Here is a 57,671-nt window from a genome sequence, read left to right on the forward strand (position 1 = left end):
CGTCCGCAGTACCAGCTGCCGTTCTTGGGGGCCGGGCGCAATCCGGCTCAACTGCGGCACGTAGTAGACTGTCAGTGCCGTGGTGACAACGATCAGATAAAGCTCAGCGAGTCGCCAGGACGCCTCCCAATAGCCCGCGCTCGTCCAGCCCAGCTGATCCCCGATTGCGGTTCGGACAAGGATCAGAACGACGGGAGTCGAAATGATCGTCGTCATGCTCATGGTCCAGAAGGGCAGGAACTGTCGGATCGCTGCCAAGTCGAGTCGTGGCTTGAACCACGACCAATCGATGCCAGGAACCCTGCCTACCATGGCCAAGGCGACCAGCATGGCGCTAGCCGGGGCTAGCGTTATGCTGGCGAGGCCCCCGCTGACGCCGAATGCACTCACCAGAACCAGTGAGATGGCGAGAAGCAGCAGACTGGAAGCTGATTTGGAAATGATTAACTCACGAATTTGACCCGCCCCATTGAACAGCGCCAGGATGATCTGAAACAGAACGATGAAGGGTAAAGCGATGGCCAAGCACACGAACGCCCAAGCAAACGCATCACTGCCGAAAATCGCATTTGAGAGCAGTCCTGGCCCGATCAGCAGGGCTAGTGCGAAGACCACCAGCACTGGTAAAGCGAAGCCGACGGCGCGCTCCACGTGCACTCTACTGGTGCCGGCCTCGTGGGCCTCGCTGACATAGCGCACCAGGCCTGTGGTAAAGGCACCCGCACACATGGCCGTCGCCGAAGTGACGAAGTTCTGAAATTGCCCAAAGGCGGCAATACCTTCCGGTCCTGTCTGCACCGATATATATTTCAGCACCAGAAAGCCCGATGCCAGCTTGACGCCGGTTTCGATGGCCGACAACACCGACGTATGGACAAGATTCAAGCTTTGAATCCGTTAACGGCCGCCACGACCTGCTGGGTTTCCTCATCTGTCTGGGTGGGTGACATAGGCAGGCTCAGCACCTGATCATGCATGCGCTCAGTAATGGGCAGCTTCAGGCTCCCCAATTCGGTATAGGCACCTTGGTGATGTGGCGCGATCGGATAATGGATCAGCGTCTTCACGCCTCTTTCCTGTAGATGTTGCTGCAGCGCCTTGCGATTGGGGGTTTGCAACACAAACAGGTGAAAGACGTGACGTGATTCGTTGCCCCAAGCTGGTAGTGTCACGGCTGGATTGTCGATACCCGACAGATACTGCCGGGCAATCTCGCGCCGTCGCGTCGTATGTGCCGGAAGATGTCGCAATTTCACGCGCAGAAATGCCGCCTGGATTTCATCTAGCCGACTGTTCACTCCCTTGAAATCATTCTTGTATTTTTCGTGTGAGCCGTAGTTGCGCAGGGCGGCTAACGTCTTGGCCAGCGTTTCGTCATTGGTGGTAATTGCGCCCGCATCACCCAGAGCGCCCAGATTCTTGCCAGGATAGAAGCTGAACCCTGCGGCATCACCCCAGTTGCCAGCAAGTTTGCCCCCCATTTCCGCACCCTGCGACTGGGCCGCATCCTCGAGCACCAGCAGGCCGTGCTGGCGAGCAAGCGTCATGATTTCGGGCATGTCTGCCAGTTGGCCGTAGAGATGGACGGGCAGCAAGGCACGCGTCTTGGGCGTGATCGCCGCTGCGACGCCCTCGGCGGTGATGTTGAAAGTGGTCGGCGACGGTTCGACTAGGATCGGCGTCAGGTTGCAGGCCGAAATTGCGAGAATGGAGGCGATATAGGTGTTGGCCGGAACGATCACTTCGTCGCCATCGCTGAGCTTGCCCAGTTCCTTCCAAGCTCGCAGCGTAAGGCTCAGGGCATCCAACCCATTGCCCACGCCGATGCAGTAGCTGGTACCGCAGAACTGCGCGAACTCGCGCTCGAAGCCGTCAAGCTCCTTGCCGCCGATGAACCAGCCAGAATCAATGACACGCGTCGCCGCTTCAACCAATTCGTCGCGCATGGTCATGGTTACTGCACGAAGGTCTAGGAACTCAATCATTCACGTCGATCTCATACCAATCCAGCGTTACGCCCCGGCCGCCGAAGCCTTCCTTCTGGGCGATCAACCCCTCGTTGAGTTCGCGGCCGCCATTTTCGCTCGATATGCCAAAACTGAAGTATTTCTTGCCGGCACCCGCGCATTCCTCAATCACTTCGTCAAGCAGGAAATCCAAAGCGCCCAGAAATTTTCCATCTTCGGAGGTGGCGATGTACTGGGTATGCGCGACAGTATCGAAAAAAAAGATCAGGGTGGCCGCCAACAGCTTGCCGTCTTGCTCCACGCAGCGCAGGCTAATCCTGTCTGCGAACCGGCTCTTGAGGTAGCGCAGCTCGTCCACCGAGTGGACTGGTGCTGCGCCATGCCGGGCGAGGACATCGGCGAGGAGACGATGAAAACTATTCCAATCGTCGCTTTCGCTCATGACCAGTTGCGCCTTCTTGGCGCGAGAAATCAACGACTTGCGACCCTTGGACGGCTTGCGTGGCGCGTCGAGGTGGATGACGCTGGAGATGTCCCGTCGCACAAGACGCGCATTGAGGCGCGTCAAAGCATAAAGGTCATCCTGGCTGGGCAGGGCATGAAAGATATAGGGTACGGCCTTGTAGACGATCTTCTCGATGCCGGTCGCCCTTGCATAGTCACGCAGCGCGCCTAAAGCCTGTAGCACGTCCAGAGCGCGGGTCCGGGGCGCCAGGACCAGGCCGCCATAGGTCAGACCACCGTGCGACACCAAGAGTTCGTTAGTCTGGGAAGCGGGCAATACCGCGACTAAACGATCATCATCCCAGTACATCAGAGAGTGATCAGTGAAACGGTCGGCATGGTATTCCATGAAAGCCCGCTCGTAGAAGAACAGCCGCGCTCTGCCATTGCGAACGAAATTGTCCCAAACGGCCTGGTCGGTCGCTTCGTAGCGGCGCCAAGCTACCATTCGAGCAGTTCCGCTAACCCGAAGCCGTCTTTGCCGTAGGCACGGCCATTGTAGAACATGAAGACCCGATCACCGACCTGGGCCAAGCCAGGATAAGCGATCATTTCCGAATCCCAGCCCTCCGGTGCCACGTCCAGCCCAATATCTTGATCGTGGCGTTGCCAAGTCTGCAAATCGGACGATCGGGCAAAGCCAAGCCGGTAAGGTCGGTCTTCGGTACTGTAGCCATAGAACAAGTAATGGTCATTTTCCGCGCGGGAAAATAGGAACGGCCTGCCAATTCGGTACTCGGCGCCCGCGACGTCGAGAAAGACGCGGCCGGGACGGGGAAAGGCGTAGGGCGTATCAGATTCGGTGTAGCGGACATTGTAGACCGGCAGCGTCTTGTCCGCGCCGGTGATGAAATGGTCACCGCCGCCATACCATACTTTCCATAGGCCATCTTGGTGCCGCACCGTATGCGGCACCCGGAACAAAGTTTCGGTATCGGTGCGCTCGAAGACCGGGACACGCTGGTGGCGCCTGAACGTTTGCCCCTGATCGTCCGATACGGCCAGGCCACCCAGCACGGCAAAGCGCACCTTGGTCCCCAACTGGTATCCGGCATAGTACAGGTACAGTCGCCCCTCGTGCTGGACTACTGCCGAAGGCACCACCCCGTTCTCGTCAAAGCACCCGTCCTCGCCAATGTCGAGAATGGGGGTGCTTGAATGCCCGATTATTTGGGTCGGGTCGTCCTTGTCCAGGTCCACAGACCCGATACGGCTGACGCCCTGGGCATCTCGCAGACCAACAAAAATCCGAATCCTATCTGTCAACACCAAAGGCGTGGGCTGCAGCGCGTGGCTGACCGCCCAGTCGAATTTGCCGGCAGGGTTGAAGATCAACCCTCGATGAAGCCATTTCATGGCAACCTACGACTTAACGCTGAATGCGCTCTTGCGCGGAAATTCGCCAGGACCAGATTCTTATACAGCAGGTCGGTATTCTTTCTCTTGCGTCTAACACCAAGACGAGTGCCGCGGCGTCTGCCTGCAACCTCGTCGGCAAGAATCGTCAACATCAATCGGCGCAACAATGGCGAGGAATTGCGGAAACTTCAAGAAGCAAGAAATTCCCGTAGGCGCGACAAATCCTCCGATTTGGATGCCGGCGAGCATTGCGGACAGGATGAGGCCGCCGTCTTAAACTCTGTTGATACATCGCCATTAACATAACCACGGTCCATTGAGGGCAGAATTGCCGGGGGCTTCGCTTTTTCGCTATCGAGTCCGTGCCGCGTTATGAATGATCAGGTAACCCGGGCTCGCGTGACCACTTGCGGTTTGTGGTCCATTTTGGCGCGTCGTGCCCGATTCACAGATCGGTCGCCAACAATGTTGTCATGAGCTTCCTGGCTGGGCATAGTTCACAGGCCGAAGTGCTCGCGAACCTGAAAGGGGCCCAGAATTGAAGATCAGCCTCGATCACCTTCCCGAAAGCAAGCAGCGCAATGTGGCGCGCATCGTCGAGATCATCCACGAGGAGTTCGATGACGCGCTTAAGGAAGCCAAGTCGGAGGCTAAGCGCCGCGGGCGCATTCTAAAGATCATCCTGTTTGGATCGTATGCCAAGGGCACCTGGGTCGATGAGCCCCACACTATGAAGGGGTATCGCTCGGATTTCGACATTTTAGTGATCGTGAACGAGAGCCGTTTTGCGGGATTTGAATACTGGGATCGGGCCACAGACCGGCTAAATCGCGAGCCCACGATCGGCGTGCCGATAGGCCTGATCGTGCACTCGGGTCGCGAAGTGAACAATGCCCTGCGCAATGCGCAGTACTTTTTCACGGACATCCGCAAAGAAGGCATCCTGCTCTATGAGATGGATAATCGGGAACTCGCTGAGCCCGGTATTCTTACACCGCAACAGGCATTGGATGTTGCTCGCGAGCAATACACTCAACGTTTTGAAGCCGCGCTCAATTTTCTAAAACTAGCGAAATATTCGATGGCGGATGGCATGCTTAACCCAGCGGCCTTTCTACTTCATCAATCGCTCGAACAAGCCTACTCCGCCGTGCTGTTGGTGCTGACGAATTACAGTCCTCCATCACATAACCTGAAATTCCTGCGCATGCTCGCCGAGGATCGTGACCGTCGCCTCATTGAGGCCTGGCCACGCGACCAGCACCGCCATAATGCCTGGTTCAACGTTCTCAATGAAGCCTACGTCAAAGCCCGCTATTCCAAGCACTATGAGATCAGCGAAGATGCGCTGAAATGGCTCATGGATCGGACCGAGCACCTGCACGCGCTTGTCCGGACAGTGTGCGAGGAACGCTTGAAAAGCTTGGAGCAAGTGGCCTTAGCTGACGCCAGGTTGTAAAAGTCGCCGAAGCTGGTTTAGGTGGCGGCCTCATAAGGCAGCTCAAGAAGAAAAGGCGCTCCGATTTGGAGCGCCTTAGTTTCTTCCCGGGAGGAGATAGCCCAAACTGCACCGCAGAGTTTAAGGCATCATTAAGGACGCTGAGGTGCCCCATTTTGATCTTGACCTAGAGGCCGCGGATCATCCTGACCAGGAGGTTGCGCGTGCGGTGAACGACCGAGCAGCCTGTTGCTCTGCTGAATTCATCGCGAAGCGGCTGTTCCGCCTTGGTCGCTCTGATGGCCGGGGCAGGGTGGTTTGCACGCTGGCCACTCCGGCCCTCGCTTGGAAACGGACGTTTGCGGATACGAGTTCTGCTTGAGGCTATTGATCCCTAAGCACATCGTGCATGTCGCCACTCAGCCGGTCCAACGCGCCACGACAAAATCGTCGCCGGCCCGGAAGATGGCAATGTAGGCTCATCCAAAAAACCTGGGGGCCGGAGCTCCTGCCGCCTTCGCGGCTACCTGTTCAGGCGAGCAAATGACTCGGCGTACCGGCCTTCGCGCTCGGCGAAGCGTTGGAAATGCACGCGCTCAACGAGGATTTCATCCTCATCACCTCGCCGTTCGAGCAGGGCCATGGTTTGGGAAATGTAGTCGGCGAGAGGCATGGCATTGGGATCGCTGGCCTGCTGCGATCCGGTCAACTCGGTCTGAACATAGGGGGGCACCAATTCGATGACCTGCACCGAAGTGCCACGCAACTGCACGCGTAGCGTCTGGCTGTAGGAGTGAATGGCTGCCTTGGTAGCGCAATAAGCCGGAAAGTCCCCTCGTGGCAGGAAAGCCAGCCCCGATGAAACCGTCAAAACGGCAGCATCCGGACGCGACATCAAGTGAGGGAGCAAAGCGGTTGTAAGCCGGATCGGCCCAAGCAGATTGGTTGTGATCGTCGCTTCTGCGGTGACCGTGGAGCCGTCTTGGATGGATTCCGCGCGCATGATGCCGGCGTTGTTGATCAGAATGTTGAGGGCGGGAAAGTCTTGCACCACCTGACGCGAAAAGGCGCTGATTGCCGCCGGATCGTCGACGTCGAGTTGGTAGCTGTGGATGCCGGGATTGGCGCTTTCGACAGCCTCGAGCTTGTCCCGGCTGCGCCCTGTGACGATGACCTCATTGCCTCTTTCAAGGAATGCTTCTGCAAGGGCGCGGCCGATCCCGCTGCCGCCGCCGGTGATGAGTATCGTATTGCCCGTGATGTTCATGTCGATCTCCTTTGGGTATCCGTGCGGCGTAGAGATAGCGCCGCGGAGCTTCCCCCGCCTGCCACTTCCTCGAAAGAACCTGCCTATTTCTCCAGACCTGTAGCCGCGCTATTGCTGAATTGGCTGCCGAAGCGCTATTCCAGTGCCTGTTTCTACGGAGGATCGGGTGATGCTCGACGATCTCGCCCGCAAGGTGCTGGCCTATGCCGATGCCCGTGGCCTCGGCGACGAGCCCAGCAAGACGAACGTTCCAGGTTTGAACGTGTCGCGCCAAAGGAGCGCTACCGAACTGGCGCCGGTCCTATACGAGCCCATCTTCTGCCTGGTCCTGCAGGGCGCCAAACAGGCCCTGCAGGGACAGCGAGTGGTCGACTTTCCAAAGGGGCATTCAATCATCGTCGGCATCGATCTTCCAACAGGTGCCCGCGTCGTCGAGGCGTCCCCAACGCAGCCCTATGTGGCTTTGGCACTCAAGCTCGACATGGCCCTTATTCGGGAACTATCCGGCGAACCGCGGAGCGGCGGAGCTGGCGACAGCGACGTTGTGGCGATAATGGCGGCGGAGGCCGACGAAGCGATCGTCGAGGCGATGGGACGGCTTTTTGCGCTTGTCGACAAGCCGGCGGCTTTGCCAGTTTTGCACCCGCTAGTCATGCGCGAAATCCACTACTGGCTGCTTTGCGCTAGTCATGGCGCGCTGCTCCGCGCCCTGGCGCAGGCTGATAGCCATGCGTCAAGGATCGCGCAGGCCGTTGGTGCCATTCGTGAGGGTTTTGAGCAGCCCATTGTAGTCGCTAACCTTGCTAGTGCCGTCGGGATGAGCGTCTCGGCCTTCCACTTGCACTTCAAGGCCATCACCGGGACTACGCCGCTGCAATATCAGAAGCGCCTGCGACTGATCGAGGCGAGGCGCCTCATGCAGGCCGAACGCCAGTCGGTCTCCACGGCTGCATTCAGCGTTGGCTACGAGAGCCCGACCCAATTCTCGCGGGAGTATACGCGCATGTTTGGGATCCCACCGGTCCGGCATGCGCGGGGAACATGGCATTCCTCAATGGGAATCAGCGGTACCTAAAGCGGTCCCCGAGCGAAGGTGCTTACCTGCAGTCTCTAAAATGGATAGTGCCTAGCACCGCGAGGGAGCCGACCTCAGCCGACTAAGGAGGCTTTTGGTCGATCACGCGGCGGCTTTACGTGCAAAATCCACGCCCGCACAGACGGTCAAGGACGAGACAACTCGAGGACTATCCCTGTGCCGGCTATTGCGGGCCGCCTCAGTCCTCCAAAACTCAGGAAACCAGCAAAGATGAAGAGCCATCCATAGCCATCTTGATGGCTGGACGCTTCGAGCCGATATTGGTGACAGAAGGAGACCGACATGGCTGCACCACAACTCTCTGTCCGAAGCTCCAAAGCGCGTGATCTCGCTCATCGGCTGGCCCGACGTGAAAATCGCTCGATTGCCGATATTGTCGAGCGGGCGCTCGAATCCTATGAGGTGCGCGAAGCAGGTCGCGAGCCGGCATCGGCGTTCTATATGCGACTGGCGGCTCAATCCGGCACAGACATCGATCTCGAAGCCGTCATTCGCGAACATCGTCGTCCTCATCGGGGCGTCGATCTTTGATTTTTCTAGATACCAATGTGATCTCCGAGACGCTGAAAAAAGCGCCCAACGAAGCGGTGCTCGCTTGGCTCGTCCGGCACGATGCGGAGATGGCCCTGCCGACCGTGACGATCGCCGAAATTGCCTTTGGCATCGGGAAAATCCGGCCTGATCAGCGCGCTGAACGTCTGGAGTAGGGACTGTCCGATTGGCGACGTCGTTTTGCTGACCGGATTTTGGGCTAACTGAGGAAGCGGCCTAGCCTATGGGGAAATCATGGGGACTGCTGTTCGCCAGGGGCGCGGAATGTCTGCTCCCGATGGTATGATAGCGGCAATCGCGCGTGTAAACGGCGGGCGCCTGGCCACTCGCAATCTAACAGACTTCGCGACAGCAGGGCTTGATCTGATATCTCCTTGGGATTTCTGACGTCGCTGGATGCGAGGTGGTCGCCGTATCACCTCACTGCCGAAAAGCCGACTTCGTCGACGGCAGGGGCTGAATAGAAGAAGCCTCGAACTCTCGGTGTTAAAGCGCAGGACGATGGAATGGTCATGGAGCAATATCCAGGCGAATGAAACATCCGCTGAAACAGTGGCGGTTTCGAAACAGCAGTGGAACAACGACGCATAGCTGTTTCGAAATGTGGCTCTGACGCGAGTGAGCATTGATCGCCCACCGCCGTTCCTACATCATTGCTGGTCTGGTTGAAGAACTGCTAGTGGCCGTGAGCCACGTGAAAACGAACGCCTCCCGCCCATAGCGAGTAGCATTGCTCCACGGGCATTCCTTCGGCGTCGAAAGTGGTGCCGGTGATCCTAGCTGCAATTGGTGCTGCTGAGCGAGACACCCCCATCGTTGCTGTGGCACACGACCTACAGATTTGGACGGCGCCGCTGTCCGAGCTTGAGACCGACGTCCGGCCGACACGATCGTCACTCCCACGCAATCCCTGTTCTCGACACGGGTGCTTCCACGGCCTTCGAAGATCCGATGGTCACTCGTAAGCGAGAAATTGTTCGATCAGCCCTACTTTGCTTCGCACGGTCTAACTTGAGGATCCCACCGGTCCGGCATGCCGTGGAACGTGGCACTCTTCATTGGGCATCAGCGGCACCTAAAGCGGCCCCCCGAGCGAAGATGCTTACCTGCAGCCTTTAAAAATGGACAGCACCGAGCACCGCGAGGGAGCCGACCTCGGCCGACTCGTCTCGCAGCTGATAGTATTAGCCTTGCCTACGCAGTCGGGATCGTACCGCCATCGATCACGTGCTCCGTGCCTGTGATTGATGCTGCGCGATCTGAGGCGAGGAAAGCGATCAGACTGGCAACTTCGTCTGCCTCGACTGGCCGGCCAAGGGGAATGCCGCCCAGCGAGTCCATGATCAGCTTGACGCCCCCGGCATAGTCCGTACCCGCCTCCTTGGCGAGACGGGTAGCCAGATCATTTGACGCTTCGCCTGCGATCCAGCCTGGCGAAACGCGCACCACACGCACGCCCTTGGGCGAAACCTCCTTGGACAGGCTTTTACTATAGGTCGACAGCGCCGCTTTAGCTGCGGCATAGGCGGTCGTGGCATCTGCCAAAGGCAGGCGGTTCTGGATTGAGGTCACGTGAATAACTACACCGCTGCCCTGGGCAATCATACCTGGCAATAGCGCGCGATCCAATCGGACGGCTGGGTACAGGTTGAGATCAAACTCCTTGCGCCATTGCATGTCGTTTAGGGCGGCGAACCCGCCAGCAGGTGAAGACGAGCCTCCCAGCATGTTGATGATGATATCAACGCCGCCCAGCCGCTGGTGAACGGCTTCGACAACCGTCTGGCATCCCGCCGCGGTGGCCAGGTCGGCCGCCACAAATAGCTCTGCGGGCAAGACATCGGGCTTGGTCCGTGCCGCGGTCAGGATGCGCGCTCCGAGCTCCCGGAACAGGGCAACGGTCGCTGCGCCCGCGCCGCGCGTGCCTGATGTGACGAGCACGCGCTTTCCGTCCAGATTGAGGAAATTTTCCATCAGTGGATCTCCAGGGAGGTGATCCAGTCGCCGGCCAGCGTGAACGTATAGTCGAGCATCGCTGGACTATTGGGAAAATCTCCGCTGACCCTGCTGCGTACGACGACCCTGTCACCATCGATCGTCTGGTCAACCGGTTCAGAGACAAGATTGGCGTATTTGGCTTTGGACGCGAGCAGCCATGATAGAATTTCCGCGTGGCCCTTGTGCTTGGCGCCTTCGTCGAAAACTACGGCGTCAGGCGCGAAACTGGCAATGAGAGCATCATTGTCGGATCTGCGGTCGGCCTCGAAATAGGCGGCTATAGCTTGTGGAAGTTTCATTGCAATCATCCTTTGCGTTGGTGTGACACCAAGATGAGGATGGATCAGTGTGTCGATAAGTGGGATAAAGCGGCATGCTAAGATGAATGGATCGGGATAATGTTTCGTGCGAGCTTAACGGACCTGAACGCGGTGATCGCTGTTTCACGGCGGGGTTCATTCCGGGCTGCGGCTATTGAGCTGGGTCTGTCCAGCACCGCTTTCAGCCATACCATCGCCCGTCTCGAGGCCGAGCTTGGCGTTCGCCTGTTCAACCGGACCACCCGCAGCGTGTCGCTGACGGATGCCGGGCGCACGTTCGTTGAACGGGTCAGTCCGGCCCTTCAGGACATTGCGGGTGCGATGGCCGAGGTAGGGGCGCAGCGACAGACCCCTTCAGGCGTCTTGCGCATCAATGCGGCAGTCACAGCCGCGCGCGAAATTTTGTCGCCGCTCGTTCTCGAATTCCTGCGACGTTTTCCGGATGTGGAGGTTGACTTGGTTACGGAGGGGCGTCTGGTAGACATCGTCGCTGAAGGATTTGACCTGGGGATACGGGTGGAAAATCTGGTGCCGAACGACATGATAGCCGTCTCACTGGGCCGCCCGCAGCGCTTTGCCGTGGTAGGATCGCCGGCCTATTTCGCGCGGTACTCCATACCTCAAACGCCGGCCGACCTGCTGGGGCATCGCTGCGTTAGAGTTCGTCTGCCCAATGGCGCGCTCTATCGTTGGCAATTTGAGAAACAAGGCGAAAGCGTACAAATCGACGTCCGAGGACCGATCACCTTGGACGAAGGAACTCTGTCACGACAAACGGCGCTCGAAGGGGTTGGTCTTATCTTTATCCATGAACATGCTGTGCTTGAGGATATAGAGGCCGGCAGACTGATCCGGGTTTTGCAGGATTGGACTCCATCTCTCCCGAAGCTTGCCATCTACTATCCCGGCCGTCGCAACCTCTCCGCCGGGATGCGCGCATTTATCTCGCTGGCCAAGGAGTTGGCGACCAAGCGATCAGAGCGTGCAGATGCCCTCGCGTGACAGATCGCAACCGATGGATATGTTGTCTGGTACCACTTAGGTCCGGTCCTATACCTCAATTCACATGTTATCACCCGCAAGTGCTTACGCTAATCATTGCTGGCAGCACTCAGAAGGTATCAACCCCCTCTGAGATCGCGCAGCAGATGGGCTGCTCGCGAATACAGGCTTACCGTCTTCTCGCCGAAGGTGGTGATCGCTTCTGGGCATGTATGTGCAGATATCCCAAGCCGTTTCCATGAACGGTGAGCCTCACCAAAATCAGGCGTGGCGCAAATGCCACAATTTTAGGCGAGAATGTGGCGACTGGGTAGAAAACATGGAGTTCTCAGTAATTTAGGGATACAGGTCTCGCATTACCTGTTGGGGGAATCATGAAGAATATTGCTCTTATTGCATTTGTCGGCGCGCTTTCGACGTCGACGGCTTTCGCTGCTGACCTTGGTGTCGTGGAGCAGGCTGCTCCGGCTGCTTATACTGCCGGTGCCTTCGACTGGTCCGGCTTCTATGCTGGTGCGAACCTTGGTTATGGTTGGGCCGAGCTTGAGCAGGGCGGTTTCACATTCGACGACATTGATGGCGCTCTTGGCGGCGTTCAGGTCGGCTACAATTACGACTTCGGCGGTTTCGTCCTCAGTCTCGAAGGCGACGTTCAGATTTCCGACGTTAAGTATTCGGAAGACCTGGGTGGGGCGACCGGCGAAATCGGCATTGACTACTTCGGTACTGTCCGTGCTCGCGCCGGTTTGGCCGTTGACCGCTTTATGCCCTACGTCACCGGCGGTGTTGCCTGGGCACGTGGTTCGGTCTCCGTTTCCGGACCGGGCTTTTCGGATGAAGTCACGGACAACTTCGTTGGCTGGACTGTGGGTGGCGGCGTTGAATATGCTGTAACAGACAACATCACCGTCAAGGGCGAATATCTCTATGTCGATTTCGGCGCTGCCGACTTCGATACTGGCGTTGACATCAACCTGACCTCGCACGTCGTTCGTGCCGGCGTGAACTTCAAGTTCTAGGCCGCATTCCCAAGTTGTAGCCAAAGAGGGCCCCGGCATTCGTGCTGGGGCTTTTTGCTGCCGGCAAGCTAGCCCAGCATGGCCCAAGGCCATCTGGCGATCTCTTCGACTTCGGCCGCCGTGTATGTGCCGGCGAGCTTGCGTCACTCGAAACCTGTTGAACGGTGCCCGGTCGTCCGTACAGATCGCAGCCCATGCCTCGATCGTACGCCCGAGAAACTCGGCTCCCCTGTCGGTCAGCAGCAACAGGCGCTTGTCCATGGCCCCCAGGGGCGGGGGGCGACCGAGCGGCGGTTCGGCCAATATCGTTGACACTGTCGCCATTGGCTCATTGCCAGCACCCATAACTGCCGGAATGCACGAACTCATGATGGATCGAGGCGCGGCGGTTACACGGACATCTACCTAGATGGCGTCATGGTTGGCAAAAGCGCTCCCAGTCGTTGGCATGAACCCCAACAATGCCAGAGCGTTCGGGTATCCGGCTCCACCACTGGTAACGCTGATCCTGGCCGTCGATCCTGCATTTCCTCAAAGTCCGCAAGGGTGAAGCTCTTTGGGGTCTGAGGCGGGCGACGCGCCATAAAAAGAAACCCCGGCGGGCAGCCGGGGCAAGGTTGGGTACGTATCTGACCCAGCCCTAATGCTTGTCGCCCGCATAGGTTCCGCTGGAACGGGCTATTCCCATGGGAGTGTTGGCTGCTCCGGCAAAGTCCTGATCGAGATGGACGGAGGCATATCACGCGCCGGCGTCGCGCTGTCATCGCTCCAGTACCAGACAGTGCGCAGGTCAAACGATGAGCGAATTAGCTTCGTCACGGTGGCGGCGTCATGGCTATCGAAACCGAGCCGTGCGGCTTTGGCAGCAGCGGCAAGTCCCATTGCGGCCGCCAGCATTTCGGTCCCGCATGCGTCGAGTTCGGTCCTCTTTTGGCTGCGCTCAGAGAGCATCGTCATCGACAGGTCTCCAGGTCTCTGGGATCGCAGCAATAGAGCACTTGGCCGTGCTCCCCGTCGGCCAATCAGCTGAACTGTTCAAAGAACTAACCCCGGCACAAAGGGGCGGTAGTGTCGAGGTTAGCTCCGACTTCTGAAGGTGCAGGAGATGCCTGCTCAATAATAACTGCCACGCTTTACCGACGTTCCCGTTACCCTCATCAGGAGAATACTCACAAATCGGCGACCAAATCCGGTGGGAGAAGGAGAGCGGCCGAGGTACGGCGGCGACAGCCGCTCTCCTGCGGGCTTTGACAGCCCTACAAAGATATTACGTAAGTATATGAAGCTATCAATACATTTAATATTATTGACCGGCTACAAATTCTGTCTGTCCTACCTTCGCCGCTTCAGTTTGATGCCAAATGATTGGGCTTGGCTCGGAGGGCTTTATTGCAATGGTCGGAAGTTTCTTTGCGGCGGCGATGGCATCGTCCATCCAGCCGAACGGCCCATCCATGAAGCCGTGTTCGTCATAGACACCAAAGCTATCGTCCTCCCGTTGGCGAACCTCCCAACCATTGATCCGCACAACAGTCTTTTCCATCGGTTCCTCCATTTTGGGCCGGGTTAGCAGACTCCCTTAATTCCGATCCTTCCGGAATGTTCCAACCCTACATCATAGGAGGCCAACACGACCAAACCCAACGCGGAAAAAGACGTTTGGCGCAAAGCGCCTGGCATCATGGCGCAGCGTATCCTTGACTTCCCGTCACGTCGGAAGACGATGCGGCGCTCCCGGGCAATCTCGGTCATGAGAGCGCCGGGCTGACCGTACTGCAGGAAATCAAGCGGACCGTGGCGGGATCGCGCGGCCCCCAGTGAGGTAGGCCGGGGCGCCGCCACGCTTATCCCCGAACCCACATTGCCGCCTGGACTTGCCAATGGGGTTGGCCAGCCCCTCAGGCGCTTAATAAATCGGGAAGCGAGGGGCCGTCAGTGTTCAGACAAACCTCGCGCCTAACCGAATGGTGTTTTAGAATTCGCTCCAGTCACTCGAAATCGCCGCATTGCCTTGGCTGAGGTAGGCCGCCCTGGCGGCACGCTTCGCATTGGTCGGCTTGATGGCGCTGTGCGGCGGCGGCGCCGAATTGCGCTGGGCCACAGCACGACCTTCGCCGGTTTTGAACACCGTAACGATATCGTCCAGCGCCCCGGCCTGGGCCTCGGTTTGTTCGATCGAGGCATTCATCTCCTCAACCAATGCCGCATTGTGCTGGGTCATCTCATCCATCTGGCGGACGGCAATATTGACCTCTTCGATGGCGGATGCCTGTTCCTGGCTATCGCGCGCAATGCCATCCATCAGCTGATTGTTGGCGCGCGCCGCATCCAGCATGGCATGCAGCCGCCCTGCCGCGTCCGACACCAGGCGCGAGCCCAGTCCCACCTCGCCTGTCGACTGCTCGATCAGGACCTTGACGTCGGCCGAGGCAGACGCTGCCGATTGCGCCAGGCGCCGCACTTCCACGGCCACGACCGCAAAGCCCTTGCCGGCATCGCCGGCACGCGCCGCTTCTACCGAGGCATTGAGTGCCAACAGATTGGTCTGGAAGGCGATATCATCGATCATGCCGATGATATTGGAGATCTTGCCCGAACTGGTCTCGATCGCCGTCATGGCCTCATTGGCTTTTTCCATCACCTTGCGGCCCTCCTCGGCGGTGCGGGTCACTTCGCCGGCGTTGACGCTGGCATCCTTGGCGCGCTGCGAATTCTGCAGCACGGTCGCTGCCAGCTGTTCCATGGTTGCCGACGTTTCTTCGATCGTCGCCGCCTGCTTGGTGGTGCGTTCAGAGAGGTCATTGGCGCCGGCCAGGATTTCCCCGGTGGCGAGGCGCAGTGACCGCGACGTATCGCGCAACTGCATCACCACCTCACTGAGCTTGTCGCCCACCGCATTGGTATCGGTCTTGAGGCGAGCAAAGGCACCCTGATACTCGCCTTCCATGCGCATGGTTAGGTCCGTATTGGCGAGAGCCGTCAGCACCCGGCCGGTCTCGTCTAGTCCGCGGTCCACGGTGGCCACGAGGCTGTTGACGCTGCTTGCCAGCCCGTTGAGTTCGGGATCGGGGAATTGAGCCTCGACACGGCGGCTGAAATTGCCGGCGATCGCAGCATCCACTACTTCGCCGAAAGCTCCCTGCAGTTCGCTCATCATCTGCTGGCGCGCCCTCTGGTCGGCAATGATGCGCGCCGCTTCCGCCTCGGTCATCTGGCTGACCTTGAGTCCGTTTTCACGGAACACTTCGACGGAGCGCGCCATGTCGCCGATTTCGTCGCGACGGGTCATGCCCTGCGGCACCACATCGAAGTCATTGTCGGCGATGCGCACCATGTCACGGTTCAGCCTGGCGATCGGCTTGCTGATCGAGCGGGCGATGAAAACGCCGATGAGCAGCAGCAACAAGGTCACGCCAAAGGCGATGGCCCCGCTGATCAGCGCGGCTTCGCCGAAGATGGCATCGACCTGTGTGGTCAATACGCCCGAGGCAATCGTCCAGCCCCAGGGGGTGAAAGCCTGCGCATAGCTGACCTTGTCGAAAAAGCCGCCTTCCGGGGACTTGAACAGATATGTGACAAAAGTCGATCCATTGGCGATGGCATTGGTGACCATCTCCTTGATGTAGAGCTTGCCGGCGCCATCCGCTTCGATGGAACGGTCGCTACCCTGCTTTTCCGGCTTGGTCGGATGCATAAGCATGACCATGTCGAACGTGTCGATGAACACGTATTCCCCGCCCTGGTAGCGGAAGCCGCGCAGGGACTCCAGCGTCAGCGACTTGGCTTCTTCTTCGGTGAATTCACCGGCTTGGGCTCGGTCATAGTAATTTTGCGCAATGCTTGTCGCGCCCTGAACCACGCTCTGCAATTCGGTGCGCTTGAAGGCGTCGAGGTTCTCGCGCAGCGTGTAGAGCTGATATGCCAGCACGCTGGCAAATCCGATGGCGAAGATGATGATCAGAGCATAGAGGCGTCGGGCGATGCTGCCAGTGAAGAAGTTAGTCACTTTGTCTCCAGTGACGTTCGGGCAACAGGAATGACACTGGTCCGCCCCGCGGATGAAGCCTGGTACGTCGATATTATTTGATGTGGTGACGTAGGAATCCGTCAAACTGACACTGTCTTAGCTTGGTTAATCGCCGGTAAAACACCGTGTGACAGCCGTAGCGTTTTGAGTTCACAACTGAAGGAAAGCTAATGGCTGCAGGTTTCTACATTCCTGATCGCATATAGGAGCTCAGAGGCTCTTTGGGCTGAGGATAAAGGGCGGCGTTCAGAAGTACTGGCCTCAGCCGATCAGCACTTTTTACCCGGCACCATGCTGGCTCGGCATTTTCTGCACAGAAGATCGGCCAGAACCCAGCTCGCCGAGCCAAATTCCTCCTGTTCCAGTGTTCTGCGTTTGGCCCGCATTTTGCATGAACGAGGACGACTGATTGTCACGAGGTCCACCATGCAGATTACAGCTGCCACTTTCGCCGATCCTGCAATGCGACAATACCTGCAGACCTACTATGAAAATCAGAAAGCGGAGGCGGTGGCGTCGTGGAAGGCTCGTGAGCCCATTCCCGAAAACGCGGAATTCAAACTTCCGGACGGCTCCATTCTGGTCGGCAAGGCTGTCCAGATCAGCGCCGAACAAATGGAAAAAGCGATCGTTCCTTTCGACCAGTGGCTCGACTTCCAGATTGACCGGTTCACCAATCCCGGACTTGGGCCAAAGCGTTTGGAGATGGCGCAGCAGCAACTCGATTTTGTGCAGGCGAACGGTCCCGATAGCAGTTCAAACGTCCGCACGACATTTTCAAGTAACGGCGTCTTGTTGGCCGCTCTCTATACCGATGGCACCACCATGACGTCGAATGGTAGTGCGCAAATTCTCAGCCCCATTCTCGATAGAGCCAACGACCTGGAACTGACTGGACAGAAGCGCACCGACTATCTGACCCGCGAAATCCAGGTTGCGCTATCAAAGCGGCACCGGGATCTCAATGTCACCAGCTACCCCGACAATACCATTCCGACCAAGCGTGAATTTGGACAGCTCTGGCACCCCAATTTTGACATTGATGACCATCACGCATCCGCCATAGCCGAGGCACAGGCGAGCTACGAAGATGCCTATGCTTGGTATCAGCAGTCGCAGACAAATCTGGATCAGATGCGCGACTTTCTACTGAAGATGCAGGAAGCCCAGGACATTTTCCGCATATGATCTCAGCGTAGTGGCGTAGCCCCTGGTCCTCCTCCGCCAATCAACGCTGGCCGCGTCATTGGCTCCATACCCATGAGCGGTCGGTCCGCATTCGGCCCCATTTTTGCCGTTGCCCGGATTCTGATAAATGGCGGAAAGGGGGCCGAGAGCGGACTGTCAGCTTTCAGGCGTCGACCTGGAATTAGCAGACGTACACGGCCGGAGGTTGCGATCGCTAAACATCCGTCATCTCGACGTCATGTGACTTGGCAATATTGTAGTCGATTTTCGATATCGGCTGTCGCTTTGGTGCTGCCGAGGTGAGCCATGGAACATCAGGATTTATTAAGCGGGCTGATCCGGCTTCATGTGTTGCACCACGCCGTGGAAGACGAAGTTTACGGGCAATGGATGATCGAAGAGCTGGGGCGGCACGGCTACAGGTTGAGCGCGGGAACGCTGTACCCAATGCTGCGCTCGATGGAGAAAAAGGGCTACCTGACCTCGGAAGAGAGGCATGTAGGGCGCTCAATTCGCCGGGTTTACCGCGCAACCCCACTAGGGCGTGACGCTCTAGAAATGGCGCGGGGGAAGGTTCGAGAGCTGATCGGCGAGATGATGCAACTCTAGGCCGATCGGTCTTATCATTGGAGCAGGGAAAATGCAGAACGGCACCTACCACATCCTCTTTTTGTCTCGGCGTAATTCCGCCCGGAGCATTATGGCCGAGGCCATCTTGAACAAGATCGGCAACGGTCGTTTCAGGGCTTCCAGTGCAGCTATTGATCCCGCGGACAGCATCGATCCGACCGTGCTCCAGTTGATGCGCGACAACGATTTGCAAGTCAGCGACACCAAGCCAAAGCATTTCCGAGAGTTTGCCGCCTCTGGCGCGAGCGACATCGATTTTGTGTTCACATTGAGCGATACGGCAGCAGGCGAGGCCCTGCCGGAATGGCCCGGTTTGCCGATCACAGCGCATTGGAGTTCCAGCGATCCAATCCTGGCTGAAGGCGAGGATTGGGAAAAGAAGCGGGCTTTTGTCCGTGTCATGACCGAAATCGAGCGGCGGTTGAACATTTTTATCAACCTCCCGTTTGAATCGCTCGACCGGATGAGCTTGCAGAGCCATATGAACGAGATCGGGAATACTTCTGGCGACACCTGATGCACCGTTTGCACCGCGCTTTATCGGGCCGACATTGAAGCTGACGGAGCAGACATCGAACTGGCTAATCCAGGATACTCGCGGCTAGGAGAAGCGTCGGCACCGGCGAGGGCGTCGTCTGAAGTTCCATATTCCGAAAAAGCTGACCTCTCCCTTCAGGCGCGGCGAGCACAAGCGCTGCAAACGTGGATGGGTCCACTAAAGGTGCGTGGCCAGCTTCATTTTTTTGATCACTCGCAGCATCTGCTTCCCATCGAGTTCAGCTGGCTCTAACCGAGCGTAGAGGTCAAACGACGTGATGGTTTCTCCGCCAGTGAAGCGCCTGCCGTGGACCACGAGATGCCCGAGCCCGAACACTGTGAGAAGCGTCTCCGTCGCATCGCCATTTTGGGCCTCTAAGACCAGGTTGGTCTGGCCGAAATGATCGAGGCCAGTTGTCCAGGCCGTGGTCACGCCTCCATCCTGAGTTACGAAAGTGCCGAAGGCCAGCATCGTCGCCGTCTGGTTCGGTTGATCCAAATGACTGTTGGCGTAGTTCAGGTAGTCGTCCAGATTGGCGCGACCGACGACCAGGTCGAGATAGTGCAAAACAACCGCGCGCATCGGGGTGACCTGATGAATACCGAGCAAAGCCGTGGCAATTTCATTATGAGCAATTACCGGATCATTCTCGTCGTTCATGATCATGAACCGGAACTTCGCTTGGTGGCTCGCACGGTACAGGTCGTCGTATGCGGCCGTGGCATCGATGCAGAACGTCTTTCCCCAATCGACATGAGCTCGTGCTACGGCGGGGTAGTGAGGTGGAACGACCGGTGCCTCTACCGGCGCAGGCCTGCCAACGTAGAGGCGGGTGGCGCCACGCAGGCCGTCGAAAACGCCTTTGTCATCCAGTTTTTCACATTCATAACCTTCGCGGCTCCAGGCTTCGATCAGTGCCTCAGTCGACCAGGCGGGCAGGTCGTCAAAATAGAGGGTTGCCTCAAAATAATGAACGCCGTCGTTCGCCATTTCGATACCTCTTGCGGTTGGATTTCTTAGTCTGGGGAGGGAGTGTTTATGCATCAGCTGCTCGATTATGCAAACCTGAGCAGACAGCGCGATGGAAACTGATGTAGATCACTGCACATGATGTCCTCGGCCCATGGCTACCGCATTTGAGTCCGCTTCCACCGGTCGCGCGCCGAATTGCGGAAGGTCCGCTTTCCGCCCGAAACGGACGATAGGCCTGCAGCAATCGCATGTCCGCGTTTGGGAACGGATGGACGATGCCTGAATGGCAGGAATGGGGCGCGTTGCCGTCCGGGGGGTGTCGACCCCATTGCGGCCGTTGACCAGTCGTATTCGACGTCCTAAAAGCCGACCCACAGCAGAAGGAGATTTATGCGCAGAGGCTTGTGATCCCAACCGCAAATAGCGGTATCGCCGGCACCACAGGATGGTCGCCGAACCTCTTTGCATATCTTTTCTGCGGAGTTCTCATGAATACCGAGGACGTTTTGATTCGGCCTTTCGAGGCAGCGGACACCCATAAACTTTCGAAGATCTGGTTCGAAGCCTCGTTGCTTGCTCACCCGTTTATTGGCGAGCGCCGTTTGATGGATCAACAGGCACTAATCGAAGAGCAGTATCTGCCAAGCGCTGAAACATGGGTCGCAACTATGAACAGTCAACCGGCCGGCTTCATCAGTTTGCTCGAGACCTTCATTGGAGGACTGTTTATTTGTCCGGATCGGCAAGGGCTGGGAATTGGAAGCCGTCTAGTCTCGCACGCCCTGACTTTGAAGGGTGAACTTACGCTTGAGGTCTACACTCAGAACGTGCAAGCGATGGGCTTCTACAGATCACTCGGCTTTCAGGAGCTTTCTCGGCGCTCGGCGGACGATGAAGGTTATCCCTACGAAAATGCGCGTTTGTGTCTGATGGCATGACGATTTGCCGGGCGGTGAAGCTACCGTCCGGCAGCAATCTACTGCAGTTGCCCAAACGCAGTCGGTCTGAAATCCACCGTTATCGCCATTGCCGGTCTCTCACCGGAACGGCCGCTTTTGAGATATGTCGACACCGCGCCAATGGCTGAGACGGAGCGCTTGGGTAGCTGCGGTGAGACCTCGAGTGGCCACCGTCTCCGCTGACGGGTTCCGAGCGCATCGTCGCCTTAACTGTCAGAAAACTGCGTATGTTTCTGACAGGAGTGGCCATGCAACGCTTGACCGAACAGATTCTAACCCACGCGAAAGGGCTGCCCGAGGGCACGCCAGTTGCTGCTAAAAGCTTGCTCCACCTCGGCAATCGCGCCGCGGTGGACCAGGCTCTGTCGCGCCTGAGCGAGAGGGGCTATTTGATCCGGGCGGGCCGCGGCGTCTATTTCCTGCCAATCACGAGCCGGTTCGGCACAAGAGCTCCCTCTGTGGAAAAGGCTGTCGAGGCGCTGGCCAGCCAGCGGGGGAGACCATCGTCCCGAGTGGTGCCGCTGCGGCCAATACCTTGGGCCTTACCACCCAAGTGCCGATCCAGTCGGTCTACCTGACCTCCGGCCGCACTAGGAAGATGAACCTCGGCAAGCAGGTCGTCGAGCTTCGTCATGCGCCACGCTGGCAGCTCGCCCTGGCGCATCGACCGGCTGGCGAGGCGGTGCGCGCTCTGGCTTGGCTTGGGCCGGAGAGAGCTGAGGTTGCCCTGCGTACCCTAAACGAAAACTTCCGCCGGGCGCCTTCAGCGAGCTGGTCGCAGTAGCGCCGCAGCTTCCGACCTGGCTGGCACGCAGCGTGGGCAAGGCTGCGCATGGCTGATGCCTTTCTCCACCTCCCGGTCGAGGAATGGCGCGCTGCGCTGACATCGCCACGCGTGCGAACAACGCGGCCGCATAAAAAATTGCTCGCCTGACCAGGCCGAGGTCTGATTTCGAGAAGCTGCAAAATTGCTCTCGATGGCCGATGTGAGGCGCACTGAAGTGACAGGATGTGTGGAGGGCGGGACAGACATAGGCCGCGACCTCCTCCGATCAGGTTGTTCTGAGCGCGGCGTTGTCGAGAATTCGGACAGTAGGACTGCACCCCAGAGCGACACCTGCCGAGGCAAACATCACGAACAACAGTGCCGCTCGGGGATTGTCCTCTGTCAAAACAGCTCCCGCGACCGCCAACAGGTGAAAAGGGGACCCGCCCGGTCGGGGGTTGTTACGAGAAACCAAGGCCGGCCTAACCGTCGCGGTCGGCAAACACGGCGGCGATCAGCAGCAGTTCGGCACTGAGGGTGGCCGCGAGGCGTGCGAGATGCCAAGTCCACCAGCTATCACGCAAAGTAGTCCAATTGGCGGGGATCAACTCCGGTGTCCACCCCATGATCTGGTCATTGATAGGTTGGTTGAAAAATCGGGTGACGATACCGCCAGCGACGATCGCCAATGCGGCCGCCAGATAGAGCCCCAGCACCGCAGGCCGATTGCGACCGAACACGGCCAGCACCACCACCAGCGCCAGCGCCGCCGCCGCCATGGCCGGCAAAAGGATATTGAGACCACGAACGGCGCCCTGATGCACCTCGAGGAAGGTCGTCGGTGCATAAGCAGTAATATCGTAGCCGCGCCAAATGCCGAACATGCTGCCGGTGACGAGGCCGACAAGCAGTAGAGCAAGCACCTGGGCGGTCGTGGGCAGCGCAGCAGACATCATGAACCCCGTGGTACGGCGACCCCTTGCGGCTCACGGCAGCACGGGTAAACTGAAGATATATTCAATACAGTAGTGATGCATCGAAATGATAGAAGCTGTCAAGCCGAAGCGGAAATATGCCTCGAGGCACCGCGCCGGCCAGGCGGCGGAAACGCGCGAAGCGGTGATCGCGGCGGCGAAACAACAATTCATCGCAATGGGCTGGCAGGGAACTACTATTGCTGGCGTGGCGCGGGCGGCCGGGGTTTCGACCGAAACAATCTATGCCGTATTCGGCAACAAGCAGGCGTTGTTGCGCATGGTGCTGGAGCGGGCGGTGCGGCGTGCGGAACCGGCCATACCGCTGCTGGAGCAGGCGGGGCCGCTGGCCATCGCAGCAGCGTCAGACCAGCGAGCGCAGATCGCGCTGTTTGCCGAGGACATTACGAGCGTGCTGGGCAATGTGGCGGTGCTCATGGCCGTGGTGCGCACAGCTGCTGCCACGGATACAGAACTCGCCGCCTTGTACCGGGGTCTCCACGATGGCCGCCGCCGTAACCTCGTTTTTGTCGCCAAGGCATTGTTGGATAAGGGCCCGTTGCGTGACGGAATGGATGCTGAGACGGCAACGGCGTTGCTGTGGCGGCTGGCCAGCCCTGAGCTGTTTCTGCTGATGACCGACATTGAGGGATTACAAGCAGCTAGCTACGCGGAGTGGCTAACGGATGCGTTGGTCAATGCGCTATTACCGAGCTAACCTGATGGTCATGTGCCATTGGCAGAATGAGTGGAGCGGGTCTTTTTCCACGCAGGGAAGCATCGGCGGTGCGAAAGGCCAGGCGGTGATGGGCGCCGGTCCGGGGTCGGCGTCCTTGGAGACCGCTGCGCGAGGGTCTGGCTGCCAACTTCTATTGAAATGGATCGAAGCGGTACATGGTCCCTTTCGATTCATAATTTAAAACTGGTCACGCTTAACCCCTGTGAGCAGTATATTTTCCCGAGCCTTGGAATTGTTACTTTACGATAAGCCATCGTTTGTATTTATGGCTTGTCGGCTTCTTTTCGCGCCGATTCGATCGCGCGTCTCTCCATTAAGGGACGAGCCGTTTTGACGTTGTGGGGGCTGTTCCGATGTCGTTTTTCCGTACGCTGCACCTGCTGGTGCACGCTGCAGGCGTGTGTCTGTCGTTTGACCGACGCGCCGAATGGCAATGGAAACGCCGCGCTGTAGCGTTGGAATCCCGCGCGCTACGTCAACTTGGCATCTTCAGTACTGTTTTATTGGGCTCGCTTATCTCAGTATCAGCGGTTCAGGCGCAAACAACCGGTGGTTGGACGCTGAATATCGACAATACTGGCTTCAACCCGATCCCAGCCGGCGCGCTGCTGCCATATTCGATCCGCATCGATAACAACGACAACGTAGCGACGCCTGCGACGACGATCACCTTCACCATTCCCGCAAGTGCGGATTTCCTCGATGTCACCGGCGGGCTAACCAATTGCGTGGCTGACCCCGCGACCGGGCAGCCGGCAACAGTCACCTGCGATGTACCGGTATTGGCGCCCAGTGCCATCCTCAACGCCACGGTCAACTTGCGCCCTCGGGAGCAGGGCACGATTTCCCTCACCGGCACCATGGCCAGTCCGGGCCCGACCTTCAGCCGCCAGACCACCGTGCAAAGGGGCGCTGATCTTTCGGTCGCGCTCGTCGCCGACCCTGCAACAGTCCAAGGGGGTTCTGTCGCTCACTTCAGTGCGACGGTTACCAATGCCGGACCATACCCGTCGGACAATGCTACACTAGTGGTGTCCCTGCCTGTAGGGCTATCCACCGATGTCTCCATGCCTGCTGGTTGCTCGATCGCCGGCCGCGACATCACCTGCGTCATCGCCGGGCCCATTGGGATTGGCGCATCTATACCGCTGGACTTCTCGGCTCAAGTGACCGCCGCCAATGCGTCCACGATCACGCTGGCCGCCGAGGTGAATTCAACCTCGCCGCGCGACGGGGTGAACGACAATGACGGCGCTACGGCCGACATCAATGTTACCCCGGGCACGGATGTCAGCATCGGCAAGACTCGTGCGCCTCAGGGGCTGATCCTTGTTGGCGATACGGTTACCTTCACCCTTGAGCCACGATTTGTGGGCGTAGCTCCCACTTCAGCCGGCATTCAAGACGTCGTGCCGTCGAACTATTCGATCGACAGCGTTGTTCCCACGCCGGGTTCCGGATGGACGTGTCCGGCGCCGGCGGGCCAGACGATCAATTGCAGCTACGCTGCCGGGGGCGGCACGAACTACACCGCGCCGATCACCATCACGGCGACTGCCATCGACGCCACGTCGCCAACTGTCGGTGTCACGAATACGGCGAGCATCAACTCCCCCAACGAGAACGCCGATGCAGGCGGCAACAATTCGGGTAATGACGGCGCTGCTTTCATCGCTGTGCCCACCATCGATCTCAATGCGGAGAAAAGTGGCCCGCCGCGTGGATTGGTGACCGTCGGCAATTCCTATGATTTCCGCCTTTATACGTTCAATGAAGGCAATGCTGGCTTCTTCGGGCCACTTACCATCACTGATCATCTTCCGGCAGGATTGACGCTTACATCGGCAGCTCTGCCAGGCGGCTGGAGCTGTTCGCCGGCGCTGCCACTGGTCGGCGGACCGGGCGCCGATTTCACCTGCGTCACCAACAACTACACTGAATCCTCGCCGCTGGGGCCGACGCAGCGGACGCCGGACCTCGTCCTGACCGCCGAAGTGACTGCGCCCGGCGCGATCTCAAACTCCATGACGGTGTCCTTCCCGAACTGGGATCAGGGCGGGGATATAGACCCCTCGAACAATACCACCGGAATTGGCCTGACTGGCGCTGACAACGCGAACTGGGCCGATTTGAGCGTCCTGAAGACGATGACCGCGCCAAGCCCGATAAACTCGGGCGACCAGGTCACCTTCGAGATGGAATTGGTCAACATAGGACCGGCACCAGCTCTCAATGTCGTCTTGGATGATCGCTTGAACGACATCGTCGCCGCCGGTGGGGGCGAACCGGGCCCAAGCGATGTGACGGTGGTCACGTCGCCGGGGGGTGCCACGGGAATGGCTTGCATAGTCCCGACCAGCAGCGGCTATTCGCGCGATCTGCAGTGCACGGTCGATACGCTGCCCATGTGTACGCAGGGTGTTGACTGCCCCAAGGTATCCGTCACGGTTCGCACCGGCAGCCAGGGTGCCAAGACCAACACCGCGACCGCCTTTTCAACGGTCACGCCGGATAACGACACCACCAACAATACTGACAGCGTCAACTACGCCGTCGTCTCGCGCACCGACGTGACGGTCGCCAAATCTAGCCCGGCATCCTCTACAGGCGCCAACGCCGGGCAGGAATTGATCTATGTGCTGACAGCGGGCGTGCCGCTGAACGGCCTCAGCGATGCTGACAACGTGACCATCGTCGACACTTTACCGGCTGGCGTGGTGTTCAAGAGCGCCGCGCAGAGCAGTGGCTCCTGCTCTGTCCTGCCGGGCGTTGACACAATAACCGGTCCCGGCAACAACACGATCACCTGCAACCTTGGCACCATAACCAACGGTTCCCAGCAGACCGTCTCGGTGCGCGTGGTTCCAACGACCGCTCAGGCTATTGCCGGCGTCCCCATAAATAACGTCGTCGACGTCACCACCACCACCGACGAGACCGGCGGTGCGGCACCCAATCACGCCGAACTGTCGCTCAGCGTGCTGCCGCCGGAGCTGGACCTGATTATCAGCATCGTCGATGCTCCCGATCCGATACCGGTCGCCACGGACACGACCTACACCATCACCATCCGCAATAGCGGACCGTCCGATGCGTTCAATCTTGATGTGCTCGATACGCTGCCGACGACCGGCCTTGCCAATCCGCGCATCGTCTCATTTCCGCCTGGTGCCAACTGCGTTTTGAACGGTACTAGCGCTACCGTGCCCGGTGGCACCATGAGCTGCGAAATTCCAACTCTGGCAGCCAACACTCAGGTGCAAATCACAGTTGCCATGGAAGGGGTGGCGCGCGGGCGCCACACCAACAATGTCTCGGTGACTTCAGACGAAACGGTCGCGGGCTTCGAGAGCCCCACCGACAATAACGCGTCCTATGAAGACACCACCGTACGCGAACGTGCCGACCTTCTGGTGACCAAGGTTCCCAGCGCGGCTATCGTTGATTTGCGCGAGGAGTTCAGCTGGACCATCACTGTGACCAACCAGGCCGGTGCTGGCCTGGGCGTCGCCGAATGGGTGACCCTGGCCGACATGCTGCCCGAAGGCATGGAGCTGACCCAATTGCCAGTGGCGTCGGTGGGTACTTGCTCAGGCGTCGTAGGCGGACGCAACATTTCCTGCGAGCTCGGGGATATGGCCTCGGGCGCTGTGGCCACGGTGACGCTCTCGACCAAGATCACCTCGACCATTGCCGCCTCTGCCGAAAACTCGGCCACTGCCAATACGCTGTCGTTCGAGCAAAACCCGCCGAACAATACCGGCACCGGCCAGGTTACCACAGTCCAGGCGAGCAGCATCAGCGGCACGCTCTACCGCGACTTCAACAGCAATGACACAAGGGGCGCCGAAGACACCGGCATCAGCGGCATCACCATGTCGGTGACCGGCACCGCGACCCACGACGGCGCTGCCATCACCGCGACGACCACCACCGGTAGCGACGGCAGCTACAGCTTCGCCACCCTACCGCCCGGAACCTACAGCGTCTCCTATGGCACGATAAGCGAGCCGCACCTAGTCGACGGCAAGGCTCTGCCGGGGCCCAACGGGTCGGGCGCTAACCCGACAGCGAACGGGGTCGGCAGGATCGACGGCATCGTCATCACCAACTCGTTTTTCTCGGTAGGCCAGGACTTCACGCGCGTTCCTGTTCCCCGGGTTGGCCTGAGCAAGACAGCCGGCACCATAGCTGTGCAGCCCGATGGCAGCTACTTCATCCCCTATACGGTGACGGTCAAGAATCTCAGCCTTGAGCCGGTCAACACCATCGCCGTCACCGATGTGCTGAATGGTGCATCGCAGAACTTCGGCGCCTATAGCGGCGGCGGTGCTCCTGCCGAAGGGCAGTATCGTATCGTTTCGGTCTCGGGCGGCGCATTTGGTACCCTGAACACCGGCTTTACCGGAGCTGGCGCCAATACGCTGGTTTCCGGGGGAACCCTGGCGGCGGACGCCAGCGGCACGGTCACATATACGGTGCATATCAATCCAGCGATTCCACGGATCGTGCCATCCCCTGTGCACACCAACCAGGCCAGCGTGGCAGGTACCGGGCAGAACTCGGGAACGCCGGTAACGGACCTTTCGCACAACAATTCGAATCCCGACCCGGACAATAACGGTATTGCCAACGAGCCCGGCAACAACACGCCGACCACGGTTTCGCAGACCCCCGCGCCGGCCGTCACGTTGGTCAAGATCGCTACGCCCGCGTATAGCGGAGCACCAACTGTCGGAAGCCGCATCGACTACAGCTTCACGGTCACTAACACCGGCAACACACCGCTGCTGAACGTGCTGGTAACTGACCCGCTACCCGGCCTGGTGGGTTTGAGCACAACCCCCATCCCTCGACTTGATCCTAGCCAATCCGATAGCACCACCTTCACCACCCATTACCTGCTCACTCAAGCCGACATCGACAATGGTTCGCGCTCGAACACGGCCACCGTTACCGGGCAGTGGGGCGTCAGCGGCGGCACAGCACAAAATGTGACCGCGACCAGCACTGCAAACGTACCGGCGCTGAGCAATCCGGGGCTGACGCTCGTCAAGACGCTGGAATCGGCCGCCGACATCGGCAATCCGCGCACCGAAGTGGGCGATGTGGTCCGCTACCGGTTCACGGTTACCAACACAGGCAACACGACGCTCAACAACGTGTCGGTGGCCGATGCGCTGCCGGGGGTCGCTCCCGATCCGGCTGGCGCATTCAATATCGGCACGCTCCTTCCCGGGGCCGTTCCCGGAGCCACTGCCACTGTATTTGCCAATTATCCCGTCACGCAGGCGGATATAGATGCTGCCACGGTGCAAAACAGCGCCACCGCAAGCGCATTGCATGGTTCGACCCCGATCAGTACGCCGCCGAGCACAGTCACGACTCCGCTTTTCCGAGAGTCGAGCCTGACGCTGACAAAGACGTTGGTCAGCACCATTCCGCCAGTGCCGCGCGAAGGCACACCTGTCACTTGGACAGTAAGGGCGACCAACACAGGCAATGTGACGCTGAGTAATCTCGTCGTCACCGACCCATTCCCCAATGCTGTCGTCTCGCCGACGTCGCTGGCTAGTCTCGCGCCCGGTGCATCGGCTGACTTCAGCGTAGTAGCGCCGCTGCGCCAGCAGGACATCGACGCCGGCACAGTCAACAATACCGCCACCATCAACTTCAACGATCCAGCCGGCCCGAAGACACCGGTTGACGCAAGTGCGATCGTCACTCTGCCGCCGCAGACGCCTGCCATCGCGCTACAGAAGACGGGCGACGTGTCGGCGCTAACGAACCCACCCCAGGTGGGCCAGGAAATCGTCTACACGATTATTATCCGCAACACCGGCAACGTGCCGCTGGACGAGATAACACTGGCCGATCTGCTGCCCGATGTCGTGATTGACGCTGCTGATGTGACTAGGCTGAGCACGGCCGTTCTGCAGCCGCAGAATGAAGCAGGCACGGCAACCGATACCGACATCACGGTCACCGTGCGCTATGCGCTCAAGCAATCGGATGTCGACGCCGGCGAGGTGGAGAACACCGCCATAACGACAGGTAAATCGACTGTCGATGACACTCTCGTTACGGACCAGGGCGGAACGGACTTTGGCACCAATGATCCGACGGTGACCAGCCTGTCGCAGGCACCGCAGATCAGTCTCGTCAAGACCATTGCTAGCGCTGCCTTGAGTTCTCCGCCGCAAAAGGACGACCTGATCACCTACGCGTTTTCGGTTCAGAACACCGGCAACGTGACGCTGAACAACATCCAGCTCACCGATCTTATGCCCGATGTGCTGGTTTCCGGCAGTTGGACAGGTCCACTGGCGCCAGGTGCCAGCAACGACACCGCCTTCACTGCCACCTACGCCCTCAAGCAAGCCGACATTGATGCGGGCACATTTACCAATTCGGCGCGGGTCGATGCCACGGGCCCTGGTCCCGGTGGTACGGACATCCCAGTTTCCGACATCTCGGGCACTGCCATCGGCAACGACGATACGACCGACCTGGGCCCGCTCACACGCACCACGGCGCTCACCATCGTGAAATCGGCTGATGACTCCAATCTAAGCACGCCACCACAAGCCGGCGAGGAGATCATCTATGGCTTTGTCGTGACCAACACCGGCAACCAGACGCTGACCAATGTCGTCGTCGGCGATCCATTACCGGATCTCGTCCTGACATCCCCAAACACGATTCCGACCTTGCTGCCCGGTACTGCCAACGCGGTTACTATTTCGGCGACCTACGTACTTAAGCAGTCCGACATCCAGGCCGGCGAAGTTCGAAACCAGGCCACTGCTAGCTTTGAAAACCCGGACGGCCCGCAGCCACCTGTGCTCTCCAATGAGATCGTGGTGCCCCTGGACCAGACGCCATCAATTGCGGTGGTGAAAACGGCCTCGTCCGCCCTGAGCGAACCGGCGGTCGTGGGTGAGGTGATTACCTACACCTTTACCGTGACCAATACGGGCAATCTCACGCTCGATAATGTCGAGATCAGTGACCCTTTGCCTCGACTTACGCCCAGTTCCTTCGTTGTGGGCACGCTTTTGCCGGGCGAGAGCTCGGGCCCACTCACCGCCACCTATGCGATCGATGCGGCGGACGTAACGGCCGAGGAGGTTGTGAATCAGGCCGTCGCCACGGGCACCTTTAACGATGGCTCCGGCCCGCAGCAGATTACTGATCTCTCTGGACCTACCAATGATACCGACCAGCCGATCACTGTTCCTGTGGTCAAGGCGGAGCCCAGCCTTGCCATCGCCAAGACCGCAAGCTTTGCCAATGGAGGCGGCTATACGCGTGTCGGCGACGTCATCGATTACCAGTTTGTCGTCACCAACACAGGCAACGTGCCGCTCACCAATGTCACGCCGCGCGAGCTTGCCTTGACGTTCAACGGCCAGCCGCCAGCAGGCGAACTCGATCCAATCCAGCCGGGGCCAGTTCCGCTGGCCGTGGGCGAAGAGGCTACATTCAACACCCGCTATGTACTGACACAGGACGACATCAATAACGCCGCGGGCATTGCCAATGGTGTCAGCAACACTGCCGATGCGACTGGCGTGTACACGTCTGCCCTGGTTGGCGTGCTCGCCGTCGAGGCGGAAGATGACACGGCCACCTTGATGGTGCCCGCGCAGGAGCCCGCCGACATCACCATCGCCAAGCGGGCGCTGGTTTCCACCATCCGGCGTGGTGAGACTGCGTCTTTCGTCATCACTGTGACCAACAGTTCGCTCGCCGATGTCGGGCTTGTAACGATCGCCGATCGGGTTCCCGCGGGCTTTGTCTTCGTCGAAGGGACTGCGACTGTGAATGCGGCTCCGGTCACCCCTACGGTTGCCGGGCCAGTCGTCACCTTCTCCGACGTGCCGCTGGGGCCCAATAGCAGCGTCGAAATCGGCCTTGTGCTACGCGCTCTACCGACGACCCCGCCCGGAAACTACCGGAACACGGCCTATGGAACCGACGCCTTTGGGACGCCATTGGCGCCCCCCGCACATGCCGATATCCGCATCGATCCCGAGGCGATCTTCGATTGCAGCGAGGTGATCGGCAAGGTCTTCAGCGATCTTGATCGCGATGGCTACCAGGACGAAGGCGAACCGGGCATTGCTGGCGCAAGGCTGGCGACCGTCCGCGGGACTTTGATCACCACGGACGCTTTCGGACGCTTCTCGGTGCCGTGCGCCGACCTGCCGAGACGGCAATATCGGCTCGAACTTCGTGCTGAAATTGGACGAGCGCACGTTGCCCGCCGGCTTCTCGATGACTACGGACAATCCGGCCATGGTCCGACTCACCGCGGGCAAGATGACCGAAATGAACTTTGGCGCCTCGATCGGTCGCGAAATCCGCCTCACCCTCGACAACTCCGCTTTCGTCGGTGGCTCTGAGGTTCCGACGGCAGCGCTCGATGACGGCATCAGGCAACTGATGACGCTCCTAACCGATCACACGACGACGCTCTACATCGCCTATGGCGGCGAGGCGGGGGATGATCTCGGTCGCCAGCGCGTCGAGCATGTCATCGCTTTGATACGCCAGCAGTGGCGGCAAGCGGGCGAGCCGTATCGGCTCGTCATCAACACCGATCCGATGGAGCGTTGAGCCATGAATTTCACAACTCTTCGCGCCGCAATGATGACTGCCTGCTCGGCTCTGGCCATTGGGCTGGCAACGCCCGCCTTCGCGCAAATGGGCTTTTCCATCGCCGTCGACGGCATGCACGTTTCCGGTGATCCAATCGCGCCCGACCACAAGCGCCAGACCGATACGGCATTGGCCCGCACCGACATCCAGGTCACGTTCGACGGCCTGGATGCGGCGCCGAGCTTGAATGTGCTGCCTGCGGACCGACGCTCGGTCTATCGGGCTGGTGAGCCGGTGAGGTTCGTGATCGATACCAACTACGCGGCATGGATCGAGCGCGCTGAGGTTCGTCTCTATGACGCCAGCAGCGATGATCTGCTGGCGGTCCTGCCGGGGCAGCCCGGCAAAGAGCTCTTGTGGTCGATGCCCGCTAATACGGGTGCGGAGTTCTATTATGTGGCTCGCGTCTATGACCGCGACGGTCGCTTCGACGAAACACTCGCGCTGCCGTTGACGCGCAGCGAACTCAGTGCCCCGTCAACCAAAGACCTACCGGTTTGGGGCGATGACCGCACCGCCTTACGCAACATCTCGGTGTACGGCGGCACGGTTACGGTGCATGGCACGAACCTGCCGGCCGGCGGGAGCGTGCGCTTTCTGGGCGAGAGTGTGCCCGTGGATGCCAGCGGGGCCTTCGTGGCCAAGCGCATTCTTCCCTCTGGCGACCACACTATCGAGATCGCCGTCGATGACCCGGATGGGGATGTCGTCGTCTTCAATCGCGACATCAATATTCCTTCCGAGGAGTGGTTTTATGTCGGCATGGCAGACCTGACGGTCGGCAAGCGATGGGGCGACGGCAGGATCATTGCGGCCAATCCCGAGGAATTCGACGGCATCTATGCAAAAGGTCGCGCCGCTTTTTATCTCAAGGGCAAGATCAAAGGCGAATATCTGCTGACGGCCTCGGGCGACACAGGGGAAGGGCCGCTCAATGAAATGTTCAGTGGCATGCTTTCCACCGATCCACAGGCCCTGCTGCGGCGCATCGATCCTGACGAATACTACCCCGTCTACGGCGACGATTCCGTGCTGGTCGACGATGCCCCTACTCGGGGCAAGCTCTATGTCCGGCTCGAGCGCGGTCCCAGCAACGTCATGTGGGGCAATTTCCGCACTGTGGTGGGCGATAGCGAGCTGCTGCGCCGCGAGCGCGTACTGTATGGGGCTTCTGCTCGGCTTGAATCGGATGCCGTAACAGCTCAAGGCGCCCCAATTTACGAAGCCAATGTCTACGCGGCCCAACCTGGAACCCTTCCGGCACGTGATGTGCTACGTGGCACTGGCGGCTCGGCCTATGTGTTGCGCCGGCAAGACATCGTTGCCGGATCTGAAACGATCACCATCGAGCGGCGCAACGCCATCACAGGCCTCGTTGTTTCGAGCACGACACTACGCGCCGGTGTCGATTACACGATCAACTATATGCAGGGTGTCATCATCCTTGCTCGACCGCTCAGTTCCACCCAGCGCTCCGAGGGGGCGGTGCAGTCCTCCAGCGACGATGTCGTGAATCTGGTAGTGCAATACGAATTCAGCCCACCGAATGCGGACCTGGATGAGTTTGCTTTTGGTGGCAGCGGCACGATCCGGCTGAACGATGCTGTCACAGTGGGCGCCGTCGGTATGACCGAGACGATGGAGGACGAAAGCGACTTGCGCGTCTATGGCGCTAATATTCGCGTTGCCCCCACCGAGGACACCTTCATCGAGGCAGAGATTTTGCGCAGCGAGGGCAGGGCGCTGTCGAGCTGGGTCTCCACTGATGGCGGGCTCACCTACGTGCAGCAGGCCGCTGTGGCGGCCGATTCAGACGCCTATGCCTATCGGCTTCATGGCCAGGCCGATATTGATGACTTCTTCGAAGGCACTTTCGACGCGATTGCAGGCTTTACACTCGAAGGCCGGGAGGCGGGGTTCTCGACGGGCGAACTACAGACGCAGCACAACACCTTAATCTTCAACGGCTTTATCGACGCCAAGATCAACGACCATCTGGCGCTGGCGCTCGATTATGATCGCATCAGCAACGAGACGGGGGCCCGCCGCGACGAGCTGGGGGCCGAGCTAAGCTACACGCTCAACGATGACTGGACTGTCAGTGTCGGCCTTCTGCATCGGGACGAGACCCGCCCGGGAGGGCTTGCCAAGGATAATGGCAGCCGCACCGACGTTGGCGCGCGCGTGACCTATAGCCCGACCGATGATCTTTCCGTGTTCGGCTTCGGCCAGGCGACGCTGACGCACACTGCCGGCTATGGCCGCAACGACCGGTTGGGCGTTGGGGCAGATCTCAAGCTCGGCGTCGATTGGGCCCTGTTCGGGGAAGTATCGACTGGCTCCACGGGGCCGCAGGCGTTGGCGGGGATCAGCCACGAATCTGAGCCCGGAAGGCGCACCTATATCGGCGTGCGCGTTAGCCCCGAGGCCCAGGAGGATCTGTTTTCCGACCACCAGACCAAGAGTGGGCTCGTTCTCGGGTCCGAGCAGCGGATCAACGACGCCCTTACGGTGCACGCCGAAAACAATTACGGCTTGTTTTCCGAGGCGGGGTCAACCACTGCCCTTTACGGTGTGAAGTTTACGCCCGACAAATTCTGGACTGGCTCGGGCACCTACGAGACCGGCAGCATCCGGGATGACGACGCCTCCGATTTCGAGCGTCATGCCATCTCTCTGGGCCTTGGCTACAAGGATGAGGGGATCGAGTGGAGCAGCCGGGGCGAGTTGCGGGTGGAAGACTCGGCCGATGGCACGCGGGATCGCACCACCGCACTGCTGCAGTCTGGGCTTTCGGTCAAGACTGCCGACGACTGGCGCATCCTTGCCGGCATCGACGGCCTGTTCAGCCGCTCCGACCAGAGTACCATACTTGATGGGGACTATGTCGAGGCCAGCGTTGGAGCTGCCTATCGCCCAGTAGACAATGACCGGCTGAACGCGCTTTTCCGCTACACCTACCTCTATGATCTGCCGGGACCTGACCAGGTGTCGCGCGGCGGCTCGGTATTAGGGCCGGCGCAGCGCAGCCACATCCTAAGCGTCGATGCCAATTACGACCTGACGCAGTTTCTGACAGTCGGCGCGAAATATGGCGTGCGAATCGGGGAGACCTCAGAAACGCGTAAGAGCAACGACTTCATCGCCTCGACCGTGCATCTTGGTGTGCTGCGTGCCGATCTTAGCGTACTCGAAGACTGGGGTTTGCTGCTGGAGGGACGCGTGCTTTACAATACGCAGACTAGCATCTCCGATTTTGGCGTTCTTGCGGCTGTGTCCTACGACATCACCAAGGAGCTACGAACGACCGTCGGCTACAATTTCGGCCAATTCTCTGATGACCTAAGTGATCTGACCTATGATGATCATGGCGTCTTTTTCAACATGGCCGCCAAGTTTTGAGCTGACGAGGCGCTAAGCGGCCGTTGAGACGCGCTCCACCGCGATTTCTGCCGGTGGAGTGGCAACATTGTGAATAGAACGACGGCGTGGCGTATTTCCCCCGACGTCACAGAGGGCGTTGGTGGTTTCCGCGACCAGCGATGCCGGAAAGCGCTTTAGTGGGGGCCGCGGCTATGTTCCGCAGTCTTGCCGACATTAGAATCGTCTGCTCAAAGGAGTTATGCATGCGGATACCGGGTTGGATCGTGGTCACGGCGACACTGGGTCTTATGTGTGCGCCCGCTCTTGCCCAGGCATTGCCGCTGCCCGGCGAGTCCCAAATTCCCGAGGACTACGCCACTCTCCTCTGCCAAGATGTTGCGGGCGGCCAGGACGTCCTAGCCAATTATCTGGCTCCGGGCGAGCACTCCATCGATACGACCATTTTTCTCGAGGGGCTCAAGTTAAACGACTGCTTCTATAAGCAGGATCGGGTTGGTCCGATTGAGATCGAGAGCGTGATCGAGCGCCGTGTAGCGCAGCCCGGCCAAACTTATATCCTTTATCGCGGCACGATGGCGGACGGCACAGAAGTCATCGGTATCCTGCATGAGGAAGGATACGATGCCTATCCGCGCACTGAATTCCAGCAATTCCTGGCCGAAAGTACGCGGGACGGCGTCGTTTCGGTGAGCGAAGGCGAGCGTGGCGCTTATATTTGCGCCTCGACCGAAGCGTCGATGGCTGTGTTGGACTCCATTGGCCAGTCCGATGTCCCTGATGAGCAATTTGCTGCTCTGGATCGGGCGCTCGATACCAATGGCTGCGTGGCAGCCATAGGCGAATTCCGGATCACCGAACGACATGCCGATGCCTATATTGCTGGCGGTTACGAGGCTGATGAAATCTGGACCGCCCTGACGGCAATCGACCAGAGCGGGAAAACGGTGAGCCTCCTCTATGACGCCAGCCCGTTCCGCTAACGTCCGATTGCGTTAACCAGCGCCAGGCGGTGTCATGGACACCGCCTACAAATACGAGTCTTCCTTGCTCATTCGCACACGATACCCAAACGACAACGTGGCTCAGCCAGCCGCCCTTGAGTTCATCACCTGACCGGTAAATTCGCACGCAGCGCCGTGATAGGCGAGGCAGCCACGTTGTTCTTCGAGATTGAGGAAGCCGTCCTCGTCGAAGACCAGCTTGACCTCACAATATTGCTCGCTGGTCATCGGGCTGTCCGAGGCCGGCTTGTAATCCTCGTTTTCGATTAAGAGATTGCCACCAGTGGGCCCCAGGATCATCTCACCCTCGATACCACCGGCGCAACCTGGAAAGTCATTCTCCGTGGGTACGACAGTGTCGATCTTGACCGCAAAGACGTCGTCCTGCTGATGTGTCAGTTCCACCGTGAGTTCTCCGCCTTCGCCGCTGCCGAAATAAGTGCCCTCCTGCTCTTCGGGCCTAAACCCCATGGGCTCTTGCGCGTGGGCTGTCGCGGTGAGCAGAACGCTGGTGATAAGGGCTGCAAGCAGACGAGACATAATCAACCTGATTTTAAGAGGGGAAATCGCGCGTTCCAAACTGCCGTGACAATGTCCTTGTAATCGTGGCTAAAATCGGCCGCCAGCGGCATTTGCTTTGGTATTTTGGGAGGCCCAGAACGCGTGCGATTAGGACCCGATCACTGCGTCAGTCTACGCGGCCTCACCTGCTGGGTCGGGAACCAAATGCGATCGGAGAATGGCTTGGGTGCTCGGCTAACGCGGCGATGGACGGTGCCTCCGGGGCTTATTACGATCCGCCGGTTTTGTCATTGATGAATGACAATGCGATGCGATCGACGATAGGGCTGAACTCAGATTTCCTCGCAGCGTCGTAGAAAATGTCGATGCACCAGTTCTCGGCCTCATCGCGCCGGCAGGCGGCGTAGAATATCTGGTTGTCAGCAAACCCCGATATAACGCCAAGATGGTCCTTATCGACTTCGTAGGTGATCTCTCTTGCCTGGGCTGCGACTGTCTCGGTCAGGTAGACGTAGGGCCGGGCATCGCTTTCAGTGCGGTATTGTCGAAGCGTTATTGGGTGATCTGGTACGTAAACAGATCCAAAATCCTTGTCACCCCATATGAGCGCACTAATTGGTCCGTCGATAAAGAATTGTGGAACCTCGATTGTGCTTCCACCGCTTTGGGTCGTGGTCCACTCATCTGCGGTTGCAGACGAAACGCTACAAGCTACCACAGCGGTCGCCACGACAAGGATCGCAATAAGCCCCGAGTGAAAGAAGTCTGACCGCACGTGATGCGGAAACCTCAATCCAAGACGGGTTCCGAAATCTGTGCCGTCTCTATTGCACGTGGGCATAATTATTCTCCGATCTAAACCGCCTCCAAAGAAACCAGACTTCTGAATAAATCGCTATGGCGGATGCATCAGGGCTTCCGATCTGTGGGGCGCCACAGGGATCGGATGTAGGGATCTGCCCAGAATGGAAAGATCAAGACGGGGACGTCATCCGCTATCGGAGCTCTGGACTTTGCGCGTAACAAAGCGAGGTGCGCGGCTCGATCAATTGATCGAATCCGCGCTACTATGGGAGGGATTAAGCGGCCTTGACGTTGGCTTCTGCCTCGCCAACCTTTGATAGCTTTTGGTCTGTGGCGATTTCTTCCTTCAAGGTCGCCTCAAACAGCGCGGCAGCGTCGGTTAGCCCCAGTTGGTTCGCCCATGTCTTCAACGTACCGTAGCGGGCGATTTCATAGTGTTCGACCGCCTGAGCGGCAGCTATCAGGCCTGCATCAAGCGCGCCGGTTCCCTTATATTCATCGATGATGGACTTGCCTTCTTCAATAATCCCTAGGATCGCCTCGCAGCTTTTGCCGCGGGCGGGCTTTCCGATGAGCTCGAAAACCTGTTCCAAACGCTCGACATGCACCTCGGTTTCCTCCAGATGCTGTTCAAACCCGGCTTTCAGCGTAGGTGATACCGCAGCCTTCGCCATCTTTGGCAGCGTCTTCACGATCTGCTTTTCGGCAAAATAGATGTCCTTGAGGGTATCAAGAAAAAGATCGTTCAGAGTTTTTTCGGCCATATTTGTAAGCTCCTGCATTGTGAAAGACCCAGCTCACAACGCCGGCACGCCTACTCTGTTCCGCTGCATGGCAGAGGGGGCAGCGGAACAAACGAAGGACGTCTTGAACAATTTATGTGCCAAATCGTTTTGATCGCATGACTGGACCCCTCACGCCTGACGAGCGCCGTGCAAAAAAAGCTCAAAAGCGGATTAAGCAGCGTGAGAGCACCATCCTGCGTGCCAGCAAGATGCACAAGGCGAGATTGCTAGCCGAAGATGGCCCGCCTCGAAAGACAACCATACCACCTGCTCTGAATATTGGATGCTCGGGTTGGTTCTACTGGCATTTGAAGGGCACCTTCTATCCAACCCAGATGCCGACCAAGGACTGGTTCTCTTACTACGCTGACCATTTCCGTACGGTTGAGCTCAATGCCCCATTTTATTCCTGGCCCACGCTGGGCGCGGTGCGTTCATGGCGCAAACAGGCCGAAGGCCGGGATATGATTTACACAGTCAAGGTGTCAGACCTGATTACTCATGTCTGCAAGTTCGAAGATACGGGAACATTGGTACGGGACTTCGGCTATATCGCTGACCTGCTCGGACCAATGATGGGCTGCTTCTTGTTTCAGCTACCACCGAGCTATCACTACTCGCCAGACCGTCTGCAACAAATTTTGGAGCAAATGGATCCGGCTCGGCGCAACGTCATCGAATTTCGTCACACGAGCTGGTGGCGCGATGAAGTCTATGCGGCGTTCGAGAAAGCAGAGGCAATTTTTTGTTCCTGCAGTGGGCCGCGTTTGCCTGACGAATTGATAAAGACCGCCGACGATATTTACATCCGATTCCACGGGATTGAGCGATGGTATCGCCATGATTACAGTGAAGAAGAACTTTTTGTTTGGGCGCAACGTATCCGAAGCGCGGGTGCCGAGCGTGCGTGGATTTATTTTAACAATGACTTTGATGGCTACGCAGTCAAGAACGCGATGATGCTATCGAAAATTCTGTCCACCGTATGAAAGAGCGGCATCCGGTCGTCTGGCCGCGACAACAGCCTTAAACTGTGGCGCCTTAATCCGCTGGCTAAGACAGTGGCGCTGACGCAGGCGGCTGGCTGCCCAATTATGGGCCCCTATACTTGGATGATCGCGGCACCCGTCTTAGGCTTTGTTGGTGGTCGGAGCCTGCTGGCGCTGCAGGCGCGGTGGGGCTTGCCAGCGTTGTGGGCCTCAAGCCTGGGCATTTTCGGCATTGTCTCGACCGCAGGGTTGTCGCTGTTTCCGTTTCTGCTGCCTTCCTCGACCGTGCCTCAGTCCGGCTTGACGCTCTGGGACGCATCCTCCAGCCATTGACGCGCTTCATCATGCTACTGGTGACCTGTTTCTTCGTGCCCATCATCTTTCTCTATACGGGCGGGGTGTTCCGTGTGATGCGCGGCACGGGCGAGCACCGAAAGCGTGGAAAAGAACCCCACGCGCCTATTGGAGGCGAGCATGTGGTATTCCTGGGTCCTGGGGGCTGGCTTGCAGTTTTGCCATTCTAAACGCCATGTGGTTTGAAATGCGGGAGGACCCGCACAGGGCCAAAGGGCAGTAACCGACCGGCGCATCGCGACACCTCTCGGTCATGATCGCGCTCTCGTATGCATAGTGGCTTCTGCAGGAGCGGGGGAATGTGCTCACGCTCACCAGCGCTGCAGCCATAGGAGGTGCACATCTCGTGGTGCTGTCGATCAACCGTGCTACGGTGGCATGAGGAGCACCCATGAGCACAGCGTCTGAACGCGAATATACTGTCGAGTCCTATAATACCGACCCAGACGGCCGACCCCAACAGTCTGACATGTGCAAGGTGGTCGCTACTAGCCCTCAAGCCGCAGCCATGAAGGTGCTCAATGAGGATCTACATACGATCGGCGATGTGACTCGGCTGCGCGCACGAGTGAAGCACACGAGTAGTTCGGGTGTAGAGAAGGTCACCACGCTCTACAGCAAGCTGCCGATTTAGGCACCAATCTGTCCAAGGTCGCAACGTTTGGACAGAGACATGTCAATCAACATCACTGACCGAGCGCCAACTGCTGACCGCGACGGACAGGGGCGGGCGCCTAGCCGCGCGGGTAGGGATGTCGGCCCAAGAACTAAACTCGTACGAATAGGCCCACTGCCAATGCCTGGCGCCAGAAGCGACAATTCCCCGGGGAGCCATTTCATGCTGATCTTAGCTACGATTGGCCTCCCCGGTGGTATCCCGAGCCTCTAAAGCAGCGAACGCTAAGTCATGGTCGTATCAGACTTGCGTGATTGGGATCTGGGTGGGAGACAGGTAAACAGGTATGGCTAGAGAGCGCATAATTGTCAGATAACAGTTCCAAATTTCCGGCCTCGACTAAGCCCATGGCCGAGATCGTTCGGACGTTCGATTGGTCGAGCACTCCCCTGGGACCGATCACGAACTGGCCAAGCCCCCTCCGCACCGTTGTAAACCTTATGCTGGAGTCTGATTTTCCTAAAGCGATCGCATGGGGACCGGATCTCATCACGATCCACAACGATGCCTTTTTGCCAATTCTTGGTGAGAAACCAAGCGCCGTTGGCCGGCCATTCTCGCAGGTGTGGAGTGAGGCCTGGGATATCATTGGGCCGATAGCTCAAGATGCATTTGCAGGAGAATCTACGTTTATCGAAGACTTCCCCCTAATCATCGAGCGGAGCAGCGCTCCCGAGCAGGCGTATTTCACCTTTTGCTATAGCCCGATCCGCGGTGACGACGGCCAAGTTATGGGCATGATGGACACCGTTATCGAGACCACACAGGGGGTGGTAGCGCGCCAAACCGAGGCCGTTCTTCACAAGGAGCTGGCACACCGGATCAAAAACGTCATGGCTGTCACGGGGGCCGTCGTCAACTCTACCCTGAGGCATGCCCGCACGCTGGACGAGGCCAGAGAATCGATAGGAAATCGGTTGGCTGCGCTTGGTAAAGCGCAGGACATGGTGACGGACATCGGACAGGGTTCGGAGTTGTCGCAGCTCATCCGAACCGGCTTAGCACCCTATCGTCTGGACTGGGATCGGATCGGGCTTTCCGGACCGCTCGTGAATCTGCCTTCAACTCAGGTGATCCCATTCTCGCTGATTATCTACGAATTGGCCACGAATGCTGCGAAATACGGAGCACTGAGTTCGGCCGACGGCCATCTCAACATCAGCTGGAGCATAAGCGAACAAAGGCAGTTTTCCTTCCGTTGGAAGGAGGGCGGCCTAAGCGGCTTGAGGGAAGCCTCCAGGACCGGATTTGGATCCCAACTTCTCACCAGGATCGCGCCAGCCTATTTTCGGGGTCAAGCGAGTATCGATCTGAGAATTACAGGCATGGAATACCTCCTGACCGGCCAAATTTTGACGGACTGAATCACCGATCTCTTGCAGTGCCTCGAACGGCCGCCGACAAAGGTGTCGTTTTACCCTGGTCGCATCGGTCGAGTGATTGCGCGCGCTAGATTGACCGCTATTGCCACCGGAAAAGAGCCGCACGCCGAACAAAGGCGCTCAAGCGGCTTGGACAATGGCCACATTCCCAACTCACAGTAGGAACACATGTGTTTTGGTCAGGGAAAGACCAGCTACTATCCTTTTAGAAAGTGCCACCATGGCTCGACAACCGAACTATGACTTTGAACGAAAAGAACGTGAACGGCTCAAAAAACTGAAGAGCAGTGAGCGTGCAGAGGCCAAGTTGAAACCAACGACGGAAAGCCAGAGTGACGTTCCAGCCCCGACAGCGGGCAAGTCCTAGTGGTCGCCGGCAAGGGTCTCCAGACGTTGATCTACGGTAGGAAACCGTGATGGTTCGCCTCGCTGACGAGCAACTCGGCTGGGACAGCTTTTTCGAGTGTCAGCTTGCAGACAGCGAAGCAGAACTTTGGCGGTTGCGCATTGATGCGGTCCATCGCGGGCGGCTGACGGGCCTCATGGACGCCGAGCAGTTCGAAATCGAACTGCCTGCGCGCGCCGATACTGCTCACTTTGCGGTTGGCGATTGGGTGCTGGTCAATCCCCATACCAAGGCACTGCATCGCCGCCTGGACAGAAGGACGCTTTTACAGCGTCCAGGAGAGGGTAAAAGGCCAACCCAGCTTGTTGCCGCTAACGTCGACACGCTCTTTATCGTCGCTTCCTGTAACGCGGACTTTAATTTGGCGCGGCTCGAACGCTATCTCGCGTTCGCCAATGACGCCGGAACGAATCCCGTCATCGTTCTGACCAAAGCCGATGTCGCCGATGACGCGCAAGATTTTGCGCGCCAAGCTGCCACATTGCAGCGCGGATTGGCCGTAGTAACAATTAACGCCCGCTCGGCTGATGCGGTAACGGCCCTGCGGCCTTGGTGTGGTCCGGGATCGACCATAGCCATTGTCGGCTCATCTGGCGTCGGCAAGTCGACCCTTGTCAATAATTTGGTAGCCAGTGGATCCCAGCTTCCCCAACAGACAGGAAGTGTCCGCCCAAGCGATTCAAAGGGCCGTCACACAACCACCGCCCGGTCGCTTCACGCCATGGCCGGTGGCGGTTGGGTGATCGATACTCCCGGCGTCAGAAGTTTGCACATGAAGGACTTGGGGCAAGGTTTGGATGTGCTATTCGCCGAGATCACCGAACTTGCCCCCTCCTGCAAGTTCCGCAATTGCACTCATGACCACGAACCAGGCTGCGCGGTCCGGGCGGCAGTAGCGTCCGGTACGCTTGATCCGGACCGTCTCACCCGCTGGCGAAAGCTTCACACTGAAAGTCGCGCTTGAGCTCGCCGTGCATTTGCACTTCGACCACCATCCGGCTCAATGGGCCTGCATCTTGACTAGCATCAATGTCCTGCCTGCGACCCGAGACGGCAGCTAGCGCCACGCCCTCCCAACACAAGCATGGCGACGCCTGGTTCTGTATCATCACTCGCTTTTGGCAAATGCGCTTTGCGTGCTCGAAAGGCAGCATGAGATCAGAACGAGCATTTCCTAGGTCGCGGCTCCTAGCGCGACTCCGCGGAATGCTCTGAGTAAATCCCGATCCAGCTTTCCGCCCATGCTCTCCAGGACCAAAAAGGCTTCGTGTCGGTCCATGCCAGCGCGATATGACCGCCTCTCGATAAGAGCCGAATAGATATCCGCAATCGTCACCATGCGGACCACGTCGCTAATTTGCGTGTTGGACAGCCGGTCTGGATAGCCGCTTCCGTCGAGCAATTCATGATGGTGTAGGACGACGTCTAGGGACTCGCTGGGAAATCCGCCCTGTTGAAGTAGCAAATCATATCCGAGTTTGCAGTGGCGCTGCATTTCCGCCATCTCTGGCTCCGTCAGCCGTCCCGGCTTATCGAGGATGCTCAGTGGTATACATGCTTTGCCAAGGTCATGGAGCAAAGCGGCCCGGGCGAGACGACGTTGGTCACGTGAGCTGAATCCTAAGTGTTGAGCAAACGCCACGGCGAAGCCCGTGACCGACAAGCAGTGCCTATAGGTGCTGTTGTGGTGCAGACTAACGACCTCAAGCCACCGCTGCAGCCCGCCTTTGCAGAGCGCGTTCGAAATAACCTCCTCCTGTTCGAGAACATCCTCGAGCGAAAGACCTTGGCCGGCTTTCAGGCCTTCAAATATCTTCAGGAACACTCGGTGAGCCGCATCGACCCCGGCACAGACCACGTCATCGATCTGAGCCAGCTCGACGCTAAAGCTGGCTGCACAATCGGCGCTGATGTCACCCAGCAAATCTTCAGGGGCGAACGGCCGGAACAAGGTCATGCTAGCGCCAAGGGCTCTGGCCTGTGTGCCGCCATGGTGGCGATCCGCGCCAATGACAAAATAGCGAGGCGCGTGGTGTGCGGCGGGAGCTTCAAACTGGCGCCGTAGTCCGAGAACAGTGTCGATGTCGGTCAAGTCGACGTCAACGATCATGCGAAAGTAGTGATCGGTCCGGCCACTTAGCTCTAGAGGCGAGATTTGAGTCACCGCGCCGGCAAGGGTCAATATGTCAGCGAGGTCGGCGCTGCGGTCAGGGCGATCGGAAATTAGTAAAAATCGATCGGTAGGTCCAGTTATCGGCCACGTCGGCCAACGTCCTGGGATCTGTGCTTTGGCTGTCATTATTAGAAAGAGCTCGGGTCTGAAATCGGATGCCGGTCAGTTGCTCCAAGGGTAACTCTGTCCGAAGCAATAGAGAGCGAGATACGCCGGTAGCGTGAACGGTTCATAAATCCGCGGCTACAGCTCGCGAAGTCGTACAGTCCCCGCTGGCACAACAGCCAAAACTTACTAAAATTGTACCAAGCTTGAACATAAGCCGCTCAGTCTAAAAGCCTATCTAGATGACTCGCCCTAGGGACATGCGCCAATGCTCTTGCGTCTACAGAATGTAATTCTAGAGATGGTCGCAAAAGGTGAAGCGCTCAAGGCCACCACTGACCGTCTTTGCACCGAGGTCGAGGCTATCGCTCCTGGTACAGTTTGCTCTGTGCTTGCCGTGGATAGGGGGGCTTTCTGCATCCGCTATCTTGCCCTGCTCTGCCGCAGAGTTATTCGGACGCGTTTGAGGGCCTCGCGATCGGGCCGGACGTTGGGTCGTGCGGCACAGCCGCCTATCGAGGCGCCTCCGTCACTGTGACCGATATAGAGACAGATCCACTTTGGGCGGCGTTCCGGGCCTCGGCCGTACCGCTTGGAATAAAGGCCTGCTGGTCGAGTCCTATCTTCAATAGCGAAGGTCGGGTCATCGGCACGTTTGCATTCTATTACCGCGTTCATCGCGGCCCCAATGAATTCGAGGAGGCGATCGTTGCCACCTGTGCCCATCTTTGTACCATCGCTATCGAGCGCCATGAACGTGTCCTTGAACGTGAACGAATGGCGTATTCCGACGCCCTGACCGGCCTTCCTAACCGCGCAAAATTCGAACTTAGTTTGTTGGAAGAAGCGAGTAGGCAAGAGGGTCCACGGGGGCTGCTCCTCTTCGATATCGATAATCTCAAAGCGTTCAATGACACCTTTGGGCATCGTGCAGGCGACGCTCTCATTCAAATTGTGGCTTCCAGAATCGCTGCGACCGCCATGCCGCATCGCTCATTTCGGCTGAGCGGAGACGAGTTCGCCGTCCTGGTCGAACACAATGACGTCGCCGCCTTGGCAAAGAAAATCATGGCAGCGGTTTCAGAGGCAGCCCTGTGCGACGGTCACTCCGTCATGCCTTCGGTGACGATCGGGGGAGCAGTCCTTGGAATTGATCGAGATTGTGAGCTTATGCGGCACGAGGCCGATTTCGCGCTCTACCATGCCAAGGAGAACGGGAGAGGCCGGTTCGTCTTACACACCCCAGCCCTAAAAACCGCGATATCCCATCGATTTGAGGCCATCCACAATGTCGGAGTCGCTCTCGACGAAGGAAGGATCGAAACCTTCTATCAGCCCATAGTGCGCCTCGACACCAGCGAGATCGTAGGTCTGGAGGCGTTGTGTCGGATGAGGACGCACTCCGGTAGTGTCGTGCCAGCGGGAGACTTTCACGACGCGACCACAGACGTGCGGCTGGGGTCGCGCATTACACAGACGATGATGAGTAATGTCGCAAGGGACCTGCGCCATTGGCTCGACCTTGGCATCCCAGTCCAACATGTCGGCATCAATGTTTCATCGAGCGACTTTCACAGAGGTGATCTGGGGGATCGTCTGACGACAACCTTCGGCGGCCTGAACGTGCCGCTCAACCACATCATTTTGGAGGTCACAGAGTCCGTTTACCTTGGGCAGCGCTATACAGCCATTGCTGACGAAATTCGTGCATTGCGGTCAAAAGGTCTTTTAGTAGCGTTGGACGATTTTGGTACCGGCTTTGCGTCTCTGACTCATCTGCTCAGTGTGCCCATCGACATCATCAAAATCGATAAGTCCTTTGTCGACGGAATCGCCGAGGGAGGGGGAGGCGCCGCGATCATAAAGGGCGTTCTCGGCATAGCGGGAGATCTGGGTATCCGAGTTGTCGCGGAGGGAGTGGAGACGCCCGATCAGGTGCGTCACCTTCGTGCATTGGGCTGCACACTGGGCCAAGGCTACAATTTCTCTAAGGCAGCGGGGCGCGATGCCACGACCGAATTGCTCCTTCGATTTGTCCAGCAGCCAACGGCCTCAACAGACAAAATGGTCCAGTTGGAGACATACCGGCAGCGCGTCGTTCACTAGCGCAGGATAGGCAGCAGCCTGGCAGGTCCCCATTGCCCAGAATCCCGAGAGCTGCCCTTCGGGTTCAGAGTAGGACCACGCAAGGCCAGTTGCTGAACCACTTGAGCTGACTGGACCTACCGCGTGACCAAATTCCGTGTCGCGTCGCAACAAAATACCGCGCCGGCTCTGGGTTCAATGGATTTTACCACTATACTTCGAGGGGCTTGAAGCTGTTCCGCTTCGACAGCCATACGAGTTTGCCGGAAGCGTGGGCCTGTGTTTTGGCTACGGATTTTGGCCGGCGCAGGTTCAAACCGTGGGAAAAACCGGGTTAGTAGTTGCGCCTGCGACCGCTCGACATTTTGGGACGCCGACAATGATCTGGTTTGATGCCGCCTTGGAAAGCCCCGTTGATGATGGTCTTCTACGACGCTGCATAGCGACATTGCTCAACATTCCCAGCGAGAATGTGGATGTCGTGCACAGCCTCAGTAAAATCAAAGATGCCCCCGCCACGTGCGTCGTTGAAGATCGGGGCTCAGACAGCTATTCGCAACTTATTACCGTCTATGTCTCCGAGTCATTGCCGTGCCCGTACGTTCTAGATGCCGCCGCCCAGTTGGCGCGGATGTTCGCTAAGTCATTGCTCCTAGTGGACGATGCAACAGCGAATCCGTACTCGTTCGTTTGCGTCTCCAGTGCTGGCCAACACTCGGTTGTTCTGGTGGACCCTAACGAGTTGGACAAGAATAATCGCTATGTTATTCGGGAACCTGCCGGCGGTCGTTGCTAGAGAAAGAGCCTGTTCCGTGGCATCATGGACATCGTCTCCGGCCGATGCACGGTGAAGAGTACCAACGTCCAGCAAGCGTCGCGCCCGTCGGTACATACTCCCTTGCGCTACGAAGTCTGACGACCATACCAGCCGTCCACCTCCTTCTTACATCGTCCTCGGCCGTGCCGTAGCGCTCCTGGATCATTCGCTCAAGCGCGCGAACCGATATGCACATGATTGCATGGTGCTACATAAAAATTGCCGCAAATGTTTCCATATCTATTTGATATAACACGCAAAAAGACGTTTTGCACGCATGTGCATAATTGTTGCTTCCTTGTATTGACTATGTAGCCTCTGCCGTGGAACATTCATTCCAACGCGCCGGGATTGGCGCGTGCTGTTCGATAGAGCTGGCATAACCGGCCTGGCAGCAAGGGGGATGACTATGGGAGGACCCGCATGATTGGGACCGTGATGTCGTGCGCACTATTTCTGCGTGCGCTGGCCAAGTGGACTGGCCGATGAGCGTGTCGGAAACCTCATTGCGCCCGGTGCAGGATAAGCGGTCTGTCGCCCAGCCTTCGGCCAGTCAGGCGTTGAAATATCGTCTCAAGGTGGCGATGCGCGAGCCGACGACGCTAATCGGAATTTTCGCGGCGCTGCTGTTTGCCTATCTGATCCTGGTGCCTATCCTGTCCATGCTGACCGATGCGGCGCGGGTACAGTTTGGCGATGAGCGGCGCATTGCTTCGGACATTGGCAGCTTCACACTTTACTACCTGAGCCGTACCTTCCTCTCGCCGATTTCGCGCGATCTGTTCTGGCAGCCGCTGCTCAACACATTGTCGGTCGCGGCCGGAGCGATCAGCCTCTCCATGCTGGTCGGTATTCCGCTCGCCTGGCTGATCAGCCGCACCGATATGTTTGCCCGGCGCTGGTTCGCTACGGCATTGATCGTGCCCTATATGCTGCCGGCCTGGACCTTTGCGCTGGCCTGGACCACGCTCTTCAAGAACCGCACGGTGGGCGGGCAACCGGGCTGGTTTGAGGCCATGGGCCTGACGCCGCCCGATTGGCTGGCCTATGGGCAAGTGCCGATCACGGTGATCCTGGCACTGCATTATTCGCCGTTCATCATCCTGCTGTTCGGCACGGCTTTGCGCCGGTTCGATAGCCAGCTTGAGGATTCGGCGCGCATTCTGGGCGCCCGGCCGAGCCAGGTGGCCTGGCAAGTGATCCTGCCGCTGATGCGCCCGGCGCTGCTGTCGGCCATCGTGCTGATCTTTGCCAAATGCCTGGGCGAATTCGGCGTGGCCTATGTGCTGGGCCTGCCGGTCAAGTTTGACGTGTTGGCGACTTCACTGTTCCGCAATATCGCCTCGCGCCAGACTGGCGTGGCGGCGGTGGTGGCCGGCTCGATCATGCTGATCGGTATCGTGACGCTGTTGATCGATGCCAAGCTGGTCAAGGAAGCCCGACGCTTCGTCACTATCGGTTCCAAGGGGACGATGAACCGCCAGTCGCGGCTCGGTGTATTGCGCATTCCTGCGACCGCGTTTGCCGGGCTGATCTTCATGCTCAGCGTTGGCCTGCCGCTGCTGACGCTGTTGCTGTCCACGGTGATGAAGCAGCCGGCGCGGTTCACGCCCGACAATTTCACGCTCGATTATTGGATTGGCACCAATCTCGATACCGTGGCGCTGCGAACCGGCATCCTGCTCAGCCGGGACCTGTGGATGGCAGCGTGGAACACGCTGTGGATCGTCGGCGTCGCTTCGGTCACCTCGGGCATATTGGGGCTGCTGGTGGGCTATGTCGTGGTGCGCACGCCGCTGCGGCCGCTCTCGGTCTTCCTGCGGCAGATCACCTTCCTGCCCTATCTGGTGCCTGGCATCGCCTTCGCTACGGCTTATCTCTCGCTCTTTGCCGTGCAGCGCGGACCGATCCCGGCGCTCTATGGCACGGTGACGATCCTGATGCTGGCGCTGATTGCCGACCAGATGCCCTATGCCTCGCGTGCCGGTATTTCGGCCATGATGCAGCTGGGCAAGGACCCCGAAGAGGCTGCACAGATTTCGGGTGCCGGCTGGCTGCGGCGGATGATCACCGTGGTGATCCCGATCCAGAAGGGATCGCTGGTCACTGGTATTCTACTGCCCTTCATTTCGGGCATTAAGGGGCTCAGCCTTTTCGTGATCCTGGCTGTGCCATCGACCGATGTGCTGACGACCTTCTCGCTGCGCCTGGTCGATTATCACTACACCCAGGCAGCCAATGGCGTGGTGCTGATCATTGCCGGCATCGCCTATTTCGGAACGCTCGCCGCGCAGCGGCTCACCAAAACCAATATCGCCGAAGGGCTGGGAGGCTAGTTCATGCCAACGATCAACCTGCGCGGAGCGCAAAAGAACTACGGTGCCAATTCGGCCAATGCCGTGACGGATCTGGACCTCGATATTGGCGACGGCGAGTTCATGTGCCTGCTCGGCCCTTCGGGCTGCGGTAAGACCACAACGCTGCGCATGATTGCCGGGCTCGAAAACCTTTCCGGCGGGGAAATCCATATCGGTGACCGCATGATGGATTCGGTCACCCATGGCGTCTTCGTGCCGCCCGAAAAGCGGGAAATGGGGCTGGTATTCCAGAGCTATGCGCTGTGGCCGCATCTGACCATTGAGCGCAACACCGATTTCGGCCTGCGCCTGCGCAAGGTTCCCAAGGCCGAGCGTGAAGCGCGAGTCGATAAGGTGATGCGGGCGCTCGATATCGAGAAATACCGCGACCGCTATCCCTCTCAATTGTCGGGCGGGCAGCAGCAGCGCGTGGCTCTGGCGCGCATGCTAGCGGTCAATCCTGGCGTGCTGCTGCTCGATGAGCCGCTGTCCAATCTGGATGCACGGTTGCGGCTCGAAATGCGGGCGGAGCTCAAACGTATCCATGCCGAGTTCAAAACGACGATCGTGTTCGTCACTCATGACCAGTGGGAAGCGATGACGCTGGCCACCACGATCGCTGTGATGAGCGAGGGCACATTGCAGCAGATGGGCACGCCCGACGATATCTACGAGCGACCGGCCAACCGGTTCGTGGCCGAATTCGTCGGCAGCCCGCCGATCAATATTCTGGACCTGATGGCCGATAAGCGCAGCGCGTCGGCGCAGGCCATGGGCGCGTTCCTCAGTGAACGCTATGCCAGCCTGGGCGATGTCGGCTCGGTCGGGTTGCGGCCCGAGGCTCTGCGGATCGACGAGGACGCATCGGCGGTTCCCGCCACGGCGTTCCAGCTGCCGGCAACGGTCACCGGCATTCTGCCGACCGGCGGCAATTGGATTCTCGAATTGCGCAGCGGCGATGGCACGCTGTTCCTCACCACCCATGAAGCGCCGGAAATCGCAGTGGGTGCCGCGGTGGCCGTCTGGGCCAAGCCCAAGGCGCTGCATGTGTTTGACCGCAAAGGCCAGCGCCTCGACGCTGCCGACCGGTTGATGCGCACGCCCAAGGCCAGGTGACAACGAAGATAATCGGAGACGCCTTGATGACGAAGACCGTTACGACCGCGATCCTGACCAGCCTTGTGGCCCTGTGCTGCGCGCGCCCCATTCTGGCGCAAGAGAGCGCCGAGCTTGAAGCGATGATTGCCGCCGCCAAGGGCGAGCCGCCTATCACCGTCTATGCGGTGACCGGCAAGATCGTTGAAACCGCTCAGACTTTCACCGCCAAATATGGCGTCACCGCCGAAGGCAAGAAGGTCTCCGAAGCCGACCAGATCGAGCTGCTGCTGCGCGAGCATCAGGCCGGCAACAGCACGGGCGACGTGACCGTGGCCGCCGATGTGGCGGCGGTGATGGGGCAATTGGTGCCCGAAGGCGTGGTGGAGAATTTTGTGCCGCCCGATCTGGCGCCCAATATCGCGGCGCCCTTGCAGGACCCGCTGGTGCTGGTCACCGACCCCCATGTCTGGACCTATAATACCGAGGCTTATGAAACCTGCCCCGTCACCAATATCTGGCAGCTAACGGAGCCCGAATGGAGCCGCAAGGTTGCGATGCTCGATCCGCTGGTCAAGCCCGCCTATGCAGATTGGTTCAACCAGCTCGAGACCAATCATGACGCCGAAATGGCGTCGGCTTATGAAGTGCTCTACGGCAAGCCACTGGTCACCGACGAGAAAAGTGCGACGGCGGCCTGGGTCAAGGCCTATGCGGAAAACCAGCCGCTGGTGGCTGACTCTTCGGCCGTTGCTGATGCCATCGGTGCGCCGGGGCAGGCCGAGCCCTATTTCGGCATCAGCTCGGTCGCCAAATATCGGGACAATACCGAAAAAGGCTACAAGCTGGGTATTTGCAGCGGCATGCAACCCTTTGCCGGCTGGCTCTATCCCGGCTTTGGCATGGTCGCAGCAGGCACCGACAGCCCCAATGCCGCGCGGCTCTTCATCCACTATTTGCTGACCGAAGAGGGTATCGCGCCCCAGACCATTGACGGCAAGATTTCGTCCAATAGCACCATTGCGCCCAACCCCGAGGAGGCCTCGGGCGTCGCCGCTGTGATGGGCGAATTGATGGCCTATGACACCACGACGGCCAAGCTCGATTTCGAGCTGCGCCAGGACTGGCAGGATTTCTGGCGCATCCACTACTCGCGCTAGCAGCAGGTTCGCCGCCCCGCACACAAGCCGAATGGCATGGCGGGGCAGGGGATGATGAGGGAGGAGAGGACGATGTTGAATTTGAAACAAGCGGGGGTGCTGGTCACCAGTCTTGCCGCACTGCTCGCTGTGACGCCAGCTTTGGCGCAGGAGGCGTTTGATCTGGATGCGCTGATCACGGCGGCCAAGGGCGAGGAACCGATCACTGTCTATGACAGCACCGGCAAGATCGTTGAAATGGCTGACAATTTTACCGCCAAATATGGCGTCAAGGCCGTGGGCACCAAGGTCAAGGCGACCGATCAGCTCGAAATGATCATTCGGGAGGCCCAGGCCAACAATGTGCAGGGGGACGTCTCGATTATCAGTGATGCGCCGGCCGCGATGGCGCAATTAGCGCCGCAGGGCTTTGTCACCAGCTGGTTGCCGCCGGACCTGGCCGGCAAGATTGCGCCGGAATATCAAGACCCGCTGGTCGTGGTCACCAGTGCCAATGTGTGGGTCTACAATACGGCACTCTACGATGCCTGTCCGATCAGTAATATCTGGCAGCTGACCGAGCCCGAATGGAAGGGCAAGGTCGCCATGCAGGACCCGCTCAACAAGGCGTCCTATGTGGACTGGTTCAACCAGACCCAGGCGCATGGCGATGCGCAGGTGGCGGCGGCCTATAAAGAGCAATACGGCAAGGACCTCGATACCAGTGGAGAAAGCGCGATGGCCCAATGGGTCAAGGCGCTAGCGGCCAATGGGCCGCTGTTGACCGATGCCGATGCGGCGGCTGCTGAAGCCGTCGCGGCGCCGGGGCAGTCGGAGCCTTTTGTGGGGCTCGTGAGCTCGGCCAAGTTTCGCGACAACGCGGAAAATGGTTTTACGCTGGGCCTGTGTAGCGAGCTAAAGCCTTGGCTTGGCTGGATGTATCCCGGCGTCGGGGTGATCACGGCTGGGAGCAATAGTCCCAACGCATCCAAGCTTTTCATCCACTACGTCATGACTGCCGAGGGCATCGCGCCCCAGGCGGAAGACGGGAAAATGTCGACCAATCAAGATGTTGGTCTGCCTGCCGATGAGCCTTCCGGGATCGGGGCGGTGCTGGATCGGGTGTTTCCCTACAGCATGGCGACGAGTCTGGACGATTGGGATGCCCGCCAGGATTGGCAGGACCTTTGGCGCCTGAACTACGCCAAGTGACAGTGAGGACATGCAGATGAACAAGTTATCAATCGCCGCACTGCTATTGGGCGTGAGCGTTCTGGGCGCCCCGGTCATGGCGCAGGAATTCAATCTCGATGCGCTGATCGAAGCGGCAAAAGCCGAGCCGCCGATCACCATCTATGACAGCACGGGCAAGATCGTGGATATGGCCGAAGCCTTCACCGCCAAATATGGCGTGCAGGCGACGGGGCAGAAAGTGTCGGCCAATAGCCAGCTCGAAATGATCATCCGCGAAGCGCAGGCCAATAACGTGGCGGGCGACGTGGCGCTGATCACCGATGCGCCGGCGGCTTTGGCGCAATTGCTGCCGCAGGGGATCGTGGAAAGCTGGGTGCCGGTGGATATGACCGACAAGATCCCGGTCTATTTCCGCAATCCGCTGGCGATTTCGACCAATGCCAATGTGTGGACCTACAATACCGAGGTGTATGATAGCTGCCCGGTGAGCAATATCTGGGAACTGACCGAGCCCAAATGGAAGGGCAAGGTGGCCTTTGTCGATCCACTGACCAAAGGCACCTATACCGACTGGTTCAACCAGATGCAGACGCATGCCGACCCCGAACTGGCGGCGGCTTATAAGGCCCATTTCGGTACGGATCTGGATGTGAGCGGGGAGACGGCGACCCAGCAATGGGTCAAGGCCTTCGCGTCGAACGGGCCGCTGGTGACCGATGGCGATGATCCGGTGTCGGAAGCAGTGGGTGCGCCGGGGCAGGCGGAGCCATTCTTTGGCCTGATGAGCTCGGCCAAGTTCCGCGACAATGAGGACAAGGGCTATAAGCTGGGCCTTTGCGCCGAGATGACCCCCTGGGTGGGCTGGACCTATACCAAGCTGGCCCTGATCGCCACCGGCACCGACAGCCCCAGCGCCGCACGGCTCTTCGTCCACTATATCCTGACCGAAGAGGGCATCGCCCCGCAGGTGGCCGACGGCAAGATGTCGACCAATAGCGAAGTGGGCATTCCCGCCGACGAGCCCTCGGGGTTGGCCGAGCATGTCGCGGCTTTGTTCCCCTATGACGCCAGCACAGGCCTAGACGACTGGGACACGCGGCAGGACTGGCAGGATTTCTGGCAGATGAATTACCGCAAATAAGCCTCACCCCATCGGCTGGGATCGCCTCCACGATCCGAGCCTACGGTCCCCGGAACTGTTCCGGGGACCACTTCAAACCGCAAGAGTGTCCATGACCAGCCCTAATGCCAAGCTACTCCCCCAGCCCAACCTGCTCGATGTGGCGCGCCGCGCTGCTTTGTTGGTGGGCAATCCGCTGCGGGCCGCGTTCCGCTCGGATATGGCGGTAGATTACAAGGTCGACCTGCATGACATCGTCACCGTGCATGACAAGCAGAGCGAGGTCAGTATTCGCGACTTCATCATGGGCGAAGTGCCGGATTCGACCTTTCTGGGCGAAGAGGGCGGCTCGATCGGCAATGGTAGAGTGCATTGGTATGTCGACCCGATCGATGGCACATCCAATTTTGCGCGGGGCATTGCCTTTTGGTGCGTGTCCATTGCCGCTGTGGTCGACGATGAAATCGTCGCTGGGGTGATCTATGACCCGATTGCCGAAAACCTGTTCAGCGCTGACCAGAGCGGCGCCTGGCTCAATGGCAAAGTGTTGCGCTCGCGTGCCGTGTCCGATGAGCGGCAGGCGACTTTGATCACCGGCTATCCCGTGTCGCGCGATTTCCGTATTGACGGGCGGGACGCGGCGCTGGCCGATCTTGGCGAGCTGACCGAGACATTTTCGACCATGCGGCGTCCTGGCAGCGCGGCGCTGAGCTTGGCCCATGTGGCCGCTGGCTGGGCGGATGCGGCGACGGGCTTTGGCGTCAATGCCTGGGACGTGACTGCGGCCATCCTAATCCTGCGGCAAGCGGGAGGGCATTATCAGGGATTGACCATGGGCAAGGTTGCCGAAGGGTCCCCCGATTTTCTTTGCCCCGGCTATATCGCCACGGGGCAGGGGGGCGATTATCCCACCTTGCAGCGTATTGCCGAGGGGGTTTCGGCGCGCCGGCAACGCGCCAAGGACGACCTGCCCGGAGTTGATGTGAAATGAACGTGGTTATGGCTAGCCCCAGCGTGGCGGTCGATCTCGATGCGCGCCAGGCATTCTGTCTGGACCTGGTGCGTACGGCGGGCACTATCGCGCGCGATGGCTTTGTGCAGCGCTCGGAAGCCCAGATTGCCATGAAGGGACCGCAGGATTTTCTGACCGAAACGGATGCGGCGGTTGAACGCCATATCAAGGCACGGCTTGCCGAAGCTTTTCCGGAGGACGGTTTTCTGGGGGAAGAGACTGGCGGGGTCGTTGTCGGTGAGCAAATCTGGGTAGTCGATCCGATCGACGGCACGGCCAATTTTGCCCGGCAGATTCCACATTTCTGCATTTCCGTTGCTTTGGTATCGGGGGGCGAAACCGTGTTGGGCGCTATCTACAATCCAGCATTGGACGAGCTCTATTTTGCCCGGCGCGGGCAGGGGGCCGCGCGCAATGGCACCCCGATCTGGGTGGCCAGTACGACGCGGCCGGATGCGGCCTGTGTCGAACTGGGCTGGTCGACCCGGGTGCCGCAGCGTTTCTATCTCGATGCGCTGACCAAAATTCTGGACGACGGCGCCAATGTGCGCCGCGCCGCCTCGGGCGCGCTGGCGCTAGCCTATGTGGCCGATGGGCGCTCCGATGGTTATGCCGAGCTGCATATGCAGCCCTGGGATTGCCTGGCCGGTCTGCTGCTGGTGGAAGAAGCCGGCGGCGTGGTAGCGCCTTTTCTTGCTGTAGACGGGTTAGCGAAAGGCGGGGCGGTGCTGGCGGCAACGCCCGCCATTGCCGAGGCCATGAGCATCTCGACCGGCATTCAGCTGGTTGTTTGAAACCGTGCCGGCAACGCTGCGGACTGCGTTGCCGGACCTTCTGCCAATTGAGTTCGCAATGCCCGGCAAACCGGGCCGGAGACTATCATGGACCTTGCCTCGCCGCGCTATAACCGCCCCAAGCTCAGCCGCATCGTGGAGAATGTGGCGCCCTATGGCGTCGATATTTTCATCAGCGGCATGGAAGGCGCGAGCGATGTTGCGCTGCTGCGCGAGAATGGCATTTCAACCGTGGTCAATTGCGCGGTGAATCTGGATTTCAACTATGTCACCGAGCCGGCGGTGGAGGCCAACCAGTCCCAGATCGGGCATGGCGCGGGGGCCATCCGCTATTACAAGCTGGGGCTGATCGATGGGCCGGGCAATCCCGAAACCATGATGCTGGCGGGCTATTATCTGCTGCAGGGGGCATTCAGCCAGATCCTGCCCGAGCGACCATCCTATCCGCGCCGCGAGCGGGGCAATGTCCTGGTCAATTGCCGGGGCGGGCGCAGTCGTTCGGTGACGCTGGTGGCTCTATTCCTGCACCATGCCATGCCCGAAATGTTCCCCACCCTGGATATCGCGCTTGACCATGTGCGCACGAGGCGGCAATTGCGGCCTGATGAATGGTTCGAGGCGCCCAAGCCCATGCTGATTGCATCGGCCCGCAAGGCCTCGGAATGGATTTCGCGCATCGACGCGGAAACCGGGGGCGGCAAACTGGCATGACGAATGCCGGGGTCTAAGCAGCCGGACGCGGTAACACGGAGCGGCGCCAGATCGGCACCGGTTTAAACGGGGCAATAGTCTGTGCCCATTCTCCGGGCTCGGTTTGGGACAGTAACTGCACGATGTGCTCTACCATCTCATCGATAGGCTGACGGAACGTCGTCAACGCGTATGAGTCCCAGCCGGCCTGTTCGATGTCGTCGAACCCGACAATGCTGACATCCTGCGGCACGCTTAGCCCGAACGAATGCCGCACCGCATCCATGCATCCCAGTGCCAGCAGGTCGGTGACGCAGAATATGCCATCGGGCGCTGCGCTGCGGCTGAATAATTGCCGCGCGGCCTCGGCGCCCGCAGCGTATCCGGTAGGGCCCGCCTTGATGACCGGAATGGACATACCATCCTGCGTGGCAGCGGCCGTGAACGCCTCCTCGCGCGCCATAAGACTGGGCGTGCCGGCAGTGGAGGAGACCACGGCGAGCCGCTGGCAGCCGGCGCGGCGTAGCATCAGATAGGCCTCCCGTGCATTCTCTGCGTTCTCGACAGCGACATTCACCGGGCCCTCGATATGGTCGCTGCGGTTGATCAGGATGACCCGCTGGCCATTGGCGACGCAACTGGCGATCAGGGAGGCATCGGGGGTGCCGGAGAGTACGATGACGCCATCGGCGCGGAAATTGAGGGTCTGGCGCAGGGCGTTGGCGACGCTGCCCGCATCGCCCGTGGTGTTGATCACCATGCCGACCTTGCCGATGGTCTGCAATTGGCGGGTCATTTCGTCGAGCAT

44 protein-coding genes and 4 pseudogenes (2 of these 48 only partly in view) are annotated in these 57,671 nt (G+C 59.0%); 31 read left to right on the plus strand and 17 right to left on the minus strand.

Annotation, left to right across the window (positions count from 1 at the left end):
• From N8A98_RS01940 to N8A98_RS01955, 4 genes are all read right to left on the minus strand, one after another.
• Positions 1 to 885, minus strand: the 5' portion of a protein-coding gene (locus N8A98_RS01940) for an O-antigen translocase (RefSeq protein WP_262165351.1). It extends 369 nt beyond the left edge of the window; 885 of the gene's 1,254 nt are visible here — the first part of the coding sequence; the start codon lies at positions 883 to 885; its stop codon lies off the left edge, out of view.
• On the minus strand, positions 882 to 1,985 hold the full coding sequence (locus tag N8A98_RS01945) for a DegT/DnrJ/EryC1/StrS family aminotransferase (RefSeq protein WP_262165353.1): 1,104 nt from the start codon (positions 1,983 to 1,985) through the stop codon (positions 882 to 884). Before N8A98_RS01945 ends, N8A98_RS01940 begins: the two co-directional genes overlap by 4 nt.
• Positions 1,978 to 2,820 carry a GNAT family N-acetyltransferase gene (locus N8A98_RS01950; protein WP_262165355.1) on the minus strand — a complete coding sequence of 281 codons (843 nt, stop codon included), beginning with the start codon at positions 2,818 to 2,820 and terminating at the stop codon, positions 1,978 to 1,980. The genes N8A98_RS01945 and N8A98_RS01950 overlap by 8 nt, the downstream gene beginning before the upstream one ends.
• Before the next feature lie 92 nt (positions 2,821 to 2,912).
• On the minus strand, positions 2,913 to 3,827 hold the full coding sequence (locus N8A98_RS01955) for a glycoside hydrolase family protein (RefSeq protein WP_262165356.1): 915 nt from the start codon (positions 3,825 to 3,827) through the stop codon (positions 2,913 to 2,915).
• A 541-nt stretch (positions 3,828 to 4,368) separates the two neighbouring features.
• Here N8A98_RS01955 and N8A98_RS01960 point away from each other — a divergent pair.
• Entirely contained in the window at positions 4,369 to 5,289 is a 921-nt protein-coding gene (locus N8A98_RS01960; protein ID WP_262165357.1) for a nucleotidyltransferase and HEPN domain-containing protein, read from the plus strand.
• Positions 5,290 to 5,791: 502 nt separating this feature from the next.
• On the opposite strand, the gene N8A98_RS01965 is transcribed toward N8A98_RS01960, so the two are convergent.
• Positions 5,792 to 6,535 carry an SDR family oxidoreductase gene (locus tag N8A98_RS01965; RefSeq protein WP_262165358.1) on the minus strand — a complete coding sequence of 248 codons (744 nt, stop codon included), beginning with the start codon at positions 6,533 to 6,535 and terminating at the stop codon, positions 5,792 to 5,794.
• Between the two features lie 169 nt (positions 6,536 to 6,704).
• On the opposite strand from N8A98_RS01965, the gene N8A98_RS01970 reads away from it, so the two are divergent.
• From N8A98_RS01970 to N8A98_RS01980, 3 genes and pseudogenes are all read left to right on the plus strand, one after another.
• Positions 6,705 to 7,610, plus strand: a complete 906-nt coding sequence (locus tag N8A98_RS01970; RefSeq protein WP_113123111.1) for an AraC family transcriptional regulator — start codon at positions 6,705 to 6,707, stop codon at positions 7,608 to 7,610.
• A 303-nt stretch (positions 7,611 to 7,913) separates the two neighbouring features.
• Positions 7,914 to 8,162: a type II toxin-antitoxin system VapB family antitoxin gene (locus tag N8A98_RS01975; protein WP_113123112.1), complete on the plus strand. Its 249-nt coding sequence runs from the start codon at positions 7,914 to 7,916 to the stop codon at positions 8,160 to 8,162.
• Positions 8,159 to 8,570, plus strand: a pseudogene (locus N8A98_RS01980) (PIN domain-containing protein). Before N8A98_RS01975 ends, N8A98_RS01980 begins: the two are co-directional and overlap by 4 nt.
• An 807-nt stretch (positions 8,571 to 9,377) precedes the next feature.
• Here the strand turns inward: N8A98_RS01980 and N8A98_RS01985 are convergent.
• Together N8A98_RS01985 and N8A98_RS01990 are read right to left on the minus strand one after the other, a co-directional pair.
• Complete coding sequence (locus tag N8A98_RS01985) at positions 9,378 to 10,157, minus strand: SDR family oxidoreductase (RefSeq protein ID WP_113123113.1); 780 nt, start codon at positions 10,155 to 10,157, stop codon at positions 9,378 to 9,380.
• Positions 10,157 to 10,480 (minus strand): nuclear transport factor 2 family protein, encoded by a 324-nt coding sequence (locus tag N8A98_RS01990; RefSeq protein ID WP_113123126.1) that lies wholly within the window; start codon positions 10,478 to 10,480, stop codon positions 10,157 to 10,159. The genes N8A98_RS01985 and N8A98_RS01990 overlap by 1 nt, the downstream gene beginning before the upstream one ends.
• A 99-nt stretch (positions 10,481 to 10,579) precedes the next feature.
• Here N8A98_RS01990 and N8A98_RS01995 point away from each other — a divergent pair, with 99 nt between their 5' ends.
• Entirely contained in the window at positions 10,580 to 11,503 is a 924-nt protein-coding gene (locus tag N8A98_RS01995) for a LysR family transcriptional regulator (RefSeq protein ID WP_262165364.1), read from the plus strand.
• 374 nt (positions 11,504 to 11,877) lie between these two features.
• Positions 11,878 to 12,522, plus strand: a complete 645-nt coding sequence (locus N8A98_RS02000; RefSeq protein WP_262165365.1) for an outer membrane protein — start codon at positions 11,878 to 11,880, stop codon at positions 12,520 to 12,522.
• 678 nt (positions 12,523 to 13,200) lie between these two features.
• On the opposite strand, the gene N8A98_RS02005 is transcribed toward N8A98_RS02000, so the two are convergent.
• The 3 genes from N8A98_RS02005 to N8A98_RS02015 form a co-directional block, all read right to left on the minus strand.
• On the minus strand, positions 13,201 to 13,479 hold the full coding sequence (locus N8A98_RS02005) for a hypothetical protein (RefSeq protein WP_262165367.1): 279 nt from the start codon (positions 13,477 to 13,479) through the stop codon (positions 13,201 to 13,203).
• A 346-nt stretch (positions 13,480 to 13,825) separates the two neighbouring features.
• The gene (locus tag N8A98_RS02010) at positions 13,826 to 14,065 is read right to left on the minus strand and encodes a hypothetical protein (RefSeq protein WP_262165368.1); all 240 of its coding nucleotides are present in this window, start codon (positions 14,063 to 14,065) and stop codon (positions 13,826 to 13,828) included.
• 429 nt (positions 14,066 to 14,494) lie between these two features.
• The gene (locus N8A98_RS02015; RefSeq protein WP_262165370.1) at positions 14,495 to 16,528 is read right to left on the minus strand and encodes a methyl-accepting chemotaxis protein; all 2,034 of its coding nucleotides are present in this window, start codon (positions 16,526 to 16,528) and stop codon (positions 14,495 to 14,497) included.
• A gap of 447 nt (positions 16,529 to 16,975) precedes the next feature.
• Between N8A98_RS02015 and N8A98_RS02020 the strand changes: the two genes are divergently transcribed.
• The 3 genes from N8A98_RS02020 to N8A98_RS02030 all read left to right on the plus strand — a co-directional run bounded on the left by N8A98_RS02020 (position 16,976) and on the right by N8A98_RS02030 (position 18,884).
• Positions 16,976 to 17,737, plus strand: coding sequence for a hypothetical protein (locus N8A98_RS02020; protein WP_262165372.1), 762 nt, complete (start codon positions 16,976 to 16,978; stop codon positions 17,735 to 17,737).
• 306 nt (positions 17,738 to 18,043) lie between these two features.
• On the plus strand, positions 18,044 to 18,346 hold the full coding sequence (locus tag N8A98_RS02025; protein WP_262165373.1) for a PadR family transcriptional regulator: 303 nt from the start codon (positions 18,044 to 18,046) through the stop codon (positions 18,344 to 18,346).
• A gap of 31 nt (positions 18,347 to 18,377) precedes the next feature.
• A complete protein-coding gene (locus N8A98_RS02030; RefSeq protein ID WP_262165375.1) occupies positions 18,378 to 18,884 on the plus strand; it encodes an arsenate reductase ArsC in 507 nt (168 codons plus the stop codon).
• Between the two features lie 198 nt (positions 18,885 to 19,082).
• Here N8A98_RS02030 and N8A98_RS02035 read toward each other — a convergent pair whose 3' ends face one another.
• Complete coding sequence (locus tag N8A98_RS02035) at positions 19,083 to 19,895, minus strand: hypothetical protein (protein ID WP_262165377.1); 813 nt, start codon at positions 19,893 to 19,895, stop codon at positions 19,083 to 19,085.
• 470 nt (positions 19,896 to 20,365) lie between these two features.
• Here N8A98_RS02035 and N8A98_RS02040 point away from each other — a divergent pair, with 470 nt between their 5' ends.
• On the plus strand, positions 20,366 to 20,815 hold the full coding sequence (locus N8A98_RS02040; RefSeq protein WP_262165378.1) for a GNAT family N-acetyltransferase: 450 nt from the start codon (positions 20,366 to 20,368) through the stop codon (positions 20,813 to 20,815).
• A gap of 269 nt (positions 20,816 to 21,084) precedes the next feature.
• Positions 21,085 to 21,676: pseudogene (locus N8A98_RS02045) on the plus strand (DUF6088 family protein).
• A gap of 408 nt (positions 21,677 to 22,084) precedes the next feature.
• Here N8A98_RS02045 and N8A98_RS02050 read toward each other — a convergent pair.
• Positions 22,085 to 22,558 carry an anthrone oxygenase family protein gene (locus tag N8A98_RS02050; RefSeq protein ID WP_262165380.1) on the minus strand — a complete coding sequence of 158 codons (474 nt, stop codon included), beginning with the start codon at positions 22,556 to 22,558 and terminating at the stop codon, positions 22,085 to 22,087.
• An 85-nt stretch (positions 22,559 to 22,643) separates the two neighbouring features.
• On the opposite strand from N8A98_RS02050, the gene N8A98_RS02055 reads away from it, so the two are divergent.
• From N8A98_RS02055 to N8A98_RS02075, 5 genes are all read left to right on the plus strand, one after another.
• The gene (locus N8A98_RS02055) at positions 22,644 to 23,294 is read left to right on the plus strand and encodes a TetR/AcrR family transcriptional regulator (RefSeq protein WP_262165382.1); all 651 of its coding nucleotides are present in this window, start codon (positions 22,644 to 22,646) and stop codon (positions 23,292 to 23,294) included.
• Positions 23,295 to 23,668: 374 nt separating this feature from the next.
• Complete coding sequence (locus N8A98_RS02060) at positions 23,669 to 31,723, plus strand: CLIPPER-2 domain-containing protein (protein WP_262165383.1); 8,055 nt, start codon at positions 23,669 to 23,671, stop codon at positions 31,721 to 31,723.
• A gap of 40 nt (positions 31,724 to 31,763) precedes the next feature.
• Complete coding sequence (locus N8A98_RS02065; RefSeq protein WP_262165385.1) at positions 31,764 to 31,937, plus strand: hypothetical protein; 174 nt, start codon at positions 31,764 to 31,766, stop codon at positions 31,935 to 31,937.
• Positions 31,938 to 32,024: 87 nt separating this feature from the next.
• On the plus strand, positions 32,025 to 35,381 hold the full coding sequence (locus N8A98_RS02070) for a TonB-dependent receptor (protein ID WP_262165386.1): 3,357 nt from the start codon (positions 32,025 to 32,027) through the stop codon (positions 35,379 to 35,381).
• 173 nt (positions 35,382 to 35,554) lie between these two features.
• On the plus strand, positions 35,555 to 36,343 hold the full coding sequence (locus N8A98_RS02075) for a hypothetical protein (RefSeq protein WP_262165387.1): 789 nt from the start codon (positions 35,555 to 35,557) through the stop codon (positions 36,341 to 36,343).
• Between the two features lie 102 nt (positions 36,344 to 36,445).
• Here the strand turns inward: N8A98_RS02075 and N8A98_RS02080 are convergent, their stop codons facing one another.
• From N8A98_RS02080 to N8A98_RS02090, 3 genes are all read right to left on the minus strand, one after another.
• Entirely contained in the window at positions 36,446 to 36,943 is a 498-nt protein-coding gene (locus tag N8A98_RS02080; protein ID WP_262165389.1) for a hypothetical protein, read from the minus strand.
• A gap of 211 nt (positions 36,944 to 37,154) precedes the next feature.
• Entirely contained in the window at positions 37,155 to 37,616 is a 462-nt protein-coding gene (locus N8A98_RS02085) for a hypothetical protein (RefSeq protein WP_162740019.1), read from the minus strand.
• Positions 37,617 to 37,965: 349 nt separating this feature from the next.
• The gene (locus tag N8A98_RS02090; RefSeq protein WP_262165392.1) at positions 37,966 to 38,454 is read right to left on the minus strand and encodes a YciE/YciF ferroxidase family protein; all 489 of its coding nucleotides are present in this window, start codon (positions 38,452 to 38,454) and stop codon (positions 37,966 to 37,968) included.
• Positions 38,455 to 38,591: 137 nt separating this feature from the next.
• Here N8A98_RS02090 and N8A98_RS02095 point away from each other — a divergent pair, with 137 nt between their 5' ends.
• The 5 genes and pseudogenes from N8A98_RS02095 (at position 38,592) to rsgA (ending at position 43,246) form a co-directional block, all read left to right on the plus strand.
• Positions 38,592 to 39,464, plus strand: coding sequence for a DUF72 domain-containing protein (locus N8A98_RS02095; protein WP_262165393.1), 873 nt, complete (start codon positions 38,592 to 38,594; stop codon positions 39,462 to 39,464).
• A gap of 123 nt (positions 39,465 to 39,587) precedes the next feature.
• Positions 39,588 to 39,797 carry a hypothetical protein gene (locus tag N8A98_RS23340; protein ID WP_390888760.1) on the plus strand — a complete coding sequence of 70 codons (210 nt, stop codon included), beginning with the start codon at positions 39,588 to 39,590 and terminating at the stop codon, positions 39,795 to 39,797.
• Between the two features lie 141 nt (positions 39,798 to 39,938).
• Positions 39,939 to 40,041 (plus strand): annotated as a pseudogene (gene cydX / locus N8A98_RS02100) (cytochrome bd-I oxidase subunit CydX).
• 800 nt (positions 40,042 to 40,841) lie between these two features.
• Positions 40,842 to 41,858: an HWE histidine kinase domain-containing protein gene (locus tag N8A98_RS02105; RefSeq protein WP_262165394.1), complete on the plus strand. Its 1,017-nt coding sequence runs from the start codon at positions 40,842 to 40,844 to the stop codon at positions 41,856 to 41,858.
• A 434-nt stretch (positions 41,859 to 42,292) separates the two neighbouring features.
• On the plus strand, positions 42,293 to 43,246 hold the full coding sequence (gene rsgA / locus N8A98_RS02110) for a ribosome small subunit-dependent GTPase A (protein WP_262165395.1): 954 nt from the start codon (positions 42,293 to 42,295) through the stop codon (positions 43,244 to 43,246).
• Between the two features lie 210 nt (positions 43,247 to 43,456).
• Here rsgA and N8A98_RS02115 read toward each other — a convergent pair whose 3' ends face one another.
• A complete protein-coding gene (locus N8A98_RS02115; RefSeq protein ID WP_262165396.1) occupies positions 43,457 to 44,374 on the minus strand; it encodes an HD-GYP domain-containing protein in 918 nt (305 codons plus the stop codon).
• 454 nt (positions 44,375 to 44,828) lie between these two features.
• Here N8A98_RS02115 and N8A98_RS02120 point away from each other — a divergent pair.
• The 10 genes and pseudogenes from N8A98_RS02120 (at position 44,829) to N8A98_RS02165 (ending at position 56,884) form a co-directional block, all read left to right on the plus strand.
• Positions 44,829 to 46,666 (plus strand): annotated as a pseudogene (locus N8A98_RS02120) (putative bifunctional diguanylate cyclase/phosphodiesterase).
• Between the two features lie 358 nt (positions 46,667 to 47,024).
• Positions 47,025 to 47,441: a hypothetical protein gene (locus N8A98_RS02125; RefSeq protein WP_262165398.1), complete on the plus strand. Its 417-nt coding sequence runs from the start codon at positions 47,025 to 47,027 to the stop codon at positions 47,439 to 47,441.
• Positions 47,442 to 47,947: 506 nt separating this feature from the next.
• Positions 47,948 to 49,798: an ABC transporter permease gene (locus N8A98_RS02130; protein ID WP_262165399.1), complete on the plus strand. Its 1,851-nt coding sequence runs from the start codon at positions 47,948 to 47,950 to the stop codon at positions 49,796 to 49,798.
• Between the two features lie 3 nt (positions 49,799 to 49,801).
• The gene (locus tag N8A98_RS02135; protein WP_262165401.1) at positions 49,802 to 50,935 is read left to right on the plus strand and encodes an ABC transporter ATP-binding protein; all 1,134 of its coding nucleotides are present in this window, start codon (positions 49,802 to 49,804) and stop codon (positions 50,933 to 50,935) included.
• 26 nt (positions 50,936 to 50,961) lie between these two features.
• A complete protein-coding gene (locus N8A98_RS02140; RefSeq protein ID WP_262165402.1) occupies positions 50,962 to 52,074 on the plus strand; it encodes an ABC transporter substrate-binding protein in 1,113 nt (370 codons plus the stop codon).
• 72 nt (positions 52,075 to 52,146) lie between these two features.
• Positions 52,147 to 53,265 carry an ABC transporter substrate-binding protein gene (locus N8A98_RS02145; protein ID WP_262165404.1) on the plus strand — a complete coding sequence of 373 codons (1,119 nt, stop codon included), beginning with the start codon at positions 52,147 to 52,149 and terminating at the stop codon, positions 53,263 to 53,265.
• Between the two features lie 76 nt (positions 53,266 to 53,341).
• Positions 53,342 to 54,388, plus strand: coding sequence for an ABC transporter substrate-binding protein (locus N8A98_RS02150; protein WP_390888761.1), 1,047 nt, complete (start codon positions 53,342 to 53,344; stop codon positions 54,386 to 54,388).
• A 91-nt stretch (positions 54,389 to 54,479) separates the two neighbouring features.
• Positions 54,480 to 55,358 (plus strand): inositol monophosphatase family protein, encoded by an 879-nt coding sequence (locus N8A98_RS02155; protein ID WP_262165407.1) that lies wholly within the window; start codon positions 54,480 to 54,482, stop codon positions 55,356 to 55,358.
• A complete protein-coding gene (locus tag N8A98_RS02160) occupies positions 55,355 to 56,173 on the plus strand; it encodes an inositol monophosphatase family protein (RefSeq protein WP_262165409.1) in 819 nt (272 codons plus the stop codon). Before N8A98_RS02155 ends, N8A98_RS02160 begins: the two co-directional genes overlap by 4 nt.
• A gap of 87 nt (positions 56,174 to 56,260) precedes the next feature.
• The gene (locus tag N8A98_RS02165; RefSeq protein ID WP_262165410.1) at positions 56,261 to 56,884 is read left to right on the plus strand and encodes a dual specificity protein phosphatase family protein; all 624 of its coding nucleotides are present in this window, start codon (positions 56,261 to 56,263) and stop codon (positions 56,882 to 56,884) included.
• Positions 56,885 to 56,897: 13 nt separating this feature from the next.
• On the opposite strand, the gene N8A98_RS02170 is transcribed toward N8A98_RS02165, so the two are convergent.
• On the minus strand, positions 56,898 to 57,671 hold the 3' portion of the coding sequence (locus tag N8A98_RS02170) for a LacI family DNA-binding transcriptional regulator (RefSeq protein ID WP_262165412.1). The gene runs 255 nt beyond the window's last position; only the last 774 of its 1,029 coding nucleotides appear in the window; the start codon falls outside the window, past its right edge; it ends in the stop codon at positions 56,898 to 56,900.

Source organism: Devosia neptuniae, from assembly GCF_025452235.1.
Taxonomy (GTDB): Bacteria; Pseudomonadota; Alphaproteobacteria; order Rhizobiales; family Devosiaceae; genus Devosia.

What these genes read in the sequence shown, in the direction of transcription:
- N8A98_RS02070 (WP_262165386.1), top strand. Translation starts at nt 32,025, where the DNA reads ATGGGCTTTTCCATCGCCGTCGACGGCATGCACGTTTCCGGTGATCCA.
- N8A98_RS02095 (WP_262165393.1), top strand. Translation starts at nt 38,592, where the DNA reads ATGACTGGACCCCTCACGCCTGACGAGCGCCGTGCAAAAAAAGCTCAA.
- N8A98_RS01985 (WP_113123113.1), bottom strand. Translation starts at nt 10,157, where the DNA reads ATGGAAAATTTCCTCAATCTGGACGGAAAGCGCGTGCTCGTCACATCA.
- N8A98_RS02025 (WP_262165373.1), top strand. Translation starts at nt 18,044, where the DNA reads ATGGAACATCAGGATTTATTAAGCGGGCTGATCCGGCTTCATGTGTTG.
- N8A98_RS02010 (WP_262165368.1), bottom strand. Translation starts at nt 14,065, where the DNA reads ATGGAAAAGACTGTTGTGCGGATCAATGGTTGGGAGGTTCGCCAACGG.
- N8A98_RS02155 (WP_262165407.1), top strand. Translation starts at nt 54,480, where the DNA reads ATGACCAGCCCTAATGCCAAGCTACTCCCCCAGCCCAACCTGCTCGAT.
- N8A98_RS02035 (WP_262165377.1), bottom strand. Translation starts at nt 19,895, where the DNA reads ATGGCGAACGACGGCGTTCATTATTTTGAGGCAACCCTCTATTTTGAC.
- N8A98_RS02090 (WP_262165392.1), bottom strand. Translation starts at nt 38,454, where the DNA reads ATGGCCGAAAAAACTCTGAACGATCTTTTTCTTGATACCCTCAAGGAC.
- N8A98_RS23340 (WP_390888760.1), top strand. Translation starts at nt 39,588, where the DNA reads ATGATCGCGGCACCCGTCTTAGGCTTTGTTGGTGGTCGGAGCCTGCTG.
- N8A98_RS01965 (WP_262165358.1), bottom strand. Translation starts at nt 6,535, where the DNA reads ATGAACATCACGGGCAATACGATACTCATCACCGGCGGCGGCAGCGGG.
- N8A98_RS01955 (WP_262165356.1), bottom strand. Translation starts at nt 3,827, where the DNA reads ATGAAATGGCTTCATCGAGGGTTGATCTTCAACCCTGCCGGCAAATTC.
- rsgA (WP_262165395.1), top strand. Translation starts at nt 42,293, where the DNA reads ATGGTTCGCCTCGCTGACGAGCAACTCGGCTGGGACAGCTTTTTCGAG.
- N8A98_RS01970 (WP_113123111.1), top strand. Translation starts at nt 6,705, where the DNA reads ATGCTCGACGATCTCGCCCGCAAGGTGCTGGCCTATGCCGATGCCCGT.
- N8A98_RS01975 (WP_113123112.1), top strand. Translation starts at nt 7,914, where the DNA reads ATGGCTGCACCACAACTCTCTGTCCGAAGCTCCAAAGCGCGTGATCTC.
- N8A98_RS01995 (WP_262165364.1), top strand. Translation starts at nt 10,580, where the DNA reads ATGTTTCGTGCGAGCTTAACGGACCTGAACGCGGTGATCGCTGTTTCA.
- N8A98_RS02020 (WP_262165372.1), top strand. Translation starts at nt 16,976, where the DNA reads ATGCAGATTACAGCTGCCACTTTCGCCGATCCTGCAATGCGACAATAC.
- N8A98_RS02030 (WP_262165375.1), top strand. Translation starts at nt 18,378, where the DNA reads ATGCAGAACGGCACCTACCACATCCTCTTTTTGTCTCGGCGTAATTCC.
- N8A98_RS02135 (WP_262165401.1), top strand. Translation starts at nt 49,802, where the DNA reads ATGCCAACGATCAACCTGCGCGGAGCGCAAAAGAACTACGGTGCCAAT.
- N8A98_RS02160 (WP_262165409.1), top strand. Translation starts at nt 55,355, where the DNA reads ATGAACGTGGTTATGGCTAGCCCCAGCGTGGCGGTCGATCTCGATGCG.
- N8A98_RS02065 (WP_262165385.1), top strand. Translation starts at nt 31,764, where the DNA reads ATGACGCTCCTAACCGATCACACGACGACGCTCTACATCGCCTATGGC.
- N8A98_RS02040 (WP_262165378.1), top strand. Translation starts at nt 20,366, where the DNA reads ATGAATACCGAGGACGTTTTGATTCGGCCTTTCGAGGCAGCGGACACC.
- N8A98_RS02125 (WP_262165398.1), top strand. Translation starts at nt 47,025, where the DNA reads ATGATCTGGTTTGATGCCGCCTTGGAAAGCCCCGTTGATGATGGTCTT.
- N8A98_RS02105 (WP_262165394.1), top strand. Translation starts at nt 40,842, where the DNA reads ATGGCCGAGATCGTTCGGACGTTCGATTGGTCGAGCACTCCCCTGGGA.
- N8A98_RS02060 (WP_262165383.1), top strand. Translation starts at nt 23,669, where the DNA reads ATGTCGTTTTTCCGTACGCTGCACCTGCTGGTGCACGCTGCAGGCGTG.
- N8A98_RS02075 (WP_262165387.1), top strand. Translation starts at nt 35,555, where the DNA reads ATGTTCCGCAGTCTTGCCGACATTAGAATCGTCTGCTCAAAGGAGTTA.
- N8A98_RS01945 (WP_262165353.1), bottom strand. Translation starts at nt 1,985, where the DNA reads ATGATTGAGTTCCTAGACCTTCGTGCAGTAACCATGACCATGCGCGAC.
- N8A98_RS02165 (WP_262165410.1), top strand. Translation starts at nt 56,261, where the DNA reads ATGGACCTTGCCTCGCCGCGCTATAACCGCCCCAAGCTCAGCCGCATC.
- N8A98_RS02140 (WP_262165402.1), top strand. Translation starts at nt 50,962, where the DNA reads ATGACGAAGACCGTTACGACCGCGATCCTGACCAGCCTTGTGGCCCTG.
- N8A98_RS02150 (WP_390888761.1), top strand. Translation starts at nt 53,342, where the DNA reads ATGGCGCAGGAATTCAATCTCGATGCGCTGATCGAAGCGGCAAAAGCC.
- N8A98_RS02145 (WP_262165404.1), top strand. Translation starts at nt 52,147, where the DNA reads ATGTTGAATTTGAAACAAGCGGGGGTGCTGGTCACCAGTCTTGCCGCA.
- N8A98_RS02130 (WP_262165399.1), top strand. Translation starts at nt 47,948, where the DNA reads ATGAGCGTGTCGGAAACCTCATTGCGCCCGGTGCAGGATAAGCGGTCT.
- N8A98_RS01990 (WP_113123126.1), bottom strand. Translation starts at nt 10,480, where the DNA reads ATGAAACTTCCACAAGCTATAGCCGCCTATTTCGAGGCCGACCGCAGA.
- N8A98_RS02055 (WP_262165382.1), top strand. Translation starts at nt 22,644, where the DNA reads ATGATAGAAGCTGTCAAGCCGAAGCGGAAATATGCCTCGAGGCACCGC.
- N8A98_RS02005 (WP_262165367.1), bottom strand. Translation starts at nt 13,479, where the DNA reads ATGACGATGCTCTCTGAGCGCAGCCAAAAGAGGACCGAACTCGACGCA.
- N8A98_RS01950 (WP_262165355.1), bottom strand. Translation starts at nt 2,820, where the DNA reads ATGGAATACCATGCCGACCGTTTCACTGATCACTCTCTGATGTACTGG.
- N8A98_RS02050 (WP_262165380.1), bottom strand. Translation starts at nt 22,558, where the DNA reads ATGATGTCTGCTGCGCTGCCCACGACCGCCCAGGTGCTTGCTCTACTG.
- N8A98_RS02000 (WP_262165365.1), top strand. Translation starts at nt 11,878, where the DNA reads ATGAAGAATATTGCTCTTATTGCATTTGTCGGCGCGCTTTCGACGTCG.